This is a genomic window from Streptomyces sindenensis (genome assembly GCF_014649035.1).
GTDB lineage: Bacteria > Actinomycetota > Actinomycetes > Streptomycetales > Streptomycetaceae > Streptomyces > Streptomyces sindenensis.
Window position 1 is genome coordinate 1 of record NZ_BMSG01000024.1, and the last position, 57671, is coordinate 57671.

23 protein-coding genes (1 of these 23 running past the window's edge) are annotated in these 57671 nt (G+C 71.9%); 18 read left to right on the forward strand and 5 right to left on the reverse strand.

The window, feature by feature from the left end:
• The first annotated feature begins 89 nt into the window (after nt 1-89).
• From IE145_RS23505 to fabG, 8 genes are all read left to right on the forward strand, one after another.
• Nucleotides 90-1370 (forward strand): phosphopantetheine-binding protein, encoded by a 1281-nt coding sequence (locus tag IE145_RS23505; protein ID WP_189527432.1) that lies wholly within the window; start codon nt 90-92, stop codon nt 1368-1370.
• Between the two features lie 5 nt (nt 1371-1375).
• On the forward strand, nt 1376-13234 hold the full coding sequence (locus IE145_RS23510; protein WP_189527433.1) for an SDR family NAD(P)-dependent oxidoreductase: 11859 nt from the start codon (nt 1376-1378) through the stop codon (nt 13232-13234).
• An 8-nt stretch (nt 13235-13242) separates the two neighbouring features.
• Nucleotides 13243-21528, forward strand: a complete 8286-nt coding sequence (locus IE145_RS23515) for an SDR family NAD(P)-dependent oxidoreductase (protein ID WP_189527434.1) — start codon at nt 13243-13245, stop codon at nt 21526-21528.
• A gap of 3 nt (nt 21529-21531) precedes the next feature.
• Nucleotides 21532-26457: a type I polyketide synthase gene (locus IE145_RS23520; RefSeq protein ID WP_189527435.1), complete on the forward strand. Its 4926-nt coding sequence runs from the start codon at nt 21532-21534 to the stop codon at nt 26455-26457.
• Between the two features lie 26 nt (nt 26458-26483).
• Entirely contained in the window at nt 26484-27749 is a 1266-nt protein-coding gene (locus IE145_RS23525; protein ID WP_189527436.1) for a hydroxymethylglutaryl-CoA synthase family protein, read from the forward strand.
• Entirely contained in the window at nt 27746-28501 is a 756-nt protein-coding gene (locus IE145_RS23530; RefSeq protein WP_189527437.1) for a polyketide synthase, read from the forward strand. Before IE145_RS23525 ends, IE145_RS23530 begins: the two co-directional genes overlap by 4 nt.
• A 108-nt stretch (nt 28502-28609) precedes the next feature.
• Nucleotides 28610-28855: an acyl carrier protein gene (locus tag IE145_RS23535; RefSeq protein WP_189527438.1), complete on the forward strand. Its 246-nt coding sequence runs from the start codon at nt 28610-28612 to the stop codon at nt 28853-28855.
• Nucleotides 28852-29601 carry a 3-oxoacyl-[acyl-carrier-protein] reductase gene (fabG, locus tag IE145_RS23540; protein WP_189527439.1) on the forward strand — a complete coding sequence of 250 codons (750 nt, stop codon included), beginning with the start codon at nt 28852-28854 and terminating at the stop codon, nt 29599-29601. The genes IE145_RS23535 and fabG overlap by 4 nt, the downstream gene beginning before the upstream one ends.
• 108 nt (nt 29602-29709) lie before the next feature.
• Here fabG and IE145_RS23545 read toward each other — a convergent pair whose 3' ends face one another.
• The 3 genes from IE145_RS23545 to IE145_RS23555 are packed head-to-tail and all read right to left on the reverse strand — an operon-like array spanning nt 29710 to nt 31683.
• Nucleotides 29710-30456: an ABC transporter permease gene (locus IE145_RS23545; protein WP_229825758.1), complete on the reverse strand. Its 747-nt coding sequence runs from the start codon at nt 30454-30456 to the stop codon at nt 29710-29712.
• Nucleotides 30453-31379 (reverse strand): ABC transporter ATP-binding protein, encoded by a 927-nt coding sequence (locus IE145_RS23550; protein WP_189527440.1) that lies wholly within the window; start codon nt 31377-31379, stop codon nt 30453-30455. Before IE145_RS23550 ends, IE145_RS23545 begins: the two co-directional genes overlap by 4 nt.
• 7 nt (nt 31380-31386) lie before the next feature.
• Nucleotides 31387-31683, reverse strand: a complete 297-nt coding sequence (locus IE145_RS23555; RefSeq protein ID WP_189527441.1) for an AbrB/MazE/SpoVT family DNA-binding domain-containing protein — start codon at nt 31681-31683, stop codon at nt 31387-31389.
• A 554-nt stretch (nt 31684-32237) separates the two neighbouring features.
• On the opposite strand from IE145_RS23555, the gene IE145_RS23560 reads away from it, so the two are divergent.
• Nucleotides 32238-33266, forward strand: a complete 1029-nt coding sequence (locus IE145_RS23560; RefSeq protein WP_189527442.1) for a polyprenyl synthetase family protein — start codon at nt 32238-32240, stop codon at nt 33264-33266.
• A 183-nt stretch (nt 33267-33449) separates the two neighbouring features.
• Complete coding sequence (locus tag IE145_RS23565; RefSeq protein WP_189527443.1) at nt 33450-35528, forward strand: ABC1 kinase family protein; 2079 nt, start codon at nt 33450-33452, stop codon at nt 35526-35528.
• A gap of 26 nt (nt 35529-35554) precedes the next feature.
• Here the strand turns inward: IE145_RS23565 and IE145_RS23570 are convergent, their stop codons facing one another.
• Nucleotides 35555-36775 carry a cytochrome P450 family protein gene (locus IE145_RS23570; RefSeq protein WP_189527444.1) on the reverse strand — a complete coding sequence of 407 codons (1221 nt, stop codon included), beginning with the start codon at nt 36773-36775 and terminating at the stop codon, nt 35555-35557.
• A gap of 268 nt (nt 36776-37043) precedes the next feature.
• Here IE145_RS23570 and IE145_RS23575 point away from each other — a divergent pair, with 268 nt between their 5' ends.
• The 3 genes from IE145_RS23575 (at nt 37044) to IE145_RS23585 (ending at nt 40815) form a co-directional block, all read left to right on the forward strand.
• The gene (locus IE145_RS23575; protein ID WP_229825769.1) at nt 37044-37796 is read left to right on the forward strand and encodes an ABC transporter ATP-binding protein; all 753 of its coding nucleotides are present in this window, start codon (nt 37044-37046) and stop codon (nt 37794-37796) included.
• Entirely contained in the window at nt 37796-40336 is a 2541-nt protein-coding gene (locus IE145_RS23580; RefSeq protein WP_189527446.1) for an ABC transporter permease, read from the forward strand. The genes IE145_RS23575 and IE145_RS23580 overlap by 1 nt, the downstream gene beginning before the upstream one ends.
• A gap of 224 nt (nt 40337-40560) precedes the next feature.
• The gene (locus IE145_RS23585; RefSeq protein WP_032791501.1) at nt 40561-40815 is read left to right on the forward strand and encodes a LysR family transcriptional regulator; all 255 of its coding nucleotides are present in this window, start codon (nt 40561-40563) and stop codon (nt 40813-40815) included.
• Between the two features lie 42 nt (nt 40816-40857).
• On the opposite strand, the gene IE145_RS23590 is transcribed toward IE145_RS23585, so the two are convergent.
• Nucleotides 40858-41508, reverse strand: coding sequence for a response regulator (locus IE145_RS23590; RefSeq protein WP_189527447.1), 651 nt, complete (start codon nt 41506-41508; stop codon nt 40858-40860).
• A 163-nt stretch (nt 41509-41671) separates the two neighbouring features.
• Here IE145_RS23590 and IE145_RS23595 point away from each other — a divergent pair, with 163 nt between their 5' ends.
• The 5 genes from IE145_RS23595 to IE145_RS23615 form a co-directional block, all read left to right on the forward strand.
• Entirely contained in the window at nt 41672-45679 is a 4008-nt protein-coding gene (locus IE145_RS23595) for a PA14 domain-containing protein (RefSeq protein ID WP_189527448.1), read from the forward strand.
• Nucleotides 45676-46644: a TauD/TfdA family dioxygenase gene (locus IE145_RS23600; protein WP_093444282.1), complete on the forward strand. Its 969-nt coding sequence runs from the start codon at nt 45676-45678 to the stop codon at nt 46642-46644. The genes IE145_RS23595 and IE145_RS23600 overlap by 4 nt, the downstream gene beginning before the upstream one ends.
• Before the next feature lie 2 nt (nt 46645-46646).
• The gene (locus IE145_RS23605) at nt 46647-47867 is read left to right on the forward strand and encodes a cytochrome P450 (RefSeq protein WP_189527449.1); all 1221 of its coding nucleotides are present in this window, start codon (nt 46647-46649) and stop codon (nt 47865-47867) included.
• Nucleotides 47868-48190: 323 nt separating this feature from the next.
• On the forward strand, nt 48191-54418 hold the full coding sequence (locus IE145_RS23610; protein ID WP_229825772.1) for a non-ribosomal peptide synthetase: 6228 nt from the start codon (nt 48191-48193) through the stop codon (nt 54416-54418).
• A protein-coding gene (locus IE145_RS23615; RefSeq protein ID WP_189527451.1) for a non-ribosomal peptide synthetase crosses the window boundary here: on the forward strand, nt 54418-57671 show its 5' portion. 12298 nt of this gene lie beyond the right edge of the window; the window shows 3254 of its 15552 coding nt (coding positions 1-3254); its start codon is at nt 54418-54420; its stop codon lies off the right edge, out of view. Before IE145_RS23610 ends, IE145_RS23615 begins: the two co-directional genes overlap by 1 nt.

Here is a 57671-nt window from a genome sequence, read left to right on the forward strand (position 1 = left end):
CGCGGGGCGAGAAGCCGCGCAAGGTCCACCGGGGCGTCGTCACCCGCGACTTCACCCCCAATGACGCCGTCAACACCGTGGCCCGGGAGATGATCGACGAGGCCCGGGGAAGCCAGGGCGACCCGGCCGGCTACCAGCAGTTCCTGATGGCCCTGGCCGAGTTCTACTGCCAGGGTTACGAACCCGGCCTGGAGCACCTGTTCGCCGAACCGCCCGCCTTCGTCTCGCTGCCCACCCAGCCCTTCGCCGCCCGGCACTGCTGGGTCGGCGCTCACGCGGCCCGGCAGCAGGCGGCCGCCGCCGCTGCTGCCGCACCGGCCGCACCGGTCGTCCCGGTCGTCCCGGCGGCGCCGGTCGCGCCCGCCGCGCACCCGGCGCCCGCACAACGCACCACGTCCGCACCGCCGTTGCCGCAACTGACGGAGCGGCCGGTCCCGGTGGAGCCGGCGGAGCGAGCGGGCGGCACCGTGCGCCTGCTGCCGGTGGAGGCCGCCGCCGCCCTGGTGGCGGCACAGGGCCAGGCCCCGGACCGGGACGCCCAGCCCCGGATATCCCTGCGCCCGCTCGCCACGGCCGGGACCCCCGCGCCCGGCCCGGTCACCCCCGACTCGCCGACCCGGGCCGCGGCCCCGGCCGCCCGTCGCGCCGCCGCGACTGTGGCCCCCGCGGGCCCGCCTGCCACCACCGCGATGCCAGCGGCCGTGGTTTCCGGTGAGGTGTTGGAGCGGTTGCGGGTGAGTTTGGCGGGTGAGTTGTTCGTTGAGGTGGAGGAGGTGGATCCGGATCGTAGTTTTACGGAGTTGGGTCTGGATTCTGTGGTGGGCGTGGAGTGGGTGCGTGTGGTGAATGAGGAGTTCGGTACGTCGATCGGGGCTACTCGGATTTATCAGTATCCGAATGTCCGTGAGTTCGCGGCGTATGTTGCTTCTCTGGTTCCGGCGGGTGGTGGTGGAGCGGTGTCGCAGGGTGTTGCGGTCGTTTCTCGTCCGGTGCCGGAACAGCGTGTGGTTGAGCCGGTGTCTGTGGGTGTGGTTTCCGGTGAGGTGTTGGAGCGGTTGCGGGTGAGTTTGGCGGGTGAGTTGTTCGTTGAGGTGGAGGAGGTGGATCCGGATCGTAGTTTTACGGAGTTGGGTCTGGATTCTGTGGTGGGCGTGGAGTGGGTGCGTGTCGTGAATGAGGAGTTCGGTACGTCGATCGGGGCCACCCGGATCTACCAGTACCCGAACCTCCGCGAATTCGCCGCCCATGTCATCGCCGAAATTCCCCCGCCGGCGGACGACCTGGCCGAGATGCTGGCCAAGGTCTACGACGGGCAGATCGATGTCCAACAGGCCGAGGCGCGCCTGGGCATGCCGAAGACGGAGGCCTGAAGACCATGAACCGCCAAGAGATCCTTGTCGCACTGAGCGAGAAGCGACTGACCCCGGACGAGGCGGCCAGGCTGCTGAGGGGCGAGACCCCCGCCCCGGCCTCCGCCCCGGCCTCCGTCCCCACTCCGGCCTCCGCCCCGGCCCCCGCCACGCCTGTGCCGGCCACCGCACCCCCGGTCACCGGTCCCGCCCAGGCCGGCGTCGCGGCCGGGCCGTGGGACCAGAGCGGCCGGGAACAGCACGGCGACGACACCCGGCCCAGCCCGATCGCGATCGTGGGCATGTCGGGCCGGTACGCCAGTGCGCGGGACCTGGAGACGTACTGGCAGTTGATCTCCGAGGGCGGTGACGGAATTCGTGAAGTTCCGGGCTCCCGCTGGGACATGGACCGGTACTACGACCCGGAGATCGGCAAGGAGGGCTCCATCTACTGCCGGTGGATGGGCGCGCTCGACGACATCGACCGGTTCGACTCGTTCTTCTTCGAGATCTCCCCCTCCGAGGCGGAGATGATGGACCCGCAGCACCGGCTCTTCCTGGAGGAGTCGTACCGGGCCTTCGAGGACGCCGGATACACGCGGCGCACCCTGAACGGCGTCAACTGCGGCGTCTACCTCGGCCTGGCGAGCGGCGACTACCACCTGCTGTGCCAGCGGACCCCGCGACAGGAGGAGGAACAGCCCAGCGTCACCAGTGTCAGCAACGCCATCGCCGCCGGGCGGCTGGCCTACTACCTCAACCTCAAGGGCCCCGCGCTGACGGTGGACACGGCGTGCTCCTCCTCCCTGGTCGGTGTGCATCTCGCGGTGCAGGCGCTCCAGCGCGGCGAGGTCGACATGGCGCTGGCCGCCGGCGTCGCCCTCTATCTGAGCGCCGACTCCTACCAGCACATGTGCGCCGCCGGCATGCTGGCGCCCGACGGCAGGTGCAAGTCCTTCGACAACGGCGCCGACGGCTTCGTACCGGGTGAGGGCGCCGGTGCCGTGGTGTTCAAGCGGCTGGCCGACGCCGAGCGGGACGGCGACCACATCCACGGCGTGATCGTGGCCAGCGGCATCAATCAGGACGGCCGGACCAACGGCATCACCGCCCCCAGCCTCGACAGCCAGGCCGAACTGGTGCGGTCCGCCTACGAACGGCACGGCATCGACCCCACGAGCATCAGCTACGCCGAACTGCACGGCACCGGCACGAAGCTGGGCGACCCGATCGAACTGGAGGCGCTCACCACGGCGTTCCGTAACTGGACCGACCGGCGGGCCTACTGCGCCATAGGTTCGGTGAAGTCCAACGTCGGGCACACGTCGGCCGCCGCGGGCGTCGCCGGGCTGCACAAGATCCTGCTGTCGATGCGGCACCGGACCCTGGCGCCGACGCTCCATGTCCGGGAACCCAACGAGCACTTCGACTTCGAGCAGTCGCCGTTCTACCTCAACACCGGGTCGCGGGAGTGGCAGCCCGCACCGGGCGCACCGCTGCGCGCCTGCGTCAGCTCCTTCGGCTTCAGCGGAACCAACGCGCACGTCGTCGTCGATGCCTACACCCCGACCGCCGCGCCGCGACCCCGTGGCGGCGACCGGGACCGCACGTTCGTGGTGTCGGCCAAGCGGGAGCCGCAACTGCGGGAGTACGCCCGGCGGTTGGCGGCTCACCTGGAACGTCACCCGGACGTCGACCTGGACGACGTCGCCTACACCCTGCACACCGGGCGGGAAGCCATGCGGGAGCGCCTGGCCGTCGTCGCCAGGGACCGCGCCCAACTGATAGATGCCCTGAACGGCTTCGCCAAGTCCGGCGAAGCGGGCCCCGGGGTGCGGCGCGGGCGGGCCGCGAACCGGCCCGCCGAGGACGCGGGCTGGGTGGATGGTGCCGCCGCGGACTTCTCCGCCGAGTGGAGCGGCCTCGATCCGCGCCGGATACCGCTGCCCACCTACCCCTTCGAGCGGGAGTCCCACTGGTACCCGCGCGAGACGGACCCCGCCCCGCCCGCCGTGACGGCCGGATCTCCGGCCTCCTCGGCACAGGGGCCCGTGCTCCACCCGTTGGTGCACCGCAACATCTCCGACTTCACCCGCCAGCGCTTCCGCTCCGACTTCACCGGCGCGGAGTTCTTCCTCGCCGACCACCATGTGAACGGCGTGCCGGTCCTGCCGGGCGCGGCCGTGGTGGAACTGGCCAGGGCGGCCGGCACGCTGTCGGCGGGCCGGGAGGTCACCGAGGTCACCGACGTGGTGTGGACACATCCCGTCACCGAGCGCGTGGTGGAGATCTCCCTGCTGCCGTCGGGTGAGGACGGCGCGACGTTCACGGTCACCACCGTCGACGACGAGGGTGCGGAGACGACCTGTGCCGCCGGCACGGTAGGTTTCGCACCGCGCACCCCGCCCGCGGCGCTGGACATCGCCGCCCTGCGGGCGAAGTGCCCCACCCGCCTGGACCGCGCGGCGCTCTACCCGGCCTCCATCTCACCGGAGGCCGGGGTGGTCTACGGTCCGGCGTTCCAGGCCCTGACCGAACTGGCCCACGGCGCTGACGACGCCCTCGGGACGCTCGACCTCGACCTCGGCCGCGCCGGCGCCGACGACGGCTTCACGCTCCATCCGGCGCTGCTCGACGGTGCCTGGCAGGCCGTCGGGCCCTTCCTCGCGGATGCGGAGGGCACCTTCGTGCCCTTCGCGGTCGATGCGGTGCGGTGCTTCGGACCGCTGCCGTCCTCTGCGGTGGTGCATGTCCGGCCGGCCGGTGGCGCCGGTGCCGGCAGCCGGTCGTTCCACCTCACGGTGGCCGGCCACGAGGGCACCGTCGCCGCAGAGATCACCGGTTTCACGGTGCGCTCCACCGACCGTGCCGCCGGCCGCGGGGAGGAACGTGCGGACCAGCCGCAGGACGTGTTCCTCACCCAGCGGTGGCAGGACGAGCCCCTGCGTCCCCGGACCGGCACGGGGCGCGTCCTCCTGCTGCATACCGCCGCCCCGGGCCGCGACGCCCTGGTCACGGCGGCCGATGTGGAGGCCGCCGCCGAGGCCGTCCCCGGGGACGGCTTCACCGTCGACGGCACCGGCACCCGCTTCACCTACCGTCCGGCCGAGCCGGACGATCACGGCCGGCTGCTGCGGGAGCTGCGCGAGCGCGGCCTGTCGCCCGACCGGATCGTGCTGGCGGACCCGACGCCGGGTGACGGTCCCTACACCGTGCATGCCCTGGCCCGGGCGCTCGCCGCCGGCCGGCCCCGCCACCCGGTGGAGCTGGTGTACGCGTACTCCGTGCCGGCGGACGGCGAACCGGCTCCCGAGGCCCTCGCGGTGGGCGGCTATCTGCGCTGCCTGACGAAGGAGGACCGGCATGTCACCGCCCGGGCGGTGGGTGTCGCGCCGGGCTCAGCCGCCAGGATCCGGCAGGAACTCGCGGCCGAGCCGGGGGAGTCCCACGCCATCTGGTGGCAGGGCGGAAGGCGCACCGCGCTGCGCTCCGCCGAGGTGGGCGGCAGCGGTGAGGGGGCCGCGTTCCGCGAGGGCGGGGTGTACCTGATCACCGGCGGCGCGGGCGGCGTCGGGCTGATCCTCGCCCGGCACCTCAGCCGCACCTACGGAGCCCGCCTGGTGATCGCCGGGCGCACCGCCGAGCAGGACCTCGGGGACGCCTGGCGGGACGCGGACCTGCCCGCCGGGCGGACGCTGTATCTGCGGGCGGACGTTTCCCGCCGCGAGGACGTTGACGCCCTCGTCGCCGGGGCCAAGGAACGCTTCGGGCGGATCGACGGTGTGCTGCACTCCGCGGGCGCGCTGCGCGACGGACTGCTGCGTGACAAGCCGGCCGAGGACATCGCGGCGGTGCTGGCCCCCAAGGTGGCCGGGACCCGTCATCTCGACGAGGCTCTGCGGGACGAGCCGCTGGACCTGTTCGTACTGTTTTCCTCGATGTCCGCGGTGCTCGGCAACCTCGGGCAGAGCGACTACTGCTACGCCGGCGCCTACCAGGACGCCTTCGCCGGCCTGCGGGAGCGCCGCCGCAGGTCGGGCGAGCGCAGCGGCCGCACCCTGTCGGTGGGCTGGCCGCTGTGGGCGGACGGCGGAATGCGGATCGACGAGGACGCCGAGCGCCGCCTGCGCGAGCACCTGGGCATCGTCCCGCTGGAGTCCGCACGGGGCTGCCGGGCCCTGGAGCACGCCCTCACCCTGGGGGACACCCACGTGGTGTACGCCCCGGGAGACCCGGTGGCGATCCGCCGCACCTTCGGCCTGGCGGAGCCGGAACCCGCGACCGGGTCCCCGGCCGTGCCCTTCGCCGAGCCGGACACCGCCCCTTCCGCGGCCCCGGTGGACCGGCTGAAGTCCCCGCTGGCCGCCTACCTCGCCCGGATCGTCAGCGAGCGCACCAAGCGTGCCGTGGAGAAGATCGACATCACCGACGACTTCGAGGTCTACGGCATCGACTCCATCATGATGATGAGTCTGACCCGGCGCATGGAGGAGGACTTCGGGGAACTCCCCAAGACCCTCTTCTTCGAGTACGGAACCATCGAGGAACTCGCCGGCCACTTCCTCGACGAGCGTCCCGAGGACGTGCGGCGCGTCCTGGGCATGACCGACGCCGAGTCGAAGACGCCCGAGCCGCCCGCCCCCGCTCCGGCCACCGCCGCGCCAGTTCCGGCCCCCGCCGCGGCCACCCGGTTCCTGCCGGACCCGGCACGGGCCGCGGGCCCCGCGGCGTCGCGGGGCGCAAACCCCGCCGGCCCCGCCACCCACGACATCGCGGTCGTCGGCATCAGCGGCCGCTACCCCGACGCCGACGACCTGCCCGAGTTCTGGGACAACCTGGCGTCCGGTACCGACTCCATCCGCGAGGTGCCCGCCGAACGCTGGGACCACAGCCAGTACTACGCGCCCGAAGGCAGGACCCCCGGCAAGGCGTACGCCAAGTGGGGCGGCTTCGTGCGGGACGTCGACCGCTTCGACCCGCTGTTCTTCAACATCTCTCCCGGCGAGGCCGACTTCATCGACCCCCAGGCGAGGCTGTTCCTCCAGACCGCCTGGCACGCCGTCGAGGACGCCGGATACACCCGCGCCACCCTCGCGGACCACACCGTCGGCGTCTACGTCGGCGTCATGTACGGGATGTACGAACTCTTCCAGGGCGAGGTCAAGGGCGAGCCGACACCCGTCTCCTCGTCGTTCGCGGCGATCGCCAACCGCGTCTCCTACGTGCTGAACCTGCGCGGCCCCAGCATGGCCGTGGACACCATGTGCTCCTCGTCGCTGACCGCGCTGCACCTGGCCTGCGAGAGCATCCGCCGCGGTGAGAGCGACATGGCCATCGCCGGCGGCGTCAACCTCACCATCCACCCCAACAAGCTGATCCTGCTCAGCCAGGGCAACTTCGCCGCCACCGACGGGCGGTGCCGCAGCTTCGGGGAGGGGGGCGACGGCTATGTGCCGGGCGAGGGCGTCGGCGCGGTGGTACTCAAGTCGCTGGACCGTGCCATCGCCGACGGCGACCACATCCACGCCGTCATCAAGGGCAGTGCCCTCAACTCCGGCGGCCGGACCACCGGCTTCACGGTGCCCAACCCCAACGCCCAGGCAGCGCTGGTGCGCAACGGACTCGCGGACGCCGGTGTGGACGCCCGCAGCATCTCCTGCATCGAGGCGCACGGCACCGGAACCGCGCTCGGCGACCCCATCGAAGTCACCGCGCTCACCCAGGCGTTCCGCACACAGACGCCCGACGTCGGTTTCTGCTCCATCGGTTCGGTGAAGTCCAACATCGGCCACCTGGAATCCGCGGCCGGGATCGCGGCCCTCACCAAGGTGATCCTTCAGCTCAAGCACCGCAAACTCGTACCGTCGCTGCACGCCGCCACGCTCAATCCGTTCATCGACTTCGAGCGCAGCCCCTTCCGGGTGCAGCGCGAACTCGCGGACTGGGCGGAGACCGGAGCGCAGCCGCGCCGCGCGGGCATCAGCTCCTTCGGCGCGGGCGGCGCCAACGCCCATCTCGTGGTCGAGGAGTTCATCGACGACCGGTCCGCTCCGGCGGACTCGGGGCCCTTTCTGTTCGTGTACTCGGCGCGGGACGAGGAGCGGCTGCGGGAGCTGGTCGCCCGCCATCTGGTCGCGGCCCGCGCCGGATTCGACGGGGCGGCCCTCGCCTCGGTCGCCTACACCCTCCAGACGGGGCGGGAGGCGATGGAGTGCCGGCTCGCCGTCGTGGCGGACTCCGCCGGCGAGCTGGCGACGCTGTTGGAGGGCTATCTCGCGCGCGACCACGGCTCGCCGCGGCTCGTCACCGGGGACACCCGGGGGGCGAAGCGGCAGTCGACGCTGCTGGATCTCATCGAGGACTCCGACATGACCGCCCGGCTGCTGCGGGAGCGCCGGTTCGACAAGGCGGCCGAACTGTGGGTCGAGGGCGTCGCGCTGGACTGGTCGCAGCTCCACGGGAGCCGTCCTCCGCAGCGGGTGCCGCTGCCCGGCTACGCCTTCGCCAAGGAGCGCTGCTGGGTCACCGGATTCGCCCAGGCCCCGGCGGCCGGCGCCGCCACCGAGCGGCTGCATCCGCTGCTGCACCGCAACAGTTCCACCCTCGAAGGCCTGCGCTTCAGCTCCACGTTCACCGGCGGGGAGTTCTTCCTCAGCGACCACCGGGTCGGCGGACGTCCGATGCTGCCCGCCGTGGCCTATCTGGAGATGGCACTGGCCGCCGTGCGCAGCGCGCTGCCCGCGCAGGCCCGGGACACCGATCTGAGCGTCCGGGACGTGGTGTGGCTGCGCCCCTTCGCGCTCGGGGACGGTGCGCGGGAGCTGCACATCACGCTCTCCCCGGGGGCCGGGCAGGAGACCGTCGCGTTCCGGATCCACGGTGACCACACCCACTGCCAGGGCGAGGTCGGCCTGGGCCCGGCCGCCGGGCCGGAGCACACCGTCGACCTGGACGAGGTGCGTGCCCGTTGCGACCGTCCCCGTGTCGAGGGCGCCTGGTGCTACCGGGCGTTCACCCACATGGGCATCGACTACGGCCGCTCGCACCAGGCCATCGGCACCGTGCACCGGGGCGCCGAGGAGGCACTGGTCGCCTTGCGCCTGCCGGACGGGGTCGCCACCGACGGGTTCACCCTGCATCCCGCGCTGCTGGACGCGGCACTCCAGTCGACGCTCGCGCTGGGTCTCCCGGAGACCCTGCCGGACGACCCCGCCGCGCTGGGTTCCGACGGGGCGTCGGCCGAACTTCCCTTCGCGGTCGAGGCGGTCGAAGTCATCCGCCCGACGGAACCGGTGATGTGGGCGCACCTGCGGCGCGCCACCGGCACCGGCGGGGACCGGATGAAGCGGGTCGACATCACGCTCTGCGACGCCGAGGGGCGGGCCTCAGTCCTGCTGCGCGGTGTCGCCTTCAAGACCTTCGACTACGAGCCGCGGGCCGCCGCCGAGGAACGTCTGCTGTTCGCCCCGCGCTGGCGCGAGTCGGACCCGGAGCCCGCCCCCGAGGGGCCGGCCCGCTTCGACCGGTGGGTGGTACTGCTCGGTGACGGGGCGCCGGTGACCGCGGCGGACCTGGGACGGTCGCTGCCGGAAGCCGACTGCCGGACCCTGGACTCCGGCGTGCCCGCGGACCCCGCCCGCAGGGGCGAGCGGTACCTCGACCAGACCGTGGAACTGCTGCGACGGGTACGGGAACTGGTGCGGGAGCACCGTGGCGGACGCCTCCTGGTGCACCTGGTCGCCGCGGACGGCCACAGCCTCGGGCTGGCCGGGCTGCTGGGCACGCTGCGCACGGAGCACCCGGCGGTCAGCGTGCAGATGCTGGACTGCCGGGACGTGCCGCCCGCCGTGGTTCTCGCCGAGCGGCTGCGTGCCGAGCGGCTCTGGCCGACCGCGCAGGTCGTCCGGTACACCGGAGGCGGACGTCGCGAGGTGCGCCGGTGGGAGGAACTGCCCGCCCCGGCGGAGGAGCCGACCGCGCCGCTGTGGCGGGCGGGCGGGGTCTACGTGATCACCGGGGGTGCGGGCGGCCTCGGCCTGCTGATGGCCGACGAGATCGCCCGGAGCGTTCCGGACGTGCGCCTGGTCCTCACCGGCCGGTCCGCGCCCGGTGCCCGTACCGAGGAGGCGCTGACGGGGCTGCGGGCCCACGGCGCCGTCGCCGAGTACGCGCAGACCGACGTCACGGACGCGGCGGCGGTGAGCGCGCTCATCGCGCGGGTGAGCGCCGAGCACGGCGGGCCGCACGGGGTGCTGCACTGTGCGGGCGTCACCCGGGACAAGCTGATCACCGCGAAGGAGCCCGAGGACGCGCGGGCGGTGCTCGCACCCAAGACCGTCGGCGCGGTGGCCCTCGACGAGGCCACGGCACGGCTGCCGCTGGAGTTCTTCCTGCTGTTCTCCTCCGTGGCCGGCGCCCTGGGCAACGCCGGCCAGGCCGACTACGCGGCGGGGAACGCGTTCCTGGACCGGTTCGCCTCGTACCGCGAGGAGTTGGTGGCCCGCGGTGAGCGCCACGGCCGGACCCTCTCGGTGAACTGGCAGTTGTGGCGGGACGGCGGCATGGGGGTGGCCGCCGAGCAGGTGCGGGCCGCCGCCGACCTCGCGGGTCTCGCCGTCCTGGACCGGGCGACCGGGCTCGGGGTGCTCGCCGCCTGCGTGGCGAGCGGTGAACCCCAGGTGTTGCCGCTGGTCGGGAACGCCGTCAAGCTGCGCGCCTACCTGCGGGCGCAGACCACCAACGCACCGGAGCCCGAAACGGCCGGGGCGGATCGCGCCGCAGGTGGCGAGGGCGGCCCCGCGGTCGCCGGACGGGCCGAACTGCTGGCCGAGGCGATCAAGGAGGTGATCGCCGACGAGATCAAGCTGGACGCGGCGCGGATCGACGCGTATCTCGCGCTGGAGAACTACGGCATCGACTCGGTTCTCATCATCAATCTGACGCAGCGCCTGGAGGAGGACTTCGGGCCGCTGGCGAAGACCATCTTCTTCGAGAACCAGACCGTGATGGAACTGGCCGAGGCGCTGAGCCGGAGCCACCCGGACGAGACCGCCGGGCTGCTGGCCCGGCGGTCCGGTGCGGTGGCGCGAGCGGAGGAGCCCGCGGCGGGTCCCCGGGCCGGGACGCGCGGTGACGGCGTTCCCGACACGCGCACCCCGGCGGCCTGGTCGCCGCTGTGGGGGAGCGCGGCCGACCGCCGGACCCCCGAACGGTCGGGCGGCAGCGGCATGGACATCGCCATCGTGGGTGTCGCGGGCCGCTACCCGCAGGCGGAGGACCTGGCGGCGTTCTGGACGAACCTGCGCAAGGGCCGGGACAGCGTCACGGAGATCCCGGCCGACCGCTGGGACCACGCCCCCTTCCACCGCCCCGAGCCGGGCCGGCAGGACGCCACCTACGCCAGGTGGGGCGGGTTCATCGACGACGCCGCCTGCTTCGACTCGCTGTTCTTCAACATCTCGCCCGGTGAGGCGGAGATCATGGACCCCCAGGAGCGCGTCTTCCTGGAATGCGTCCACCACACCTTGGAGGACGCCGGATACAGCCGCCGCTCCCTCACCGGCCGCCCCGTGGGCGTGTACGTCGGAGTGATGTACGAGGAGTACCAGCTCTACGCCGCGCAGCAGCAGCTACGGGGCGAGATGGCGACGCTGAACGGCAGCGCCGCCTCGATCGCCAACCGGGTCTCCTACCACTACGGGCTGCACGGGCCCAGCATGGCGGTGGACACGATGTGCTCCTCGTCGCTGGTGGCGATCCACCTGGCCGCGCAGAGCCTGCGGTCGGGTGAGTGCGAGGCGGCGATCGCGGGCGGGGTGAACCTGTCCCTGCACCCCAACAAGTTCCTGATGCTGGGCAAGAACCGCTTCGCCGCCACCGACGGCCGCTGCCGCACCTTCGGCGAGGGCGGCGACGGCTACGTTCCGGGCGAGGGCGTCGGCGCCGTACTGCTGAAGCCGCTGGCCCGCGCCGAGGCGGACGGCGACCACATCCACGGGGTGATCAAGGGCACGGCGGTCAGCCACGACGGCAAGACCAACGGCTACACCGTGCCCAATCCGCACGCCCAGACCGCGGTGATCGAACGCGCGCTGGAGCGGGCCGCCGTCGACTCCCGGGACATCACCTACGTGGAGGCGCACGGCACCGGGACCCGGCTCGGCGACCCGCTCGAAGTCGCGGCCCTCACCAAGGCGTTCGGCGGTCCGGACGCCGGGGCGGCGCGCTGCCACCTGGGCTCCGCCAAGTCGAACATCGGGCACTGCGAGAGTGCCGCCGGCATCGCCGGCGTCAGCAAGGTGCTGCTGCAGCTCCGGAACCGGGAGATCGTCCCCTCGCTCCACTCGGCCACCCTCAACCCGGAGATCGACTTCGCGGCGACACCCTTCACCGTCCCCCAGGAAGTCATCCCCTGGGAGGTGGATCCGTCGCGTACCCGCATCGCGGGGATCTCCAGCTTCGGGGCCGGCGGCACCAACGCCCATGTGGTGATCGGCGAGTACCGGGCGCCCGACCGGCCCGTCCCCGAAGACCCCGGCGGCCCTCTGGTGATCCCGCTGTCGGCCCGCCGCGAAGACCAACTGCGCGGTGTCGTATCGCAGTTGCTGGACTGGTTGCGGGCCCGGCGCCTCACGCCCGCGGAGCTCGCGGACGTCGCCCACACCCTCAGGGTGGGGCGGGACTCCTACGAGGAGCGGCTCGGCCTGCTCGTACGCTCGCAGGACGAACTGGAAACGGCCCTGGGCGACTTCCTCGCGGGCCGCCCCGTCGGACACCGCGGCCGGGGCGTCACACCCGCCCCCGCCGCGCACGCGGACGCCCTGTACGAGCAGTACCGGGCGGGACGGTTCGACGAGGTGCTCGACGCGTGGGCCGCCGGGCAGGACCTGGACTGGGACCGACTCGCCGCGTCCGGCGCCCGCAGCAGGATTCCGCTGCCGGTCTACCCGTTCGCGCGGCTGCGGCACTGGCATCCGCCGCACGGCACCGCGGCGCCCCTCGCCCCGGTGCCCCCGGCGGCGGCCGTGCAGGGCCTCCACCCCCTGCTGCACCAGAACCGCTCTTCTCTCTTCGAGCAGCGCTTCACCGCCGCCTTCACCGGCGAGGAGGCATTCCTCGACGGGCACCGGGTGGAAGGCCGCCGGGTGCTGCCCGGCTCGGTGTCGCTGGAGATGGCCCGGCTCGCGGGCGCGCTCAGCCTGGAGCGGGAGGTCCGCTCCGTCCGGAACGTGCTGTGGCGGCATCCGGTCGTGGTGGCCGACGAGCCGGTGGAGACGACCGTACGGCTGTACCCCGAGGAGGACTCCGTACTGGTCCGGATCGGCGTGGACCAGGGACCGCCGGAGGCACGGATCTGCATGGAGGCCCGGATCTCCCCGGACCCCGCGTCCTTGGAGCCTTTCGGCCGGGCCGGGGCGCTGGACCTGGCCGAGGTGGTCGCGGGCTGCGACGGCCGGCTGTCCGGTTCCGCGGTGTACGCCACCATGGCCGAGGCCGGTCTGTACAACGGACCCGCGTTCCAGGTCATCGAGGAGGTCCTCTTCCGGGACGGGGAGGCCGTGGTGCAACTGGCGCTGCCGTCGGCAGCGGACCGGCACGAGGCCGACGTACTGCCCCCGGCCCTGGTCAACGGCGCGTTCCAGGCGGTCAGCGTGCTGATGGCAGGTCACGGCAGCGGACTGCTGCTCCCCTTCTCCATCGGGAGCGTCGACATCCGGGGCCCGCTGCCCGACGAGTGCGTCGCCCACCTGCGCCACCGCGGTGCGGACGGTGGCACAACCGTCGACCGCTTCGACATCACCCTGACCGACCTGGCCGGTACGGCCCTCGTCGTCGTGCGGGACTACGCCCTGAAGTCGCTCCCCGACGCGGCTCAAGACAGGTGAATGAGGAAATGACCGAGCACGTCCGGTACTGGACCCCCGAGTGGCAGCCGTCCCCCGAGCCGGGTGGCCCCCGGAGCGGCGGCGTGCGGCCCGCCGGCCGCGTCCTGCTGCTCACCATGGCCGAGGACGCCGAGCAGGCCGTCCGCCGCGAGCTGGCCGCGCGGCACCCCGGCGCCACCCTGGACGCCGTGCGCGGCGCGGACGCCCTAATCGCGGCGCTGAGCGACGGGCCGCCGTTCGATCGCGTCCTGATCTGGCGCGGCCCCGACGCGCCCGGCGGCATCGGGAGCGCGGACGCCGCGGCGCGCGAGTACCTCCTGCTCCAGGACGCGACGCAGGCGCTGCTCCGGCGGCGGACCGGCGGCGATGTGCGGGTGGTGCACGCGGTGGTCGAGGACGAGGCGCACCGTGGGCTCGCACGGCCGGAGTACGCGGCCGTCGGCGCCTTCGCGCGGGTCGTCGCCCTGGAGCGGCCGGGCTTCCACTACCGGAGCGTGGCGCTGACCGCGCGGAGCGCGGACGAGGCCGCCGCCACGCTGCTGGCGGAGTCCGGCCTGACCGACGCGGCGACGGAGGTCCGCTACGACGGCGCCACCCGGTCCGTGCGGCGGCTGCGCGCGCTGCCCCCGGCCGGCCCGGGCGGGCAGGGGGCGGTCTCGGTACGAAGCGGTGGAACGTACCTGGTCACCGGTGGACTCGGGGGCCTCGGGCGGGTGTTCGCGCGGGAGGTGGCCCGGTGCGGCCAGACCGGCCTGGTGCTGACGGGCCGCCGCCCGCTGGACGACGGGGGCCGTGCGTTCCTCGCCGAACTGAGGGGCGCGGGCGCCCAGGTCCGCTACGTGCCGGCCGACATCGGTACTCCCGCCGGGGTGGACGCGCTGCTGCGGGAGGTCCGGTCCGGGTTCGGTCCGCTCACGGGTGTCCTCCACTCGGCCGGCGTGATCCGGGACTCCTTCCTGCTGCGGAAGACCCGGGAGGAGGCGACCGCCGTACTGGCGGCCAAGCTGCACGGCACCCGGCTGCTGGACGAGGCGCTGGGCGAGGAACCCCTGGAGTTCTTCGCGCTGTTCTCGTCGCTGGCCGGGGTGCTGGGCAACCTCGGTCAGGCCGACTACGCCTTCGCCAACGCCTACCAGGACCACTACGCCGGATGGCGCGAGTCGCTGCGGGGACGCGGACTGCGGACCGGCCGCAGCGTGTCCGTGGGGTGGCCGCTCTGGGCGGAGACCGGCGACGGGGGCGCCATGCATGCCGCGGACGGCGCCGAGGAGCGGGCCCGCGCCCGGCTGGGCCTGCACCCGCTCACGGTCTCCGAAGGGGTGGACGCGTTCCGTGACGCGCTGGCCCGGGAGGCGACGCAGGTGGTGGTCGTCAAGGGCGAGCCGCGCACCTGGGACCTCCTGGCGTCCGGTCCCGCGGACGGGCCCGCGCCGGCGGCCCCCGCCGCCGGAACCGCCGTGGACGCGCCGGAGCCCGCCGCTGCGGAGGGCGCCGACGATCCGGTGCTGCTGGCCAGGACCCGCGAACATCTGGTGCGGCAGGTGAGCCGCTTCGCCAAGCTGCCCGTCTCCGAGATCCGCACCCATGACTCCTTCGGCCGCTACGGCGTCGAGTCGATCATGATCATCGGGATGACCGAGGAGCTGGAGAACGACCTGGGCCCGCTGCCCAAGACCCTGTTCTTCGAGTACGACAGCGTCGACGAGCTGGCCGCCCACCTGGTCCGCACCGCGCAGCCCCGGCTGCGCGCCCTCCTCGGCCTCGGCGACACCCCGCGCCCGGCCCCCGGCACCCCGGCCGCGTCCGCCGCCCCCGCGGCGACCGCTCCGCCGGGTGCTCCGGGCACCGCCGCGCCCTCCGGTAAGTGGGCGCTGCTGCGGAGCAGTGGCCGCACGCAGGCCCCCGCCGTCGAAGCCGCCCCGCGGCCGCCGGAGCCCCGGGTGCCGGCGGAGCGCGAGCAGGACGTCGCGATCATCGGCCTGGCGGGCCGCTACCCGCAGGCGGACGGCCTCGACGCCTTCTGGGACAACCTGCGCCACGGCCGGGACTCGGTCACCGAGATACCCGCCCGCCGCTGGGACCACCGCCCCTACTGGGATCCCGAGAAGGGCAAGCCCGGTACCTCGTACAGCCGTTGGGGCGGCTTCATCGACGGGGTGGAGCTCTTCGACCCGCTGTTCTTCAGCATTCCGCCGGTGGAGGCCGAATACCTCGATCCGCAGGAGCGCCTCTTCCTGGAGACGTCCTGGGAGGCCGTGGAGGACGCCGGGTACGCCCCCGCCGCGCTCGCCGGCCGCAAGGTCGGCGTATTCGCCGGGGTGATGTTCGGCCTGTACCAGTTGCTGTCCACGGACAAGCACGGCGGTGTACTGCACGGCCACTCCTCGTACGCCTCCGTCGCCAACCGGGTGTCGTACTTCTTCGACTTCCGCGGGCCCAGCGTCACGGTCGACACCATGTGCTCCTCGTCCCTGGTGGCGGTCCACCAGGCGTGCGCCAGTATCCGCAGCGGTGAGTGCGAGGTGGCGCTGGCGGGCGGCGTCAACGTGATGACGCACCCGTCGAAGTACGTCCAGCTCTCCCAGGGCGGCTTCCTGTCGACGGACGGCCGCTGCCGTGCCTTCGGCGAAGGCGGTGACGGCTACGTTCCGGGCGAAGGCGTCGGCGCCGTGGTGCTCAAGTCCCTGAGCCGGGCGCGGGCGGACGGCGACCACGTGTACGCGGTCATCAAGGGTTCGGCCGTCAACTCGGGCGGCCGCACGAGCGGTTACTCGGTGCCCAATCCGCAGGCGCAGGCCGCCGTGATCAGCGAGGCCCTGGCGGCTGCGGCCGTCTCCCCACGCGACATCTCCTACGTGGAGGCGCACGGCACCGGCACCGCGCTCGGCGACCCCATCGAGATCACCGGGCTGACCAAGGCATACCGGCTCGCCACCCAGGACCGGCAGTTCTGCGGCATCGGCTCGGTGAAGTCCAACATCGGCCACCTGGAGTCGGCGGCCGGCATCGCGGCCCTGACGAAGGTCGTCCTCCAGATGCGGCACCGGCAACTCGTGCCGTCCCTGCACACCGCCACGCTCAACCCGCTGATCGACTTCGGCAGCACCCCGTTCTCGGTGCAGCGGCGGCTGAGCGAGTGGGAGAGCCCGGCGGGAGTGCCCCGGCGCGCCGGCGTCAGCGCCTTCGGCGCGGGCGGCACCAACGCCCACCTCATCCTGGAGGAGGCACCCCCCGAGCCGTCCGGGACCGGCGGCGGAGAGCGGCCGCAGCGCGAGGAACTGCTGCTGTTCTCGGCGCGCGACCAGGAGAGGCTGGCCGACGTCGTCCGCCGTGTCCTGTCGCACCTGGACCGGCACTCCAGCCCGCCCGCCGCCACGGACGGCAGCGCCGGCGGCCCCCCGGGCGACGGCGCCATCACCCCGGACGCGGTGCGTGACCGGGTGCGTGCCGTGGTCGCGGACGCCCTCGGGGTCCGCCCCGGCGACCTCGACGACCACGAGTCCTACGCCGACCAGGGTCTCGACGCCTACGCCACGGCGGCCTGCCACGAGCGGCTCCAGGAGGAGCTCGGCACCACCCTGCCCGCGCGACTGCTGCACGAGGAGCCGTCCGTCGCCGCCACGGTCGCCCGGCTGACCGGACTGCCGGCCGGTGACGGCCCCGCGGCCGGACAGGACCCGGCCGCTGCCCCGGGCACGCCCGAACTCTCCCTCGAAGACCTGGCGTTCACCCTGCAGACCGGCCGCGAACCGATGGTGGAACGCCTCGCGGTCCGCGCCCGCACCGTGCCGGAACTGCGGAACGCGCTCCGCGCCCACCTGGACGGCGACCCCGATGTCCCCGGGGTGTGGTCCGGCTCCGCCGGCGACCAGGACCGCCGCCTGCACTCCCTGCTGCGGCACGACGTCACCCAGCAGTACACCCGCCAACTGCTCGCCGAGCAACGGCTGGACGAGGTCGCCGGGATGTGGGTGATGGGCGCCGAGGTGGAGTGGTCCGCCGCCTGGGCGGACCGCCGCCCGCGGCGGCTGGCGCTGCCCACCTACCCCTTCGCACGCGAGCCCCACTGGATCCTGCCCGTCGAACCGGACGGTCCGCTGGTCCCCCCGCCCGGCGCGCCCGTGTCCGTGCCGCCCGCCGCCGTGCCCACGGCCCCGGTCGCCGCGTCCGCACCCGCCGCCCGGAGCGCCGACCGGGGCGAGGACCTGTACACCGAGGTCCTCGACGACCTCAAGGCCCGGTTCTCCGGGGCGCTGAGCATCCCGGTGGACCGGCTGAAGGCCCGTACCCCGTTCGAGGACTACGGGATCGACTCGATCCGCGTCAGCCAGCTCAACAAGGTCCTGGAGGAGGGCTACGGCTCGCTGCCCACCTCGCTGCTGTTCACCTACAAGGACCTGGAGTCCCTGGCGCGGCACCTGACCGCGGTGCGCCGCACCCGGCTCCCGCGGGAACCGCGGCCGGCCGGCCCGCCCGCCGCCGCCCCCGCTCCCGTCGTCGGCGACATCGCCGTCATCGGGCTCAGCGGGCGCTACCCGCAGGCGCCGACCCTGGAACGGTTCGCCGACAACCTCGCGGCAGGACGGGACAGCATCACCGAGATCCCCGCCGAGCGCTGGGACCACCGCGACTATCCCGAAGTCGCCTGCCGCTGGGGCGGTTTCATCGACGACGCCCTCGGTTTCGACCCGTCGTTCTTCAATCTCTCGCCCAATGCCGCCGCCTATATGGACCCGCAGGAGCGGCAGTTCGTCCAGGCGGTGTGGCACTGTCTGGAGGACGCCGGATACACCCCGGAAGCCCTCGCCGACCCCGAGGCGGGCGACCGGCGCGGCAACGTCGCCGTCTACGCGGGCGTCACCTTCAACGAGTACGGTCTGTACGGTGCGGCCGATCTGGCGGCGGGCAAGACCGTCCCCCTGGACGCGCAGCTGTACTCGGTGGCCAACCGCATCTCCTACCTGCTCAACCTGCGCGGCCCCAGTCTCGTCGTCGACACCGCCTGCTCGTCCTCGCTGTACGCCATTCACCTGGCGTGCGAATCGCTGCGGCGCGGGGACAGCGAGGTGGCCATCGCGGGCGGCGTCAACCTCTCCCTGCACCCCAGCAAGTACCTGACCCTGGGCATGTTCAACTTCCTGTCCCCGGACGGCCACTGCAAGAGCTTCGGCGACGGCGGCAACGGCTACGTGCCCGGTGAGGGCGTCGGCGCGGTGCTGCTGAAACCGCTGGAGCGGGCGGTGGCCGACGGGGACCACATCCACGCCGTCATCAAGGGCTCCGCCGTCAACCACGGCGGCAAGACCAACGGCTACACGGTGCCCAACCCCGTGGCGCAGGCCGAAGTGGTGCGCGCCGCCCTGGAACGCGCCGGAGTCGAGCCCGGCGGCATCAGCTACCTGGAGGCGCACGGCACCGGCACCTCCCTGGGCGACACGATCGAGATCGAGGCGCTGACCACCGCGTTCGACGGCTACCCCGCCGACGGACGGCACTGCGCCATCGGCTCGGTGAAGTCCAACGTCGGCCACCTGGAGGCCGCCGCCGGAATCTCCCAGATGACCAAGGTCATCCTCCAGATGCGGCGCGGCCGGCTCTTCCCCAGCCGCCTGAACTCCGAACGCCTCAACCCGGAGATCGACTTCGGCCGCACCCCGTTCCGGGTGCAGCTCGCCGACGAGCCCTGGGAGCCGCCCGCGGGCCAGCCGCGCCGCGCCGGTATCAGTTCCTTCGGCGTCGGCGGCGTCAACGTCCACCTGGTGCTGGAGGAGTACACCGGGACGCCGCGTCCCGGCAGCGGCAGCGGTGACGGGGGCCCCTGGCTGATCCCGCTCTCCGCGCGTACCCCGGAGATCCTCACCCGTTACGCCGGGGCGCTGCTGGCGTTCCTCCGGAACGCCGGGCCCGGAGCCCTGCCCGACCTGGCGGACACCGCGTTCACTCTCCAGACCGGGCGCCGGATGCTGCCCAGCCGGGTCGCGTTCGTGGTGTCCGACCACGCGGACCTCGCCGAGCGGCTGGAGGAGTTCGTCACCGGCGGCCGGGTGCCCGGGGCGACCGGCGACCTCGCGGACGAGGCCCGCCGCTGGGCCGAGGGCGAGGACATCGACTTCGGTGCCCGCTGGACGGGCCGCCCGGTGCGCCGCACCCCGCTGCCCGGCTACCCCTTCGAGACGGACCCGTACTGGATGTACACGGCGCCGGTGCGGGGCGGCGGCACCGAGCGGCTCCCGGCGGCGCCCGGAACCGTGGCGCGGGCCGACGGGCCGGACGCCGACGGGGTGGACCGCGCGTTCCTCCGCCGCCTCGCCGGGGCGTTCCCCGGCGAACGCCCGGAGCTGATGACCGGATACCTCCAGCAGCGGCTCGCCGACCTGCTGGGATTCACCGGCGACAAGCTGCCCGAGACCGACCGGGGCTTCTTCGAGCTCGGCATGGACTCCATCACCTCCACCCAGGCCCACAACCTGATGGAGCAGCTCTTCGACCGGGAACTCGACCTCCAGCTCTTCTTCAACTACCCCACGATCGAGGAGACGTCCGCGTACCTGCTCGGACTCCTCGACCTGGACGCCCGGACCGGCTCCACCGAGCCCTCCACCCCGGCGGCCCCCGCCGCGGACGACACCGACGCCCCGGTCTGGCTGTTCACCCGCGACTGGACGGAGACCGGACCGGCCGCCGGCGCCCCCGGGACGGACACCGGCGGAACGGTGCTGCTCTTCGACACCGGCGACGAGCTGCGCTCCGCTCTGACCGGCCTGCCGGCGGCGCGGCGCCCGGAGCGGGTGGTCCTGGTGCGTCCCGGGAGCGAGGGCTTCCGGGCGCTCGGCGACGACACCTTCGAGGTCGGTCCGTCGGCCCGCGCCGACTACGAGCGACTGCTCGCCGCACTGGTGGACGAGGGCCGCACCGTGGACCGGGTGATCCACGCCTGGTCGGCGGACCGCTCCGAGTCCGACCCCGACCGCCTCCAGGCCGGGCTCGACAAGGGCGTCTACGCCCTCACCGCGCTCAGCCAGGCCCTGCTCGCGGCACTTCCGGGGCAGCGGGTGACCCTGCTGTACACCTTCGGCACGGGGGAGCCGGGCGCCGCACCGGAGAACCGGGCGGTGGCCGGCCTGATGCGGGCCGTGCGCATGGAGAACCCGTCGCTGGTCTACAAGACGGTCGAGCTGACCCGCACCGGCCTCGACCGGGCCGGGGCCGCGGACGCCCTCCTGGCGGAGTTCGACCGGCCCGAGGCGGACGTCGAGCTGCGGCACGACGGGACGCGCCGCTGGACGCGGAGCTTCCGTCCGGTGCCGGCCGCACAGGTGGAGGCAGCCCGCACGCCGTTCGGCACGGGCGGCGTCCACCTGATCACCGGCGGCCCCGGCGGACTGGCGGGCCTCTTCGGCCGCTACCTGTGCCAGGACCACCGGGCCACCGTGGTCCTGGTGGGGCGCAGGCCCGCCGGCCCGGAGCGGCTCGCGGAACTGGAGTCCTGGAGCCGCGACGGCGCACGCGCCGTCTACCTCCAGGCCGACATCGGCGACCGGAAGCAGGCCGAGAACCTCGTCGGCGAGATCCGCTCCCGCTTCGGCCCGGTCACCGGCGTGATCCACTCCGCCGGTGCGCTCCGCGACGGTCCGATCAAGGACAAGCGGCCCGAGGAGATGGCGGAGGTGCTGCGCGCCAAGGTGTTCGGCACCCGCAACCTCGACGAGGCGCTGCGCGGCGAACCGCTGGAACACTTCGTGATGTTCTCCTCGCTCGCCGCCGTCCTCGGCAACTTCGGGCAGAGCGACTACTGCTACGCCAACAGCTACCTGGACGCCTTCGCCGAGTACCGCGAGGAACTGCGCGAACGGGGCGAACGCAGCGGCCGGACGCTGTCGGTGAACTGGTCGTTCTGGCGCAGCGGCGGCATGGAGACCAGCGACGCCATCCTCACCTGGATGCGCAAGCGACTCGGCACCGTGGTCATCGAAGGCCCCGAGGGCTGGGAGGCGCTGCGCGTCACGGCCGGGCTGGACCACCCGCAGGTCGTCACCGTCAAGGGCGACATCGGCAAGATCGGCGCCCTGATGGGCGTGTCCGACGAGGACATCGCCTCGACCGTGCCGGTCCCCGGACGCACCGCCCCGGACAGGCCGGCGGCGGCGCCCCCCACGGCTGCCGCCGTCCCGGCCGAGGTGGTCGAGGCCGCTCCCGGCGCCGTGCTGCCGTCCAGCCTCGACGGCATGGACGAGGACGCTCTCGTCGCCCTGTTGCGTAACGAAATCGAGCTGAGTGAGAACGAGGGCCGTTGAGTCATGAGTGAGCACGTCAAGAGCAGCACCGCCGAGGTGCTGAAGCGGTCGGTGGTGACGATCCAGAACCTGCGCCACCAACTGGAGTCGACGCGCCGCGCGGCGCGGGAGCCGATCGCGGTGGTCGGCATGGCCTGCCGGTTCCCCGGCGGGTGCGACACCCCTGAGCAGTTCTGGCAGTTCGTGCGTGCGGGCGGCGTCGGCGTCCGGGACGTCCCGGAGGACCGGTGGCCGGTACAGGACCACTACGACCCGGTGCCCGGCACGCCCGGCAAGATGTACCTCCGGCGCAGCAACTTCCTCGAACGCGACGTCGCGTCCTTCGACGCCCGGTTCTTCAGGATCTCCCCCGTGGAGGCCAACTCCATGGATCCCCAGCAGCGCCAGTTGCTGGAGATCAGCTGGGAGGCGTTGGAAAACGCCGGGCAGAACCCCGAGGAGCTGCGCGGCAGTTCCACCGGGGTCTTCGTCGGGATATCCAGCAACTCCGAGTACGCCCAGCTCGTCCGCGACTCCACCGAGGCCAACGAGTACATCGGCACCGGCACCACCTCCAGCATCGCCTCCGGGCGGGTGTCGTACGCGTTCGGGTGGAACGGGCCCGCGCTCTCCGTGGACACCGCCTGCTCCTCGTCGCTGGTGGGCGCGCAGCTCGCGGTGGAGTCGCTGCGCCGCGGGGACTGCGACATGGCGCTCGCCGGGGGCGTCAGCATGATGCTCTCGCCCGGGGTGATGGCCTCGCTGTGCGCGATGAACGCCCTGGCGCCCGACGGGCGGTCCAAGCCCTTCGACGCCGCCGCCGACGGCTACGGCCGAGGTGAGGGCGCCGGCATGGTGGTCCTCAAGCGGCTCTCCGACGCGCAGCGCGACGGCGACACCGTCTACGCCGTGATCCGCGGCGGCGCAGTCAACAACGACGGCGAGAGCAGCGGCCTCACCAAGCCCAACGGCCGCGCCCAGCAGGCCGTGCTGGCCCGCGCGCTGGACAACGCGCGGATCGACGCCGACGCCGTCGACTACCTGGAGACCCACGGCACCGGCACCCTCCTCGGCGACCCCATCGAGATCGACGCGGTGCGGCGGGTCTACGGCGGCTCCTCCCGCAAGCTGACGCTCGGCGCGGTGAAGGCGAACATCGGCCATCTGGAAGCCGGAGCGGGCATCGCCAGCCTGATCAAGGCCGTGCTCTGCCTGCACCACGAGCAGATCCCGCCGATCGCCGGACTCGGCACCCTCAACCCGCGCATCGAGCCGCTGAGCGACTCCTTCGACTTCCCGAAGGAACCCAAGCCGTGGCCCGCCACCGCGGACCGGCCCCGCTACGCGGCCGTCAGCTCCTTCGGGTTCAGCGGCACCAACGCGCACCTGATCGTCGAGGAGGCCCCGCGCACCCGCCCCGAGGCGCCCGCCGCCGGGGCCGGGCGGCCGGCCGCGTCGCTTCTCACCCTCAGCGCAGCCGACGAAGAGCGCCTGATCCAGCAGATCCGCGACTTCGACGCCCACCTCGCCGCCCGGCCCGAGGTCCCCTTCGAGGACGTCTGCTACACCGCCAACGCCTGCCGCGCGGCCTTCACCCACCGGGCGGTCTTCCTCGGTGACGGCGCCGAAGCCGTCCGGGAGACGTTCCGCGAGGTGCTGGCGGCGTACGACGAGAAGAAGACGCTCTATTCGGACACCACGGAGATCCTCGGCAGCAGCCACGGACGGGACCGCTGGAACGCCAAGCGGACCCTGTTCACCACGCACGCCGGGGGCCGTGCGTTCGCCGCGCTGACCGACGAGAAGATCCAGCCCAAGCTGGCGTTCCTGTTCGCCGGAGTCTCCGGCGACACCGCCCGCACCCTCGCCGCGGCCCGCTCCCTGGCCGCGCGTTTCCCCGTCTTCCGTGCCGCGCTGACGGAGTGCCTGACCCTGTTCGAGGGTGAACTCGGGCCGCAGGGCGAAGCGTTCACCGCCGAGGACACCACGCCCGCCGACTCCCGGGCGACGCGCGCGTGGCTCTTCGCCTCCGAGTACGCACTGAGCCGGCTGCTCGCCTCCTACGGTGTGCGGCCCGAGATCACCTTCGGGGAGCGGACCGGCTCCCTCGTCGCGGCCGTCGTCTCCGGGGTGCTCGGTCTGGAGGCCGCCGTCCGCCACCACACGGCACTCGAAGCCGCCCGGTGCGCCGGTGAAACCGTCCACCACGCCCGGGTGGTGCTCGGGGCCGAGGCATTCGACGGCGTACTGCGCGACTGGCAGGGCCACGTCCACCTCTCCGCCGTGTACGGGCCGGACGAGCGGATCGTCTCCGGCGAGCCGGACGCCCTGCAGATGGTGTCCGAGGCGCTGACCGCCGCGGGCGCCGCCGTCACCGGGGAACCCGACGGCGACTGGCCCTCCGACGCCTACCGGGCCGGCGCCGAGACCTGGCGGCGTGCCGTCCGGGACGAGGAGTACCGGCAGCCGGCCAGCCGGTACCAGTCCGCCCAGACCCTGCGCACCAGCCACAACCCGGACGAGCTGCGCGCCGAGTTCCTCGACCACACCCTGACCGCGCCCGTCCGTTACGAGGAGGGTCTGGAGGAGCTGTACGAGCAGGGCTACCGCTTCTTCGTCGAACTGGGCGCCGGACCCGCCGCCGGCGTCCTGGAGCGCGAGGACGTGGTGGTGCTGCGCCCGGCCGAGGACGCCGAGCCGCTGGAGTCCCTGCTGCGGGTGCTCGCCCAGCTCTCCTGCCTCGGCTCGTCCCTGACCTGGCGCGACCACTACGACGGGCAGGGCCGGCGCAAGGTGATGCTGCCGAACCACCCCTTCGAACCCACCCGCCACTGGCTGGCCCGCACCGACGCCGGCCAGGCCGCCGAGGGCCTCACAGCCCGGCTCGCCGGCGGCCTCAGCCGCGACGGTCTCCATGCGCTCCCGCTGGACCTGCCGATCCCGTCCAGGCAGTACCTGTACACGTTCGGGCACCGCAACTTTCCCGAGCTCGCGGACAACTCCGGTGTCGTGCACGTGGGGTACTACCTGGAGATGCTGTGTGCCGTGATGGCCGAGCAGCACGGCGACGGGGCCTGCCACGTACGCCAGATGAGGTTCGACGCGCCGGTCGTCGTGGCGGCGGAGGAGATCAAGGAGCTCCTCCTGGTCCTGGACCCGCAGGGCGACGGCTCCTATGCCTTCGCCTTCCACAGTCGCGAATCGGCCGCCGCTCGCTGGACCCGGCATGTGCACGGCACCGTCGCCGCGCACACCGCCGCCGCCGCCGACGGGCCGCTCGACGTGCCCGCCCTGCGGCGGGCCGGAACGCGGCACGTGGACCGCGAGGAGTTCTACCGGCCGCTGGAAGGCGACCGGGGCTTCTTCTTCGGTCCCGCCGTGCGCTTCGTGGACGAGGCCTGGTGGACCGGTGACACCGAGATCCTGGTGGGCTTCGCCGGACCCGCGGACGGCTCGCCGGTCGACCGCTACGCGCTGGGCTTCCACCCCGGCGTCCTCGACAGTTGCGCGCAGAGCTGCAACTACGCGGTGCTGGAGCGGTCCGCGGCCGGACAGAAGTACATGGTCGCGTCCCTGGACGACGTGGTGCTGCGCCCCCGCGGCGCGGACGGGAGCGCGCTCTTCGCGTCCGTGTCCGTGCCCGACTTCGACCGGGAGAAGGGCGAGGCCGCCGGCGCGATCCGGCTGGTCGACGGCGCCGGGGAACCGGTGGTCTCGATCGGGAGCATCCGGCTCAAGGAGTTCGACGAGGAGCGGATCGGCGCGTTCAAGGCCATGATGGACGCCGCCGCCCTCGAACGGGACGGCGTGGACCGGGACTTCTACCAGCGCTACCACCAGGCCGGTGTCGAACGCAAGCGGGAGATGGTGGTCGAGTACCTCAGCCGCCTGCTCGCCCACATCCTGGAGATGGAGCCGGAGGAGGTGAAGCCCGAGGACTCCATGGAGTCGTTCGGCCTGGACTCCATGACCGGACTGCGGTTCTTCAACAAGACCGGCACGCTGCTGTCGGTGGACATCTCCTTCGCCGACATGGTGTCCAGCGGGACCCTCGGCGGCCTCGCCGACAACGTGATGGACCTGATGGTCGGCGGTGCCGGCAAGCTGCGCGAGGCCCAGACCAAGCCGTACGACACCGATCTCACGCCCGGCCACTGGGTGTACAAGCACCGGCCCAGGCCGGAGGCGAAGGTCAGGCTGTTCTGCTTCCCCAACGGCTACCGCAACGCCGACCTGTTCGACTCCTGGCAGGAGCGGCTCGGCCCCGAGATCGACGTGTGCGCGGTGATGTTGCCCGGGATGGACACCCACCGCCTCGACGAGCGGTCACCGGCCGACATCGAGGACTTCATGAAGACCATGGAGCGGGTCGTGGACCCGGACCTGCTGGACATCCCCTGCGCCACCTTCGGCCACAGCTGGGGCGCGCTGTTCTCCTTCCGGCTCGCCTACCGGCTGGGTCTCAACCCCCGCGCGAAGCTCGTGAAGGCGTTCGTCTCGGGCTTCGCGGCCCCCGTCACCAAGAACCCCAGCATCCAGGACGTCCTGGACCAGCTGGCCAAGCACGGCATGACCCGGATCCCCGGCTACGAGGAGATCCGGCAGGACCAGGAGAGCCTGGACGCCGTGGTCCGGGCCTACGAGACCGCCTGGGGCTACGGAGAGATGGAGACCAGGGCGACGCTGCCGCAGCTCCTCGCGGCGTGCACGCTGATCGACCGCTACGAGCACACCCCGCAGGAGGTCTTCGCCACCCCCATCACCGCCTTCCACGGGGTGGACGACTGGGTGGCATCGGAGGAGTCGAAGCTGTGGGAGCGGCTGACCACCGGCCCCTTCGTTCTGCACACCATGGCCGGTGACCACCAGTTCATCGATGCGCACCAGTCGCAGCGCAGGCTGCTCGGTCTGATCCGTGAGGAACTGATGGGTGCGGTGGACCCGTCGTGAGTGGTGTCAACACAAGGAGAAGCGGAATGGAACGGCGTGCGGCGGGCATCGAGGCCGTCAACTTCTACGGCGGATCGGCATATCTGGACGTCGGAACCCTCGCCCGTTACCGGGGACTGGACAACGAGCGGTTCGGCAACCTGCTCATGCTGGAGAAGTCGGTGGCGATGCCTTTCGAGGACCCGGTCTCCTTCGCGGTCAACGCCGCCAAGCCGATCGTCGACGCGCTCAGCGAGGCGGAGCGCGACAGCATCGAGATGCTGATCACCTGCACCGAGTCCGGTATCGACTTCGGCAAGTCCCTCAGCACCTATGTGCACGACTACCTGGGGCTGAGCCGTAGCTGCCGGCTGTTCGAGGTCAAGAACGCCTGCTTCTCGGGGACCGCCGGCTTCCAGAACGCGGTGAACTTCGTGCTCGCCCAGGTCTCGCCGGGCGCCAAGGTACTGGTGGTCACCACCGACATCGCGCGCTTCAAGGCGACCGAGGGCGGGGCGGGACTGGAGGAGGACTGGCTGTTCGCGGAGCCCACCGGCGGCGCGGGCGCCATGGCGATGCTGGTCAGCGACACCCCGCACATCTTCAGCGTCGACATCGGAGCCAACGGCTCCCACGGCTACGAGGTGATGGACACCTGCCGCCCCGTACCGGACAGCGAGGCGGGCAGCGCCGACCTGTCGCTGATGTCCTACCTCGACTGCTGCGAGGCGGCGTACCGGGACTACGAGCGGAAGGTGGAAGACGTCGACTACGCCACCACCTTCGACTACCTCGCCTTCCACACCCCGTTCGGCGGCATGATCAAGGGCGCGCACCGCACCATGATGCGCCGGGTGTGCAAGGCCAAGGGCCCGGCCATCGCGGCCGACTTCCAGCAGCGGGTCGTGCCGGGCCTCACCTACTGCCAGCGGGTGGGGAACATCTTCGGCGGCACCGTCTTCCTCAGCATCCTCTCCACCATCGCCCACGCGGACCTCTCCGCACCCAGGCGTCTGGGGGTCTTCTCCTACGGCTCGGGCTGCTGCTCGGAGTTCTACAGCGGTGTCGTCACCGCGGAGAGCCGGCGCCGGGTGGAGGCGATCGACGTCGAGAGCATCCTGCGGGGCCGCCACGGGCTGACCATCGACCAGTACCTCCAGCTGATGAAGGAGAGCGAGGTCATCGAGTTCGGCACCCGCGACGTCGAGCTGCGGCTGGACGTCATCCCCGAGGTGCTGGACAACATCTCCGGCACCAACCGCCTGGTGCTGAGCCGTGTGGACGACTACCACCGGGAGTACCAGTGGGTGTGAGCGACGCCGTCACGTTGTCGGAACCCCGGCCGGGGGTCGCGCTGGTCACCATGGAGGACCGCGAGCACAAGAACACGTTCACCGACGCCCTCCAGGTGGGGCTGGGCGAGGTCTTCCAGGAGGTCGCCGCCGACGAGCGGTACAAGACGGCCGTCCTGACCGGCTACGGCTCGTTCTTCTGCTCCGGCGGCACGCGGGACGCCCTGTTGAACATCCAGGCGGGCGGGGCGACCTTCCAGGTCGAGGACCGTCCCAACGTGTACTCGCTGCCGTTGGACTGCCCGGTCCCCGTCATCTCGGCGATGCAGGGCCACGCCATCGGCGGCGGGCTGTCGATGGGCCTCTTCGCGGACCTCGTGGTCCTCTCCCGGGAGAGCGTCTACACCGCCAACTTCATGAAGTACGGCTTCACGCCGGGCTTCGGCTCGACCCGGGTGTTCCCGGAGAAGCTCGGCACGGCCCTGGGCGGCGAGCTGCTGCTGACGGGACGCACCTTCCGTGGTGCCGAACTCGCCGAGCGGGGCGTGCCGTTCCCGGTGCTGCCGCGCAAGGACGTGCTGCCGACGGCCCTGGCCCAGGCGGAGAACCTGGCGGAGAAGCCGCGCACCTCGCTGGTGATGCTCAAGGCGCATCTGACCCGTCGCCTGCGGGCGGAACTGCCCGGCGTCATCGAGGAGGAACTGGCCATGCACGAGGTGACCTTCCACCAACCCGAGGTCAAGAGCCTGCTCATGAGCCGCTACGGCACCTGAGCGGCGCCGGGACCCCTTTACCGGCGTGCCCGCCCGCCCGCTCCCCGTGAGCGGGCGGGCGGGCACGCCGGACCATCGCACCAGGAAATCGCACGAGGAAAGAAGAACATGACCGAGGACGAGATCTTCACCACCCTGACCGGCGTCTTCCAGGAGATCATCGAGGACGTGGACGTCAAGGCCATCACCCGCGAGGACAGCCTGCGCGACCTGGGCGCCAACTCGATCGACCGGGCCGAGATCATCACGGACACCCTGGAGCAGGTCGGCGTCACCATACCGATGGTGAAGTTCGCCGACGCCCGGAACATCGGCGACATCGTCTCCGTGATCGCCGCAGGGGCCCGCTCGTGAGCGGCCCCGGCGCCCTCAGCGGCAAGGTCGCGCTGGTCACCGGAGGCTCCCGGGGCCTGGGCCGGGCCATGGCGCTGCGCCTGGCCCGGGACGGGGCGGCGGTCGCCATCGTCTACGTCAGCGACGAGTCCAGCGCCAAGGAGACGCAGGGGGAGATCGAACGCCTCGGCGGCACGGCACGGAGCTACCGCTGCGACGTCTCCGACGCCGAGCAGGTCACCCGCTGCGTCAAGGCCGTCAGTGCGGACCTGGGGCCGGTCGACATCCTCGTCAACAACGCGGGGATCATCCGTGACGGGCTGGCCGCGTCGATCAAGGACGAGGACTTCGACGCGGTGGTGAACACCAACCTCAGGGGTGCGTTCCTGTTCATCAAGGCGTGCTACTTCGGCTTCATCCGGAAGCGCAGCGGCTCCATCATCAACATCTCGTCGGTCTCCGGCGTCTTCGGCAGCGCCGGCCAGGCCAACTACGCCTCGGCGAAGGCGGGGCTGATCGGTCTGACGAAGAGCATCGCCAAGGAGCTGGCGGAGCGGAACGTCCGCTGCAACGCCGTCGCCCCCGGTCTGATCGCGACCGATATGACGCAGGACCTGGTCGATGACTCCAAGCGGCTCGACCCGGTGCCCATGCGCCGCTTCGGCCGCCCGGACGAGGTCGCCGGCCTGGTCGCCTTCCTGGCCGGGGACGAGAGCTCGTACATCACCGGGCAGGTCGTGTGTGTGGACGGCGGCATGGCGATGTGACGCTGCCGGCCCTCGATAGGGGTGCCAGGTACCTGACACGGATGAGGGTGCTCGCGACCAGGAACGTCCTGGTGGCGGGCACCCTCACCCTGTTTCCGGGAGCCGGGGTCACTCCCAGCGGAAGAACCGCGCGGCGAGCCCGGTGGCCACCACGAGGAGGCCGCCCAGCACCGACACCGCCACCAGGTTGTCGCCCCAGGTGCCGCCCTGCCACAGGTCCTGGAGGAACTCCGTGAGCTGGGTGAGCGGGGAGATCTGGGCCACGCTCCGTACGTTGTCGGGCAGGCTGTCCAGCGGCACCGCGCCACCGGAGACCATGATCAGCGGGTACACCAGGGTGTTGCCCACCGCCTGGGCGGCACCGGAGGACGGGAGCGCCGCGGCCAGTGCGTAGCCGACCGCGAGGAACGCGGAGATGCCCAGCAGCAACGCCAGCAGCACGGCCACGATGCTGCCCTCGGTCTTGGCCCCGAAGGCCGTCATGCCGATGACGAGCATCAGCACCAGGCTCACCGTCAGGATGGCGAACCGCACCGTCACGTCGGCCGCGATGTATTTGGCCGGCTTCAGCGGCGTCGCGCGGAAGCGGCGCAGCGCGCCGTTGTCCCGCTGCCCCACCAGGTCGACGGGGATCATCACGAAGCTCGTGATGGCGAGGACGATCGCGGAGAAGCTGACGAGGTTGGCCTCGACGAAGCTGCGGTCGCCGAACTCGGGCCGTGCTTCGGTGCCGAAGATGGCGCCCATGATGATGACGAACAGCGGGCCGAAGGCCAGCATGAAGAAGACGCTCGCGGGTTCCCGCAGGGTCCGCTTGGTCTGGACGGCGACCAGGTTTCCGAAAGCCGATGTCACTGACCCGACCCCTCTCGCATCGGACGGCCGGTCAGAGACAGGAACACGTCTTCCAGATTGGGCTGTTCGGAGCGGAAGTCCTCCGCCACGAGCTGGAGGTCCGCCAGCATCCCCATGACCTCCTGGGCGAAGGTCCGGCCCTTGCCGCGGGCCACGACACGTCCCTCGCTGCGCTCCACGTGGATGAGCGAGGGCAGTTGCTGGAGCTCTCTGATCGGCGGGCGGCCGTTCACCGTGAACGTCAGCTTGGTCTCGCCGTCGAGGGAGTTGATCAGGTTCGTCACGGTGTCCAGCGCGATGAGCCTGCCGTGGTCGACGATCGCCACCCGGTCGCAGAGGCGCTCGGCCTCTTCCATGAAGTGGGTGGTGAGGAACACCGTGGTGCCGTTGTCGCGGATGTCGCGGATCACGTCCCACACCGCGTGCCGGGACTGCGGGTCGAGCGCCGTGGTGATCTCGTCGACGAAGATCAGCTCGGGGTTGTTGACCAGGGCCAGCGCGATGAACACGCGCTGCCGCTGGCCCCCGGACAGCTTGTCGACGTAGGAGTTGACCTTCTCGTCCAGGCCCAGGTCCCGAAGTGTCTTCCGCCAGTCGCCGGGGTTGCGGTAGAAGGAGGAGAAGAGCTGCAGCGCTTCCCCGACCTTGATGCGGGGCGGCAGCGCGGAGGTCTGGAGCTGCAGACCCACGCGCTCGTGTATCTCCGCCGCGTCCTTCGCCGGGTCCATGCCCAGCACCTCGACGGTGCCGCTGTCACGGGTGCGCAGTCCTTCGACGCACTCCATGAGGGTGCTTTTTCCGGCCCCGTTGGGGCCGATCATGCCGAATATCTCGCCCTGCTGGACCTCGAAGGAGACGCCGTCGACGGCGAGCAGATCCCCGTACCTCTTCGAGAGGTCCTGGCAGCGGATGACAGTGTTCATGTCTCGTTCATTCCTTGTCGTCAGCCTCCTGTGACTGCCCCTGACCCTGCTGGAGATGACCGCCGAGAGGGGGGAAGCCGCTTTGCATCAGCGATTCGATCTTCATCAGAGCGATGCCGTGCTGCGGGTCACCGAGAACCAGGAGCTTGTCGCCCGCGTTGATGTCCAGATCACGCCGGGCCTTCGCCGGAATCACGATCTGACCTCGCTCGCTGACGGTCACAGCACCGTAGAAACCCCGCCCCTTCGGGTCGTACGACGCGCCGCCGGAAGCGTCGCGCCCCTTGTCTCCGACCGGGGTCATCTGACCGTTCCTCTACTCGCGGTACACATGATTCGGCATGTATATCATGTGGATCTCTCGCGTCTGTGGGGGTCCGGCGACGGCTTGATGACGATGCTGTCTCGGAGGTACGAGTGGTCGTCATAAGTCGTGAACTCGGCCTGACAGAGGGCGAAATCGCCGTCAGGGCCGGTGCCTCTCCGACCACCTGGCGCACTCCTTTGGACCGTTGCCCGGACCCGTGCGGCGATGCCGCCCCGGCCCCGGGAGGTCCAGCGCGAACGCCGTGACGGTGGCGGCTCAGTGAAGGACCGGCTCAGACCCCGTCTGAGCCGGTCCTTCTGGTTTCCTGGGCCGGTCCCGGACGGGCGGTCCCGGGGGACTGAAGGTGTCGGGCGGCTGAAGGTCTTCTGCCGCGATGGCAGGAAGGTGCCAACTCCTCCCTCCCGGCAGTCGGCCTGTCCTATGGTTTCGCTGGCCGGGGGGCTGTGCAGTGACGGGCGACTTCTCGCTTCCGAGCTGCCGGCGCACACAATGCTGTGGGGGAATTTCTGATGCGATCGCACCGGAGCGCATTGGCTGCGCCCACGACGGACCGGGCCACAGGAACACTGCTCGCTCAGCTGGAGATCGAGGACGGTGAGCTGACGGCGCGGCTGGCCGACGGGCTCGAAGCGGCGGAGAAGGGGCTCCAGGACACCGCGGCCACCGCCGCGGACCCCCGGATCGCGGAGCTCACCGGGCATCTGGCCGCGTTCGGGGGCAAGCGGCTGCGGCCGCTTCTGGTTCTGCTGGGGGCGGAGTTCGGGGAGCCGTGGAGTGCGGGGGTGACCGAGGCCGCCGTCATCGCCGAGCTGGTCCATGTCTCCTCGCTCTACCACGACGATGTGATGGATGCCGCCACCACCCGGCACGGGGTGCCCAGCGCCAACGCCCGCTGGGGGGAGCGGTCCGCCGTCTTCGGCGGGGACTGGCTGCTGGCCCGCGCCGCGCAGCTCTCGGCGGCGCTCGGGGCCGAAACGATTCGGCTCAATGCGGAGGCGGCCGGGCGGCTGGTCACCGGGCAGCTCCGGGAGCTCACGGGGCCGGCTCCGGGGGAGGATCCCGTCGAGCACTACTTCCAGGTGCTCAGCGGGAAGACGGCCGCGCTGTTCTCCCTGGCCCTGTCCATCGGCGCCCATCAGGCGGGCGCCCCCACCGCTTCGATCCAGGCGCTCGACGAGTACGGGAGACAGCTCGGCCTCGCCTTCCAGATAGCCGACGACCTGCTCGACCTCACCGCGCCGGTCGACTGGACCGGCAAGGAACGGGGGAAGGACCTGGCCGCCGGAGTGGCCAGTCTCCCGGTCCTCCTCGCCCGCGCCGACGAGAGCACCGACGGCGCCGAACTGCGGGAGATCCTGCTCGCCGGGCCGTTGACCGACACAGCGGTACGCCAACGAGCCCTGGAGCTCTTCCGGACCTCGCCGGCCCTCGCCACCACCGAGGACATGATGCACCTGCGGCTGGCCCGGGCGCGGGCCGCGATCCAGGGTCTTGCTCCGCACCCGGCGCACCAGGCCCTCCTCGCGCTCTGCGCGTTCATGGCGGCGAGAACGGCGTAGGTCCGCGACTCGCGCGTGCCCCACGGCGGCACCCCGGGCGCTGTCCCCCCACGGCGGCGCCCCGGCCGCCGTGACCCCCACGGCGGTACCCGGGCTGCCGTGCCCCCCACGGTGGCTCCCGGCCGCCGCACCGCAACCTCGACGCCTACCGCGCAGCTCCTAGCTGACCGAAGGAACCGCTCCATGCAGGCTCTGGCCGCCGACAGCGTCGGCGACGTCCCCTTTGCTGTGTTCATCGTTCTGGCCGCGGCGGTCTCCCTCGGTGTGATCGTCTTCGCCGTCTCCACGGCCTCGCGCCGGCTGCTGGGCATCCGGGTCGGCCCCATGAGAGCCATGACGTCCGGACTGGTCGGCCTGGCCGTCTTCATCCTCTTCGACCAGGTGGTGCGGGACGAGGAGAGCCTCAGAGCGCTCTCGACGGTTCAGGTGGCGCTGTCGCTGCTGGGTGCGATGGCCACCCTCGTGGTGGTCGAGGTCTTCGTCCCGTACGGCAGTTGGGCGCGGCCTCTCCAGATCGTGCGGACGCTGGGGCACAGGCTCCGCCGAACGCGCCGCTACATCCAGATCAGCCGCATTTTCATGCGCCACGGACTGGGGCGCTATCTGCGCGGCCGGAGCAGCATGGACCGCGCTTTCGAGGCGAACGAGGCCGGCCGGCAGTCGGCCAGGGCGCTGCGGCTCGCGCTGGAGGACTGCGGGGGCGCGCTGATCAAGCTGGGCCAGGTCCTGTCCACCCGGAGCGATCTGCTGCCCCCGCACTTCATCGACGAGCTGAGCCGGCTCCAGTCGAACGTCCCCCCGGCACCGTGGCCCGAGGTGGCGGCGGTGCTCCACAAGGAGCTCGGCAAGCCGGTCGATGAGGTCTTCGACTGGATCGAGCACGTGCCGCTCGCCGCCGCCTCCATCGCGCAGGTGCACCGGGCCCGGCTGCGCGGCGGGCCCAGCGTCGTCGTCAAGGTCCAGCGGCCGGGGATACGCGAGAGCATCGAGCGCGACCTCGACATCGTGCTCGCCATCACGCGCAGCCTCCAGGACCGGGCCAGGTCGGTGCACGCCCTCGGGCTGCGGGACCTGGGCGACGGCTTCTCCGTGTCCGTGCGCGAGGAGCTGGACTTCCGGATCGAGGCGCGCAACTCCTCGGCGGTGGCGGAGGCCTGCGACGGGTACGCGCCGGACGCGACGGTGCGCATCCCCCGGGTCCACTACGAGTTCACCTCGTCCCGCCTCCTGGTGCAGGAGTGGCTGGAGGGCGTCACGCTCGACCGCGCGGGGAAGGTGGCCGACGAGAGGGGGTGGGACCGGCACGCCCTGGCCCGTACCGCGCTGGGCGCCGTGCTGGACCAGATCCTCCGGTACGGCGTCTTCCACGCCGATCCCCACCCGGGCAACATGCTGCTGCTCGACGACGGGCGGCTCGGGCTGCTCGACTTCGGTTCGGTGGGCAGGATCGACCCGTCGGCGCGGCTCGCCATCCAGGAAGTGCTGGTCGCCATCGACCGGGGCGATCCCGCCGCCCTGCACGACGCGCTGATCGACCTGCTGGGGACCAGGGCCACTTCGCGCGACGGCATCATGCCCGACTCGCTGCTCCTGGAGCGGGCGTTGGGCAGGTTCATGGCCCAGTACCTCGGGGCCGGCGGTCAGCCCGACGCCGAGATGTTCACCGCCCTGTTCCGCATGCTGACCCGCTTCGACCTGGCGGTGCCCCCGGAGGTCGCCGCGGTCTTCCGGGCGATCGCCACGATCGAGGGCACCCTGGGGCGGCTGGCGCCGGGCTTCAACATCCTCGATGAATCACGGGCGTTCGCCGCCGATCTGCTCACCGACCGGCTGCATTTCGGCTCCCGGCGGAAGACGGCGGGCGGGAAGACGGGCTTCTCGGGCTTCGACCTGCCGTCGCTGGCCCGGGAAGCGGCCCAGGAGGCGATGGCGATCCTGCCCATGCTGCGGAGGCTGCCGCGGCGGGCCGAGCGCATCAGCGCCTCGCTGGAGGAGGGGCGGCTCGCGGTGCGCGTGCGCGTCCTGGCCGACGAGCGGGAACAGCGCTTCGTCGCCGGCCTCGTCCACCAGGTGGTGATCGGCCTGCTCGCCGCCTGTACCGGGGTGATGGGCGTCATGCTGGTCGTGTTCGGAACCGGCAAGGGACCACGCGTCACCCAGCAGTTGGAGCTGTTCCCGCTGCTCGGCTATCACGCCCTCGTGGTGAGCGCCATCCTCACGCTCCGGGCGCTTTACACGGCGATGCGCAGATCCGTCCGGTGACCGGGGCGGGCGCGGGACTCCACGGTTCACCGCAGCCTGACCGGAAGCTCCTTCAACGGGCGTACGACCACGTTCTGTTCGTAACGCAGTTCGGAGGGCGCGACGGCCAGCGAGACGGCGGGGAAGCGTTCGAAGAGCCGCCGGGAGCCGATCTCGGTGATGACCTTCGCCAGATGGGCGCCCGAGCAGTAGTGGATGCCGAAGCCGAAGCTGAGGTGGGCCGGCTTGTGCCGGTCGAGGTCCAGCCGGTCCGGGTGGTCGGGGAACTGATCCGTGTCGCGGTTGGTCGACATCACGCTGATGACGACGACCTCACCGGCGGGGATGGTCACCCCGCCGATCTCGACCGGCTCGGTGGTGACCCGCTGGAGGGCGTTGCTGATGGGGCCCACGTACCGGATGAGTTCGTCCATCGACTTGCCCCAGCGGCCGGGCTCCGCCAGCAGCTGGGACCGCTCCGCCGGATGGGTGAGAAGGGCGGCCATGACCCCGCCGAGCAGGCTGGCGGTGGTGTCGTTGCCGCCGGTCATCAGCGCGAAGCCGGTGGACAGGATCTCGGTGCCGGTCAGCCGGCGTTCCGGGTCGGCGTGGATGAGCGCGGAGAGCAGGTCGTCGCCCGGCTCCCGGCCCTTGCGCTCGATGAGCTCGGACATGTACGTGGAAAGCTCCTGGATGCTGCGGTCCAGGACCCCGGAGCCGTCCGTGGGGGAGTACGTGCGCAGGGCGGCCGACCAGCGCAGGAAGTCGGGCCAGGCATCGGCGGGTACGCCCATCAGCTCGGCGATCGTGATGACGGGCAGCGGGTCGGCGTAACCGGTGATCAGATCGGGGCGGGGGGCTGCCGCCAGCCGGTCCAGCAGCTCGTCGGCGATCTCCTCGACGCGCGGCCGCAGCGCTTCGGCCCTGCGCGGGGTGAAGGCGAAGCTGATCGCCCGGCGCAGCGGTGTGTGGCGCGGCGGCTCCAGATTGGCGAGGTGGTTCGCCTCCTCCGGCGGAGGGGTCATCGGCCGTCCCGTCCGCTTCGACATCAGCTCGTAGTGCACATGGATGTCGCGGCTCAGCCGGGGGTCGGCGAGCGCGTCCTTCGCGTCGTCGTACCGGGTCACCACCCAGACACGGTCCCCGCCCGGCATGGACAGCTCGCGGACGGGGCTCTCGCGCCGCACGTACTCCAGGATCGGATAGGGGTCCTGCGTGAAGTCGTTGGTGAGCATCCAGTACTTGGAGAGTGTCCGCGTGCCTGCCATGTCCGTCCTCCGGGCTGTGGGCGGGGTTGTCGGCCCGTCGTCGGGACGGTAGGTGAGCTCGCCCTTTCGGCGCATGCCTGGTTCCAAGAGTTCGAAGCGCGGGCGCGCGGGGCGGCGTACCCCGGATGCTCTCTGCCGAACGGTAGATGTGGCGGGGTACGGCCCGCTCCTAGGCTTCGAGCGATCGCCGGGCATGGTGCACAGTGCTCCGGATCTCGACAGCCCGTGACACAGCCCGTTGGGGAGAGTGAACCGCGTGAGCGCGACGATGACGACGGAGCGGCAAGTAGCCGCTCGAGCCGTGAAAGTGGAGAAGTTGTACGGCGAGGGGGAGGCGCAGGTAGCCGCTCTCCGCGGGGTGGACATGGAGATCGCCCGGGGCGAGTTCACCGCCATCATGGGTCCCTCGGGCTCGGGCAAGTCCACGCTGATGCACTGTCTGGCAGGCCTGGACGTGGTCACATCGGGCGAGATCTTCGTCGGTGACCAGCAGGTGAGCGGCATGTCCGAGAAGAACCTCACCCAGCTCCGCCGGAGCCAGATCGGCTTCATCTTCCAGCAGTTCAACCTGCTGCCCACGCTGACGGCGGAGGAGAACATCCTGCTGCCGCTGGCGATCGCCGGCCGCAAGCCCTCCAAGGACTGGTTCGACCGGGTCATCGACACCGTGGGTCTGGCCCAGCGGCTGAACCACCGGCCGACCGAGCTGTCCGGCGGTCAGCAGCAGCGTGTGGCGTGCGCACGCGCTCTCGTGTCCCAGCCGGACGTCATCTTCGCGGACGAGCCCACCGGGAACCTGGACTCCACGTCGGGTACGGATGTGCTCAAGTTCCTGCGGGACTCGGTCCGTTCGCTGGGCCAGACGATCGTCATGGTCACGCACGACCCGAGCGCCGCGGCGTACGCGGACCGGGTGGTGTTCCTCGCCGACGGCCGGATCGTCAACGAGCTCAGGGATCCGACGGCGGACTCCGTGCTGGACGCGATGCGGAAGCTCGATGTCCGCGAGCGGGTGGCGTGATGCTGAAGGCAACGCTGAAGAGCCTGCTCTCGCGCAAGCTGCGGCTGATCCTCTCGGGTCTGGCCGTCGTGCTGGCCGTGATGTTCGTGTCCGGGTCCATGGTCATCCGGGACACGCTCGGCCGGTCCATCGACGCGCAGTTCGCCGGAGCCTATGACGACACCGACCTCCAGGCCTCGCTCAAGCCGAAGGTGGACGCGGACGTCGGCGACTCCGAGGTCATCCCCGTGACCGACGCGGCTGCCGTCGAGCGGGTCTCCAAGGTCTCTGGTGTGGAGCGCGCCCGCGGGGTCGTCCAGGCCGAGGGCGCCCGTGTCCTGGGCAAGGACGGCAAGCTGGTGCCGAGCACCGGCGGTCCGCGCTACGGCGAGAGCTGGCGCGGGGAGAGCGATCTGATCGCCCTGCGGTCCGGCCACGAGCCGCGTACGGACGCGGAAGTGGCGATCAACGCCGGACTGGCCGAGAAGGCCGGCTTCAAGGTCGGCGACCGGATCCAGGTGCTGACCACCGAGCCGCAGAAGACCTTCACCGTGGCCGGCGTCTTCGGCTACTCGGGCGACCGGGACGCCATCGGCGGCGAACAGACGGTGGCCTTCACCGAGCCGGTGGCCCAGAAGCTGATGACGGGTACGCCGGGAGGCTTCACCGGCATCACCGTCGACACGGCCTCGGGTGCGTCGGTCGCCGCGGTGAAGGCCGCGATCGGCAAGGAGCTGGGCGACACCTTCCGGGTCGCGACCGGGGAGGAACTCTCCAAGAAGGCGTCCGACAAGTCGCGCGGCGTCCTCGATCTGATGAGCCAGCTGCTGCTGGGATTCGCCGCGGTCGCGGTGCTCGTCGGCATCTTCCTCATCGTCAACACCTTCTCGATCATCATCGCGCAGCGCATGCGGGAACTCGCCCTGCTGCGGGCGCTGGGGGCCAGCCCCCGGCAGGTGATCGGTTCGGTGCTCCTGGAGTCCTTCGTGGTCGGGCTCGTCGCCTCGGCGATCGGGCTGGCGGCCGGTGTCGGGATTGGCGCGCTCGGCGCGAAGATGCTGGCCGGCACCACGGACGGTCTCAAGGTGGCGCCGCTGGGCGTGCCGGCGAGCGCCGTGATCACCGCCTTCGCGGTCGGCATCCTGGTGACCATGTTCTCCGCGCTCTTCCCGGCGCTGAAGGCGGCGAAGGTCGCCCCGATCTCGGTCATCCGCGCGGCCGTCAACCCGGAGGGCAAGCACCGCAAGCAGACCTGGACCGGTGGGATCCTGTTCGGTCTCGGCATCATCATGCTGGCGCTGGGCCTCTTCGGATCCAGCGGCATCGCTCTGATCCTGACCGGTGTGCTCTTCACCTTCGTCGGGGTCGCGCTCCTCACCCCGCTGGTCAGCCGCCCCACGGTCTGGGCGCTGGGCGCCCTGTTCGCCCGGTCGCTGCCGGGGCAGCTGGGCCGGCGCAACTCGGCGCGCAATCCGCGGCGTACCGCGGTGACCGCCTCGGCGATGATGATCGGCGTCGCGTTGGTCACCGCGATCAGCACGGTGGCCGTCTCGTCGGAGAACAGTGTCACCGACGAGCTCTCCCGGGACCTCAAGGCCCAGCTCGTGGCCATGGGCGAGGGTGGTTCGGCGGCCTCCGCGACCATCGACCCGGCCGCGCTGACCGCCGTCGGCCAGGTGAGCGGCGTCAAGAACGTCGCCGCCGCGATGCTCGACTCGGGCAAGGTCGGCAAGGAGGCCGCGGGCGTCGCCTCCTGGCAGGACTGGGGCAAGGCGCGGGAAGTCCTGGGTCTGAAGGGCGACAAGGGGAACATCGACTCGCCGGGCGACGGCGAGGTCGTGATGAACACCGCCACCGCGAAGAGCCACGACCTCAAGACCGGTGACAAGGTCGTCGTCCAGCTCCAGCGCGGCGAGCCGCACACCTACGTGCTGGCAGGAACCTTCAAGGACTCGAACCTGGCCAACAGCGTGGTCGTCCCGTGGGCCGACGCGCAGACCGGATTCCGCAACAAGCTGCCTTCGCAGGCCTTCTTCCAGCTGGAGGACGGCGCCGAGACGGCCGCGGTGCAGCCGAAGATCGAGGGGCTCCTCAAGGACAGCCCCGAGGTGTCGGTGCAGACCAAGTCCGATGTCATCGGGCAGTTCAGCCAGGGGTTCGCGATGATGCTCACGGTGGTCCAGGCCCTGCTGGGGGTGGCCATGCTGATCGCGGTGCTGGGCATCATCAACACCCTGGCCCTGTCGATCCTGGAGCGGACGAAGGAGATGGGCGCGCTGCGGGCCATCGGCCTCAGCCGGGGCCAGACGGTCCGCATGATCATGACGGAGTCCGTGGTGATCTCACTGTTCGGCGCGGTGCTCGGCATCACGGTCGGCGGGCTGCTCGGGCTGGCCGTGGCCCACGCCATGAAGGACCAGGGTGTCAGCCAGCTGTCACTGCCCTGGGCGCAGATGCTCGCCTATCTGATCGGCGCGATGGTCGTCGGCGTCATCGCCTCGCTGGCTCCGGCCCGCCGGGGCGCCCGTCTGAACGTGCTGAAGGCTATCGGTCACGAATAGGAGAAAACTTCTCGAACACAGGCCGAATGATGTCCCTCGGGGAGGGTGCCCGAGGGACCTTCGGCATGCGTGAAACAGCCGAAATCGCGTCGGTTGCAGCTTCCTGCATCCCCCATTGCCTACCCACTTTGACTGAGTTGATATGGAGGCGAATTCATTGGTGCCGACGCGTGGCGTCGGAACGCGGCGAGCCGGCTTGCGGCTCGTCGGAGACAGGGGGACAGATGCACGAGCGGGAGTTCCGGGCTTTTGTATCCATAGCGGAGATCGGCCGCATGGATCAGGCTGCGAAGGTACTGGGGTATTCGCAGCCGGCCGTCAGCTACCAGATCAAGTGCCTGGAGCAGATGCTGGGTACGAAGCTCTTCACCCGGGACTCCACAGGCGCGCGGCTCACCAGGGAGGGGCGCATGATCCTGCCGTCCGCCCGCGCCGTGCTCGCCCTCATCGACAGCATGAAGGGTGTCTGCGCGGCCTGACGGAGTGGGGCTCCGGGCCGGTGGTCCGGCCCGGAGCCCAGGTCAGTCGGGCCGGATGTTCTCCCAGACCCAGGCCGCGATGCCGACGCGGTTGCGGACATCGAGTTTGCGCTGGATGTTGGCGACATGGGTCTTGGCGGTGCCGGAGGAGATGAACAACTCCGTTCCGATCTCCGCGTTGGTGAGGCCCTTGGCGACGAGCCGGGCGATTTCGATCTCACGCTCCGTGAGAGCCTCGGTTGGCTGCTTGCCCCGTTTCTGCTCCCGGCCCTGAAGGTGCTTCAGCAGTTTCACGGTCACCGACGGACTGATCATCGTGTCGCCCGCCATCGCGGCGCGGACCGCCTCCACGAGCAGGGCGGGACCCGACCGCTTCAGCAGGAATCCGCAGGCGCCGTGACGCAGCGCGGCATGGACGTACTCGTCCAGGTCGAAGGTGGTCACGACGATGACGCGGACCGGGTTCTCCACCTGGGGGCCGGCGAGCAGACGGGTGACCTCCAGACCGTCCATCCGCGGCATACGGATATCCGCCAGAACGACATCGGGACGTAGCTTCGCGGCCAGTTCGACGGCCTGCAATCCGTCGACGGCCTCACCGACAACCTCCATGTCCGGTTGGGAGTCGAGGATCAGCCGGAATCCGACTCGGACTGATTCCTGGTCGTCTGCGAGAAGTATGCGGGTGGTCACAATCAATACCGTAGCCGTCGGTGGCACTGCGTAGCCACCGGATCGCGTATTCAAAGATTCTCTGCGGGCTATGGGCCGGATACCGCTGTTCGGCAGTATCGCGACAGATACCTCTCGACCGCCGTACGCGGTGCGTTTTCCTACGAGGAGTGGTGGGGTGGGCATGGCTCACAGCAGAAGGCTCGGAGTGGCTGTGGCGAGCGGGGCGGCGGTCTCCCTCGCGATCGCGCTGCTCGGCTCCGAGACGCCGGTGTCGGCGCGGGAGGGCGGTGCGCACGATGTGGCTCTGCTGTCGGCCGTGTCCGGTTCCCCGGTTCGGGCGGCCTGGCCCGACGGCGTGTTCGGCGCGGAGCCGAAGTCCTCGGGCGGTCCCGCGGCGCGGGCAGCCGGGCCCCGGGACGGCGCGGTCCTGACGGACACGCGTCCCGAGCTGGCCGTCGAACGGACCAGGGGCGCCCGGGCGTACGAGTTCGTGATCGGCACGGGCGCGGACCCGCGCACCGGCCAGGTGACCTCTTCCGGGTGGATCTCGCAGCCCCGCTGGAAGGTGCCCGCCGGTCTGCTGAAGGACGCCGGGCAGTACCGGTGGACCGTGCGGGTCCGGCACCGCGACGGCCGTGCCGGCGCCGACGCCCCGGCGAGGTCCTTCACCGTCAATCAGCGCCTCGTCGGCGCGGAGGCGGGCGGCCCCGCGCCGACGGACACCCTCGGCCCCGTGACGGTCAACCTCGCCACCGGCAATGTGAGCGTCTCCGTCAACACCGCGCAGGTCCCCACCGGCGCGGGCCAGCTCGGCGCCACCTTCAGCTACAACTCGCAGGCCGTGGCCGACTCCGGCCTGACCGGCTCGTACTTCCCGGGCGACTCGGCGACCGGAATCGGCGCCGAGGAGCGGCCCGCCGCCGTGCGCACCGACGCCCGGATAGGCTTCCGCTGGGGCGCCGAGGCTCCCTACCCGGAGGCCGACGCGGACTCCGCCTTCCGCGTGCGCTGGACCGGAAAGCTGCGGGTGCCGGCCCACGGAAGGTACCGGCTGGGCGGTGCGCACGACGGCGGGCTGCGGATCTGGCTCGACGGAAAGCTGGTGCTGGACGACTGGGACCGTACCGCCGCCACCGGCGCCGGCGCGTCCTACGGCAAGGCGCTCATGCTCCGTTCCGGGCGTGCGCATGACCTCAAGGTCGAGTACCGGCGCACCGGCCCCGGCGGAGAGGTCGGACTCCGGGCCAGCCGGGGCGGCCGTGCCGTCGCCGTGCCGGCCTCGTGGCTCTCGCCGTCCGGCTCCGTGCTGCCCCCGGGCTGGACCGTGACGCCCGCCGCCGAGGGCGGGGCGACCGCCGGTGCGGCCAACTCCGTCCAGGGTCCCGCAGCCGCCGCGGCCGCTCCCGGAGCCGCGGCCGACCGCGGCCAGGAGGGTGCGCCCGCGACCGGGAGTGCCGCGCCGGACACCGCCGGGAAGCGTGCCGCCGAGGGCGGAAGCAAGGGCAAGAAGGGCGAGGGCAAGGGCGAGCAGGCCCCCGAGTCCGGCCCGGATGCCCAGGCCGGTCTGATCGAGGCGGCCGAGGAGCAGGGGCTGACCTTCTCGTACGCGGGCAGCGCCGCGTGCGCGGACAAGGCGGCACCGGCCGGCTTCGTCTGCGCGGTCGCGGTGCCGGGCGCCGGGACGACGCAACTGCACTACAGCGAGGGCAAGCTGACCCGGTTCGAGAACCCGGGAGCGGAGAAGACTGACCTGGGATTCAGCGCCGACCACCGGCTGACGGCGGTACGCACCCCGCTGCTGATGGACTGGATCGCCGTGGACCCCGCCCGGCGGGACTCGAAGGCGGCCCAGTACCGCGTCGACTACTCCCGGGACGGCCAGTTCCCGAAGAGCGTCACGGGCCCCGAGCCCACGGGATTCGCCACCCGTCACTCCAGGAGCCCGCAGCACGGGTACACCTTCCGCACGGGCGGCACCGACGTGTGGGTCGCCGGGGTGGGCGCCCCGCGCCGCACCACGCACGACGCCGCCGGCCGGCTGCTGACCGACACCGACGCGACCGGGCGCACCGTGCGCACGGCGTGGACGCCCACGGACCAGATCGCGTCGCGCACCGACGCGGCGGGGCTCGTGACGACCACGGTGTACGACGAGAACACCGGGCAGCCCTCGGGGACGTACGGGCCGGGGCCGGCCAAGTGCTTCGGTCCCGACCTGACCCCGGTGAGCCCGGCGCCCGCCGGCTGTGCGCGGATCCCGGCCGAGACGACGACCCTCGGGCCCACGGGCATCACCACCGTCCGCGCCGACAGCGACGGTGTTCCCGAGCGGGTCGTGGAGAACCGCTTCAACGCGATGGGCATCCCGGACACCACCGTCGTGGACCCCGAGGGCCTGGCCCTGGCGACCACCATGGAGTTCGACGCGGCCTTCCGGCCCGTCGCGCAGAAGCTGCCGAGCGGCGCCAGGCGGACGTACGAGTTCCATGGCCCGGACGAGCGGGTCGACAACCCCTGCACGCCCGAGAACGACCCGGCTCCCCAGCGCGGCCTGCCCAAGACCGTGAGCTCCGCCGTCCCGGGCGCCGGAAAGACGCCGCGGGCGGAGAAGTTCGTCTTCAACGCCCGGGGACTGCCCGCCGCCGTCAACTTCGGCGGGGGCGACTGGACCTGTGTCACCTACGACGACCGCGGCCGCATCGCCAAGATGTTCATCCCCGGCAACGAGGCGCTGGCGGAGCGCACGGTCGTCTACGACCTCGCGATCGGCGGCGACCCCCTCCTCGGCGGCTCGACCGAGCCGGACCACACCGTGCGGATCCGCACGGACCTGCTGGGCCGCGAGATCGCGTTCACCGACACCTACGGCACCCGCACCGAGACGTTCTTCGACCGGGCGGGCCGGCCGGTGACCGAGAAGGTGACGCCGCCGAACCACCGCGACGCGGCGCAGACCAAGCGGACGCGCTACGACGCCGCGGGCCGGGTGCTCTCCGTCGAGCTGGACGGCAGGAGCCTGGCGAGCACGGAGTACGACGCGGGCGGCCGGCTCGCCGGCGTGCGGTACGGCAACGCGACCCGGCTGACCGTCGGGCGTGACGAGGCCGGCCGGATCGTGGCGAAGAACTGGCTCCTGGCCGACGGCCGGAAGGTCGCGGCCGAGGTCACCCGGTCCCGCTCGGGCACGGTCGTGGACGAGTCCGTGGCGGGCGAGGAAGGCCGCACGGACGGGCCGGACTTCCGCTACGACGGGGCCGGACGCCTCGTGGAGGCCTGGCTGAAGGGACACCGGTACGGCTACGACTTCACCTCGCCGGCTCCCGCCGACTGCCCGGAGGGCACCCGTTCCAACGCGGGCCTGAACTCCAACCGGGTCCGTCTGACCGACCGTACGGCCGAGGGGACGACCGAGACCGGCTACTGCTACGACGACGCCGACCGGCTGATCGCCATCACCGGGGACGACCCGGTGACCGGCTTCAGCTACGCCGAGAACGGTCACCTGACCGGCTACGGGCCCAAGGACGCGAGGACGACGCAGCGGTCGGACGCCGGTGAGCGCTACCTCGGCGGCGGCACGAGCGGTCCGGGCGCGGTGGACGTCACGTACACGGAGGACACCGTCGACCACCAGGTGGGCCGCAAGGTCACCGGTGCGGGCGCGGAGGAGCACCTCTACGGAAACACCTCGATGGACGACGCGGACCTGGACCTGGTCCTGCGGACGGACAAGCGGGTGCTGTCGCGGATCGTGGCGCTGCCCGGCGGTGTGGTCCTCGGTACGAAGAGCGCCGCGTACAGCGGCAAGGAGACCTGGAGCCACCCGACGGTGCGCGGGAACATCTTCCTCGTGACGGGTGACGACGGCCGGCAGGCCGGCGAGATCCACCGGTACACCCCGTTCGGCGAACCGCTGGACACGAAGGGCGCGGTGGACCGCGACCACGTGCCCGACAACATGCCCGGTGACTTCGACCACGGGTGGCTGGGCCAGTACCAGGTGCTCACCGAGCACTCCGGCGCGCAGTACGCGACCGTGCTGGACACGCGGGTGTTCAACCTGGCCTTCGGCAGGTTCTCCGCCCCCGTGGGGGACGGCCCCTTCCTGAACGGCTACGAGTACGCGGCCGGTGACCCGGTCAACCACACGAGCATCAACGGATTCGACCTCGAGGTGGAGACAGAATGATCAAGACGCCCTTTACCGACGCCGAGGCCGAAGTCCTCGAGCACAACGGAACCCGGCTCGTCCGCGTCCGCCCCCGGCACGACGGGGACCACCGCGCCTGGTTCACGGCCAACACCGAAGCCTTCCGCTCGGCGATGTACGAGCACGCGGCGGTGATGGTGAAGGACTGCGGGATCGTCGAGCAGAGCGAACTGGCCGTCCTCGCCGAGGAGATCGGCGGCAGCACCCTTGAGTACAACGAGCGCTCGACGCCCCGCAGCCGGGTCACCGGCAAGGTGTACACCTCGACGGAGTACCCGGCCGACCAGAGCATTCCGCAGCACAACGAGAGCGCGTACTCGGAGAACTGGCCGCACAACGTCTTCTTCTTCTGCGCCCTCGCGGCGCGCACCGGCGGCGAGACCCCGGTGGCCGACAGCGGCGCCGTGCTCGACCGGCTGCCGGCCGGTCTCGTCCGGCGGTTCGAGGAGAAGGGCGTCGTGTACACCCGCACCTACCGCACCGGCATGGGGCTGTCCTGGCAGGAGGGGTTCCAGACCGACGACAAGGGTTACGTGGAGAGCTACTGCGCCGACCACAACATCCAGACGGACTGGGACGGCGACCTGCTGCGCACCCGGCAGAAGCGCCAGGCGGTGACCGTGCACCCGGTCACCGGCCGGAAGGTGTGGTTCAACCAGGCCCACCTGTTCCACGTGAACGCGCTGCCCGAGGACGTACGCGAAGGGCTGCTCGAGATCTGCGGCGAGGACGGACTGCCGCGCAACGCCTACTACGGCGACGGCACCCCCATCACCGCGGACGAGCTGGCCACCATCCTCGGCGTCTACGACGAGACGACCCTCGCCGAGACCTGGGGCACCGGGGATCTGCTCGGGATCGACAACATCCTCACCTCGCACGGCCGCCGCCCCTTCACCGGGGACCGCAAGGTACTGGTGGCCATGACGCAGCGCGAGGCATAGCCATGGCCGTGGCCACGCAGCCGCCGGGAGCCGTGGATCTCAGCGACCCGCAGACCTTCCTGGACCATGAACTGGTGCCGATGTGGCAGCGGTTCAGGCGGGAGAGTCCCGTCCACTGGCATGCCGTCGAGGGCTGGAAGGTGCCCGGTTTCTGGGTGCTCTCCCGCTACGACGACGTCATGTCCGTCTACCGGGACAACAAGAGGTTCACCTCGGAGCGGGGCAACGTTCTCGCCACCCTCCTGGAGGGCGGCGACTCGGCGGCGGGCAAGATGCTGGCGGTCACCGACGGCCGGCGCCACCGCGAGCTGCGCAATCTGCTGCTGAAGGCCTTCGCGCCCCGGGTGCTGGAGCGCGTGGTCGAGGGGGTGCGGCGCCGGGCCGACCGGCTGGTGCGCCAGGGGCTCGAACGCGGGGACTGCGACTTCGCGCAGGACATCGCGGAACACATCCCCATGGCCACCATCGCCGATCTGCTGGGGGTCCCCGCGTCCGACCGGGACTACCTGCTCTCGCTGACCAAACAGGCGCTCAGCGCGGAGGAGGCCGACCAGTCGGGCGACGAGGCCCTCGTCGCCCGGCAGGAACTCCTCCTCTACTTCGCCGATCTGGCGGAGGACCGCCGCGAGAACCCGGAGAGCGACGTGGTGAGCGTGCTCGCCACGGCCACGATCGACGGCGAACCGCTCACCGAGCAGGAGATCGTCTTCAACTGCTACAGCGTGATCATCGGCGGCGACGAGACCAGCCGGCTCTCGATGATCGGCGGGATGCACGAACTGATGGAGCATCCCGAGCAGTGGCGGCGGCTGAGCTCCGGGGAGGTCTCCGTGGACAGCGCGGTGGAGGAGGTGCTGCGCTGGGTGACGCCGGCCATGCACTTCGGCCGCCGGGCCCTGACGGACGTGGAGATCGGCGGCACGACGATCCGGGCCGATGACGTCGTCACCCTGTGGAACACGTCGGCCAACCACGACGAGGAGATCTTCGAGGACCCCGGCACATTCGACCTCGGCAGGACACCCAACAAGCATGTGTCCTTCGGCTACGGACCCCATTTCTGCCTCGGCGCCTATCTGGGCCGGGCGGAGATCCACGCCATGCTGACCGCCCTGCGGACCCATGTGTCCGAGGCGGCGCCCACCGGGCCCGCCAAACCCATCCACTCCAATTTCCTGCGCGGGTACAGCAGTCTGCCCGTCTCCATGCGTCCACACCGGTAGGACCGTCCCCCGCTCCTGCCGGAGTGAACGAACGAGTGCCCCGACCTCCCCTTGGTCGGGGCACTCCATTCTTGCGCCGCCGTCTAGACCGCCGCGCCCGCGTTGACCAGGGCAATGCACATCTTTCGATATGACGATCTCGGCGGATAGAAGTTTTTCATGCGCCCATGGAGACGCAGGCCCGCGTTCGTACTGTTGATCCGGTCGCCTACAGGTACTTTCTGTGCGATTTCACGGGTCCCGCAGTGTCTATTCAATCGGAGTGAATGGAAATGGCCGATCAGAACGGACTCCCATTGCCGCTGACGGCCGCACAGTCAGGAATGTGGCTGGCGCAGCAGATCAATCCGGATAACCCGATGTACAGCATCGCGGAGTGCGTCGAGATCGCGGGGGAGATCGACCCCGCCCGATTCGAGGACGCGCTGCGCCGTACGGTCGCCGAGGCCGAGACGCTGCGGATCCGCTTCACGCCCGGTGCCGAGGGGCCCGTCCAGAGCGTCGTGCCCGAGCTGGACTGGACGCTGCACACCGTCGACGTCAGCGGGGACCCGGACCCGGCCGCCGCCGCCGAGGCGTGGATGCTCGCCCGGGTGCGGACGCCGGTCGACCTCGCCGACGGCCCGCTCTTCACCTTCGGGCTGCTCAAGCTCGCGGACGACCGCCACACCTGGTTCAGCCGCGTCCACCACACGATCGTCGACGGCTACAGCTGGTCCCTGATCGTCTCCCGGGTCGCCGCCGTCTACTCGGCGCTGGTGGCGGGCGAGGAGCCGAAGCCCGATCCTTTCGGCTCCGTCCGGGACCTGGTCGACGCGGACGCCGCCTACCGGGCGTCCGAACAGTTCACCGCGGACCGGGACTTCTGGTCCCGGCGCCTGGCGGGGCTGTCCGAACCGGCATCGCTCGCCCCCCGCCCCACCCGGGTCCCCACCGATCACGTCCGGCACGCCGGCGAGGTCTCCGCCGACCGCGCCGACGCCCTGCGGTCCTTCGGCCGCGAGACCGGCGTCAGCTGGCCAGCCGTCGTCGTGGCGGGCATCGCCGCCTACCTCCACCGGGTCACGGGCGCGCCGGACGTCGTCCTCGGGCTGGCGGTGGCCGCCCGCTCCGGCAGCGCCGCCGCACGCACCCCCGGCATGGTCTCCAACGCCCTTCCGCTCCGGCTGACTCCGCAGGCCGACGCCACCGTGGCGGGCTTCGTGCGCGCGGTGAGCGACGAGCTGCACGAGGTGCTGCGGCACCAGCGCTACCGCTACGAGGACATCCACCGCGACCTCGGCATGGTCGGCGACCGGAAGCGCCTGTGGGGCCCCGAGGTCAACCTCATCATGTACGGGACGCGGCTCGCGTTCGCCGGGCAGCCCGCGACGGTACGCGGCTTCTCGATCGGCCCCGAGGAGGACCTCTCCCTCGTGGTCGACAACCGCGCGGACGGCGACGGCTTCCTCATCGACTTCCACGCCAACGCCGATCTCTACACCGCGGACGGACTCGCCGGGCACCGCGAGGCGCTGGCCGACTTCCTCGGCGCGCTGGCCACCGCGGCGCCCGAAGCCCGCCTGGACACGGTCGCCCTGCGGGTCCCCGACGGCTGGACCCCGCCCGCGCAGACCGCCTCCGGGGCCGCCGAAGCGCAGACCGGGGCGCCCGCCGCCTACCGCGCCCCCGGCACCCCGCGAGAGAAGCAGGTCTGCGGGCTGATCGCCGACGTGCTCAAGGTCGACGACGTCGGCGCGGACGACAACTTCTTCACGCTGGGCGGCCATTCGCTCTCCGCGATCCGGCTGCTGAGCCTGGTCCGCGAGACCTTCGGCGTCGAGCTCTCCATCCGTACGGTCTTCGAGGCGCCGACCGCCGCGGGGATAGCCGCGCACATCGAGGGAGCCGACGGCCGCCGCCGCGCCCTGGAGCCCGCGAAGCGCCCCGCCGAACTTCCGCTCTCCCTCACCCAGCAGCGGCTCTGGCTGGTCAACCGGCTCCACGAGCCGAGCGGCGCCTACAACATGGGCCTCGCGCTGCGCCTCACCGGACAGCTGGACCGGGCCGCGCTCGCCGAGGCGCTGCGCGACGTCATGACCCGGCACGAGACGCTGCGCACCCGCTTCCCCGAGACGGACGGCAGGCCCCGTCAGCAGATCCTCACCCCGGAGGAGGCGGCCGGTCTGGTCGTGCTCACCGAGCAGCCGGTCACGGCCGACGAGCTGGACTCCCGGGTGGCGGCGGTGGTGGCCGAGGGCTTCGACCTGACGACCGAGCTCTCGGTCCGCCCCCGCCTGCTCGTGCTCGGACCGCGGGACCATGTGCTGCTGGTCGTGCTGCACCACATCGTCGCCGACGGCCTCTCCCTGGCCCCCCTCGCGCGCGACCTGGGCCGGGCCTACACCGCCCGCACGCAGGGGCGGCCGCCGGCCTTCGACCCGATGCCGGTGCAGTACGCCGACTACACGCTGTGGCAGCAGTCGGTCCTCGGCCGGGAGCAGGATCCGGACAGCCCCCTGGCCCGCCAGCTCGACCACTGGAAGGAGGCGCTGGCGGGACTTCCGGAAGAACTCGAACTGCCGACGGACCGGCCGCGCCCGAGCGAGCTGAGCCAGCGCGGCGACATCGTCCGGTTCGAGATCGACGCGGACCTGCACCGCCGTCTGACCGAGCTCGGACAGTCCAACCGGGCCAGCCTCTTCATGGTGCTCCAGAGCGCCGTCGCCGTCCTGCTCCATCTGCACGGCGCCGGCACCGACATCCCCCTGGGAAGCGCCGTGGCCGGCCGCGGCGACGCCCGGCTGGACGGGCTCGTCGGATGCTTCGTGAACACCGTGGTCTTCCGCAACGACGTGTCGGGCAACCCGACCGTCCGTGAACTCCTGGCCCGTGCACGGGAGATGTCGCTGGCCGCCCATGCCCACCAGGACGTGCCCTTCGAGCGGCTGGTGGAGGCGCTCAACCCGGAACGGTCGCTGGCCAGGAACCCGCTGTTCCAGGTCATGATGGACGTACAGACACCCGCCGAGTCCACGCTGGAGCTGCCCGGTCTGGAGACCACTCCGCAGGAGGTCACCCCGGGCGTCACCAAGATCGACCTGCTCTTCGGCCTGGACGAGCGCTCGACCGGCCAGGAGAGCGCGGCGGGCATCGCGGGCAGGCTGGAGTTCAGCACCGACCTCTTCGACCGCGCCACCATCGAGCTGATGGCCGCGCGCCTGGTGCGCCTGCTGGAGTCGTTCGTCGCCGACCCCGGGCAGCGGCTCGACCGCATCGGCCTGCTGACCCCGGCCGAACACGACCTGGTCACCCACGGGTTCAACCGCGCCCCGGTGATCGAACCGGCCCTGCTGCTGCCCCGGATGTTCGAGGCCCAGGTCGAGCGCACCCCGGGGGCGACCGCCCTGGTCGAGGGCGGTCTGACGCTGACGTACGGCGAACTCGACGTCCGCGCCAACCGGCTGGCCCATGCGCTGATCGCGGCCGGCGCCGGTCCCGAGCAGCGGGTCGCCGTCGTGCTGCCCCGCTCGGCGAACCTCGTGGTGGCGCTGCTCGCGGTGCTCAAGGCCGGTGCGGCCTACGTGCCCGTGGACCCCGAGTACCCGGCGGACCGGATCGCGTTCATGCTGGAGGACGCCGAGCCCTCGCTCGTGATCGCCGACGCGGTGACCCGGGGCGTGGTGCCCGGCGCCCTCCCGGTGCTGGACGTGGGGGCCGACCGGTACGCCCCGGCCACGGCACCGCTGGACGGGGACCGGATGTCCCCGCTGCGGGCCGGCCACCCCGCCTACGTCATCTACACCTCGGGCTCCACCGGCCGCCCCAAGGGCGTGGTCGTGACCCACCGGTCCGTCGCCGTCTACCTGGAGTACGCGCGGCAGAACTACCCCTCGGTCGCCGACAGCGCGCTGCTGCACTCGCCGGTCTCCTTCGACCTGACGGTCACCGCGCTGTTCGCGCCCCTCGTCTCCGGCGGCCACGTGCGCGTCGCCTCCCTCGAAGGGCCCGGCACCGGCGCGCCCCGCCCCGCGTTCCTCAAGGCGACCCCCTCGCACCTGGCGCTGCTCGGCATCCTGCCCGAGGAGTTCTCGCCCAGCGGCGAACTGGTGGTGGGCGGCGAGATGCTGATCGGCGAGGTCGTCGAGGAGTGGCGACGCAGGCAGCCCGGGGTCACCGTCGTCAACGAGTACGGTCCGACCGAGGCGACCGTGGGCTGTGCCGAATACCGGCTGGGCCCGGACGACGCGGTGGACAGCGGGCCCGTGCCGATCGGCCGGCCGATGTGGAACTCCCGGATACACGTCCTGGACCAGGCGCTGCGCCCGGTTCCGCCCGGGGTCGCCGGCGAGCTGTACATCGGCGGCGGGCAGCTGGCCCGCGGCTACCTGGGCCGCGCGGGGCTCACCGCCGAGCGCTTCGTCGCGGACCCCTACGGCGATGCCGGCGCCCGCATGTACCGCACGGGCGACGTGGGCCGCTGGCGGGCGGACGGGGAACTGGAGTACCTCGGCCGCCTCGACGACCAGGTCAAACTGCACGGCTTCCGGATCGAGCTCGGCGAGGTCGAGGCCGTGCTCGCCCAGCACCCCCGGGTGGCGCGCGCCGCGGCCATGGTCCGCGAGGACGTGCCGGGCCACCGGCAGCTGGTCGGATACGCCGTGGCCCGGGACGGGGAGAGCGTCGACGGGGCCGAGCTGGCCGCGTTCGCGGCGGGCCCGCTGCCCGCCTACATGGTGCCGTCCGCCGTCGTCGTCGTGGAGAGCCTGCCGCTCACCCCCAACGGCAAGCTCGACCGCAAGGCGCTGCCCGCGCCCGCGTTCGAGGCCGAGGAGAGCGCCGCGCCGCGCACCGAGCTGGAGGAGACGCTCGCGGGCCTCTTCGCCGAGGTGCTGGGGCGTGACTCCGTCGGCCTGGACGACAGCTTCTTCGGGCTCGGCGGGGACAGCATCGTCTCCATCCAGCTGGTGGCCCGAGCGCGGCGGCTCGGTCTGGCGATCTCGCCCAAGGACGTGTTCGAGCTGAAGACCGTCGCCGCGCTGGCGGCGGCGGTCGCCGAGGCGGCCCCCGAGCCGAGCGCCGGCCCCGACGCGGGTACCGGCCCCCTCCCGGCCACGCCGATCATGCGGTGGCTGGAGGACCGGGGCGGTCCCGTCGACGCCTTCCACCAGTCCGTGCTGGTCCGGACGCCGCCCGAGCTCGGTGAACGCGAGCTGGCCATCGCCCTCCAGACCCTGCTGGACCACCACGACGCGCTGCGGATGCGCCTGGACCGTCAAGGGCCCGGCGGCCGCTGGGCCTACGAGATCCCGGAGCGCGGCAGCGTGCAGGCCCGGACCCTGATCCGCCGGGCCGACATCGCCGGACTGACCGGCGACGCGCTCCTCGCGGCCGTCAGGTCGCAGGCCCGCGAGGCATGGAAGCGGCTGGACCCGGGAGCCGGGGTCATGGTCCAGGCGGTCTGGTTCGACGCCGGACCGCAGGAGACGGGCCGGCTCCTGATCGCCGCGCACCACCTGGTCGTGGACGGGGTCTCCTGGCAGATCCTGCTGCCCGACCTGCGCACCGCCTGGGAGTCGGCGGCCGTCGGGAAGGACCCCGAACCGGAGCCGGTGGGCACGTCGTTGAAGAGCTGGGCCGAACTGCTGGAGCGGCGCGCCGCCGCCCCGGCCGACGGCGAGGCCGCCCGCTGGGCCGAGGCGCTCCGGCTGCCCGCCCCCGCCCTGGCCGCCCAGCCGCTGAACCCGCGTACGGACACCGCCGTGGGGGCCCGCAAATTCACCCAGGCGCTGCCCGCCGACCGCACCGAACGGCTGCTGACCCAGGTGCCCGAGGTGCTCAACGCGAGCGTCCACGAGGCGCTGCTCACCGCCCTGGCGCTGGCGGCCGACACCTGGCGCCGCCGGCGCGGCCACGCACCGGGCGACGGAGTCCTGATCGACGTGGAGGGCCACGGCCGCCAGGACATCGCCGAGGGGGTGGACCTGTCGCGCACGGTGGGCTGGTTCACCACCATCCACCCGGTCCGCCTCGACCCCGGTGTCAGCGACTGGCAGGAACTCTGGCAGGCGGGCCCCGAGGCGGGCAAGGCGCTCCGCACGGTCAAGGAGCAGGTGCGGGCCGTGCCCGACGGCGGCATCGGCTACGGGCTGCTGCGGCATCTGAACCCGGAGACCGGGGCCCGGCTGGCCGGACTCGCCCGGGCCCCCATGCTCTTCAACTACCTGGGACGCGAGGCCTCTTCCACCGACGTGTGGGGCCCCGCGCCCGAGAACGAGGCGGTCCGCGCCGAGGGCGCGGACCTGCCGCTCTCCCATCTGCTGGAGATCAACGCGGTGGTCCGGGACCACGTGGACGGCCCGCAGCTCGTCGCCGAGTGGACCTGGCCGGCCCGGGTGCTGTCGGTCGCGGACGTACGGGAGCTCGCGGAGGACTGGTTCCGCGCACTGCGTGTCCTGACCGACCACGCCGAACAGCCCGGCACCGGCGGCTACGCGCCGTCCGACCTGGCACTGGTCGACCTTTCCCAAGACGAGATCGACGGCCTCGAAGCCGAGTGGAGGACGCTGTGATGACGAAGTCGGGCCCCGAGGACATTCTTCCGCTGTCCCCGCTCCAGGAAGGCCTGCTCTTCCACGCGTTGTACGACGAGACCGGCAGCGACGTCTACACCGTGCAGGTGGTGCTCGACCTCGGCGGCCGGCTCGACGAGGACGTCCTGCGCGCCACCGCCGAGGCGCTGCTGCACCGCCACGCCAACCTGCGCGTCGGCTTCCTGCACCCCAAGCAGAGCCGGCCCGTGCAGGTCGTCGCCCGGGAGGTCCAACTCCCCTGGGAGCGGACCGACCTGCGCGCGCTGGGTGAGGAGGAGCGCGCGGCCGAGCTGGACCGGATCCAGGCCGCGGAGAAGGCCCACCGCTTCGACCTGGCGCGCCCCCCGCTGATGCGCTACCGGCTGGTGCGGCTCGCCGACGACGCGTACCGCCTGCTCTGCACCTTCCACCACATCCTGCTCGACGGCTGGTCGACCTCGGTGCTGCTCGGCGAACTCTTCGAGCTGTACGGGAAGGGCGCGGACGCCACCAGCCTCCCGCCGGTCACACCGTTCCGCGAGCACCTGGCCCATCTGGCCCGGCGGGACAGCGCGGCCGCCGAGGAGGCGTGGCGGCAGGCGCTGGCCGGTATCGAGTCGCCGACCCGGCTCGTGCGCTCCGACCCGGCGCGGGCGGTCGTGCACCCCGAGCAGCTGGCCATCGAGCTGTCCGCCGAGGACACCGCCGCCCTCTCGGCGCGGCTGCGCGCCAACGACCTGACCTTCAGCAGCGCCGTGCACGGCTCCTGGGGCCTGTTGCTGTCCGTGCTGACCGGCAGTGAGGACGTCGTCTTCGGCACGGTCGTCTCCGGCCGCCCGCCCGAGACGCCGGGCGTCGAGCGCATGGTCGGCATGCTCATCAACAGCCTGCCCGTGCGCGTACGTCTGCACGGCGGCGACTCGCTGGTGTCGGTGCTGGGGCGGCTCCAGAGCGAGCACCTGGAGATGATGCCCCACCAGTACACCGGGATGCGGGACATCCACCGGCTGTCCGGGCACGCCGAGCTCTTCGACACCTACGTGGCGTTCGAGAACTTCCCCTTCGATCTCCAGAGCCTGCGGGACCTCGCCGGCGATCTGACCATCGACGGCTTCGACGTGCTGGACGCCAACCACTACCCGCTGTGCCTGGTGTCGCACGTCTACGAGGGCAGCCTGCGGCTGGTCCTCAACTACCGGCCCGACCTGTTCGAGCGGGAGCAGGTGGAGGTCATCGGCGGCCGTCTGGTGCGGCTGCTCCAGGCGCTGATCGAGGACCCGGGGCGGGCGGTGTCCTCCCTGGACCTGCTGACCGGGAGCGAGCGGGCCGAGCTGGCCGCCGCGGCCGACGGCACCGTACGGCGGGAGACGTTCCCCGAGCTGTTCGCCGCGCAGGTGGCGCGGACCCCCGACGCGGTGGCCGTGGAGTCCGACGACGTGTCGCTGACCTACGCCGAACTGGACGCCCGTGCGGAGAAGCTGGCGGCCCGGCTCGCGGGCCTCGGCGTGGGGCCCGAGCAGGTCGTGGCCCTCGTGCTGGGGCGGTCGGTGGAGTCGGTCGTCGGGTCGCTCGCCGTGATGCGGGCGGGCGCCGCCTATCTGCCGGTGGACCCGGACTACCCGGCCGAGCGCATCGGATTCGTGTTCTCCGACGCCCGCCCCGCCGCGGTCCTCACCACCGCCGCCTACGCCGCCGTGGTGCCCGGGAGCGAGGGCATGCCCGTGCTCCTGCTCGACGGCGACGGCGACGGCGACGGCGACCACGAGGACGAGGGCGGGACGCCGGCCGCCGCGGCGCCCGCGGGCCCCGCCTCCGTGGACAGCCCCGCCTACGTGATCTACACCTCCGGTTCCACCGGTGTGCCCAAGGGCGTCGTGGTGACCCACTCCGGGCTGGCCGCGTTCGCCGCGACCGAGCGGGACCGGTTCGCCGTGACGGAGTCGAGCCGGATCCTGCAGTTCTCCTCGCCGAGCTTCGACGCGTCGGTGCTGGAGCTGTGCATGACCCTGACCGCCGGGGCCGCGCTGGTGGTTCCCGGACCGGCGCCGCTGGCGGGTGAGCCGCTGGCCGAGGTGATCGCGGACCGCCGGGTCACCCACGCGCTGATCCCGCCCGCCGCCCTCGCGAGCGTGCCGGTGAGCGGGCTCGACGGGTTCGCGTGCCTGATCGTGGGCGGCGACGCGTGCTCGGCCGAGCTGGTCGAGCGGTGGGCCCCGGGGCGCCGCATGGTCAACGCCTACGGCCCCACCGAGTCCACGGTCGCCGTGTCGATCAGCACCCCGCTGGAGCCGACCGGCGGCGTGCCGCCCATCGGCACGCCGGTGCTCGGCACCCGCGCCTACGTTCTGGACGGATCGCTGCGCCTGGTCGCCCCCGGGGTGCCGGGTGAGCTGTATGTGGCGGGCCCCGGACTGGCGCGCGGCTATCTCCGGCGCGCCGCACTGACCTCGGAGCGGTTCGTCGCCGACCCGTTCGGCGCGCCGGGGGAGCGGATGTACCGGACCGGCGACGTCGTGCGCCGGCTGGACAACGGCGAGCTGGAGTTCGTCGGCCGCGCCGACGCCCAGGTCAAGGTGCGCGGCTTCCGGATCGAGCTGGGCGAGGTCGAGAGCGCCCTGGTCCGCGACGAGGGGGTGGACCAGGCCGCCGTGGTGGTGCACGAGGCCCAGCCCGGTGTGAAGCAGCTCGTCGCCTACGTCGTCCCCGCGGGTCCGGGCACGGTCCGGCCGCAGGCGCTGCGGGAGTCGGTCGCCGAACGGCTGCCCGACCACATGGTCCCGGCGCTCGTCGTCGAGCTGGACGCGCTGCCGCTGATGGTCAACGGCAAGCTGGACCGCAAGGCCCTTCCCGCCCCCGTGTTCGCCGTGAAGGAGGGGCGCGCCCCGGCCAACCCGCGCGAGGAGCTGCTGTGCACCCTCTTCGCCGAGGTCCTCGGGGTGCCGGAGGTCGGGGTCGACCAGAGCTTCTTCGAGCTCGGCGGCGACAGCATCGGCTCCATCCAGCTGATCAGCCGCGCCCGCAAGGCCGGCCTGCGCTTCAGCCCGCGCGACGTCTTCACCCACCGGACCGTCGAGGCGCTCGCCGCCGCGGCCAAGGAGGCGGCCGCCCCCGCCCGCCGCGCGCCGTCCGACGGGGTCGGCGGTGTCCCGCTGACCCCGATCATCCACTGGTTCAGCGAACACGGCGGCGACGTCACCCACTTCAACCAGTCGATGCCGCTGCCGACACCCGCCGGACTCGACTCGGCCCGGGT

Bases quoted from the DNA above. Each gene is read 5' to 3' on its own strand.
- IE145_RS23575 (WP_229825769.1), top strand. From the start codon at position 37,044: ATGACGACGGAGCGGCAAGTAGCCGCTCGAGCCGTGAAAGTGGAGAAG.
- IE145_RS23505 (WP_189527432.1), top strand. From the start codon at position 90: ATGATCGACGAGGCCCGGGGAAGCCAGGGCGACCCGGCCGGCTACCAG.
- IE145_RS23600 (WP_093444282.1), top strand. From the start codon at position 45,676: ATGATCAAGACGCCCTTTACCGACGCCGAGGCCGAAGTCCTCGAGCAC.
- IE145_RS23510 (WP_189527433.1), top strand. From the start codon at position 1,376: ATGAACCGCCAAGAGATCCTTGTCGCACTGAGCGAGAAGCGACTGACC.
- IE145_RS23525 (WP_189527436.1), top strand. From the start codon at position 26,484: ATGGAACGGCGTGCGGCGGGCATCGAGGCCGTCAACTTCTACGGCGGA.
- IE145_RS23550 (WP_189527440.1), bottom strand. From the start codon at position 31,379: ATGAACACTGTCATCCGCTGCCAGGACCTCTCGAAGAGGTACGGGGAT.
- IE145_RS23605 (WP_189527449.1), top strand. From the start codon at position 46,647: ATGGCCGTGGCCACGCAGCCGCCGGGAGCCGTGGATCTCAGCGACCCG.
- IE145_RS23520 (WP_189527435.1), top strand. From the start codon at position 21,532: ATGAGTGAGCACGTCAAGAGCAGCACCGCCGAGGTGCTGAAGCGGTCG.
- IE145_RS23570 (WP_189527444.1), bottom strand. From the start codon at position 36,775: ATGGCAGGCACGCGGACACTCTCCAAGTACTGGATGCTCACCAACGAC.
- IE145_RS23515 (WP_189527434.1), top strand. From the start codon at position 13,243: ATGACCGAGCACGTCCGGTACTGGACCCCCGAGTGGCAGCCGTCCCCC.
- IE145_RS23580 (WP_189527446.1), top strand. From the start codon at position 37,796: ATGCTGAAGGCAACGCTGAAGAGCCTGCTCTCGCGCAAGCTGCGGCTG.
- IE145_RS23595 (WP_189527448.1), top strand. From the start codon at position 41,672: ATGGCTCACAGCAGAAGGCTCGGAGTGGCTGTGGCGAGCGGGGCGGCG.
- IE145_RS23585 (WP_032791501.1), top strand. From the start codon at position 40,561: ATGCACGAGCGGGAGTTCCGGGCTTTTGTATCCATAGCGGAGATCGGC.
- IE145_RS23535 (WP_189527438.1), top strand. From the start codon at position 28,610: ATGACCGAGGACGAGATCTTCACCACCCTGACCGGCGTCTTCCAGGAG.
- IE145_RS23610 (WP_229825772.1), top strand. From the start codon at position 48,191: ATGTGGCTGGCGCAGCAGATCAATCCGGATAACCCGATGTACAGCATC.
- IE145_RS23565 (WP_189527443.1), top strand. From the start codon at position 33,450: ATGCAGGCTCTGGCCGCCGACAGCGTCGGCGACGTCCCCTTTGCTGTG.
- IE145_RS23555 (WP_189527441.1), bottom strand. From the start codon at position 31,683: ATGACCCCGGTCGGAGACAAGGGGCGCGACGCTTCCGGCGGCGCGTCG.